General features: G+C 43.4%; 69 protein-coding genes and 1 other annotated feature (1 of these 70 cut by a window edge). Of the genes, 56 read left to right on the top strand and 13 right to left on the bottom strand.

Going from position 1 to position 55,107, the window contains the following annotated elements; genetic code table 11:
• From AC0YNT_RS15845 to AC0YNT_RS15830, 4 genes are all read left to right on the top strand, one after another.
• Positions 1-534 carry the final stretch of a glycoside hydrolase family 2 TIM barrel-domain containing protein gene (locus AC0YNT_RS15845; RefSeq protein ID WP_475805483.1) on the top strand. 2,274 nt of this gene lie to the left of the window's left edge, so the window shows 534 of its 2,808 coding nt (coding positions 2,275-2,808); its start codon lies off the left edge, out of view; its stop codon occupies positions 532-534.
• 331 nt (positions 535-865) lie between these two features.
• Entirely contained in the window at positions 866-2,869 is a 2,004-nt protein-coding gene (locus tag AC0YNT_RS15840; protein ID WP_475805482.1) for a PrsW family intramembrane metalloprotease, read from the top strand.
• A 2-nt stretch (positions 2,870-2,871) separates the two neighbouring features.
• Positions 2,872-3,201, top strand: coding sequence for a hypothetical protein (locus AC0YNT_RS15835; RefSeq protein ID WP_475805481.1), 330 nt, complete (start codon positions 2,872-2,874; stop codon positions 3,199-3,201).
• A gap of 309 nt (positions 3,202-3,510) precedes the next feature.
• On the top strand, positions 3,511-4,398 hold the full coding sequence (locus AC0YNT_RS15830) for a hypothetical protein (protein ID WP_475805480.1): 888 nt from the start codon (positions 3,511-3,513) through the stop codon (positions 4,396-4,398).
• Here AC0YNT_RS15830 and AC0YNT_RS15825 read toward each other — a convergent pair.
• A complete protein-coding gene (locus tag AC0YNT_RS15825; RefSeq protein WP_475805479.1) occupies positions 4,387-5,763 on the bottom strand; it encodes an MFS transporter in 1,377 nt (458 codons plus the stop codon). The two genes, AC0YNT_RS15830 and AC0YNT_RS15825, sit on opposite strands and share 12 nt — an antisense overlap.
• A 148-nt stretch (positions 5,764-5,911) precedes the next feature.
• Here AC0YNT_RS15825 and AC0YNT_RS15820 point away from each other — a divergent pair, with 148 nt between their 5' ends.
• The 7 genes from AC0YNT_RS15820 (at position 5,912) to AC0YNT_RS15790 (ending at position 10,685) form a co-directional block, all read left to right on the top strand.
• Positions 5,912-6,799: a LysR family transcriptional regulator gene (locus AC0YNT_RS15820; RefSeq protein ID WP_475805478.1), complete on the top strand. Its 888-nt coding sequence runs from the start codon at positions 5,912-5,914 to the stop codon at positions 6,797-6,799.
• A 72-nt stretch (positions 6,800-6,871) separates the two neighbouring features.
• Entirely contained in the window at positions 6,872-7,015 is a 144-nt protein-coding gene (locus AC0YNT_RS15815) for a hypothetical protein (protein WP_475805477.1), read from the top strand.
• A 280-nt stretch (positions 7,016-7,295) separates the two neighbouring features.
• Positions 7,296-7,796 (top strand): GNAT family N-acetyltransferase, encoded by a 501-nt coding sequence (locus AC0YNT_RS15810; protein ID WP_475805476.1) that lies wholly within the window; start codon positions 7,296-7,298, stop codon positions 7,794-7,796.
• Positions 7,768-8,484, top strand: a complete 717-nt coding sequence (locus AC0YNT_RS15805; protein ID WP_475805475.1) for a hypothetical protein — start codon at positions 7,768-7,770, stop codon at positions 8,482-8,484. The genes AC0YNT_RS15810 and AC0YNT_RS15805 overlap by 29 nt, the downstream gene beginning before the upstream one ends.
• A 107-nt stretch (positions 8,485-8,591) precedes the next feature.
• Entirely contained in the window at positions 8,592-9,749 is a 1,158-nt protein-coding gene (locus AC0YNT_RS15800) for a DUF4062 domain-containing protein (RefSeq protein ID WP_475805474.1), read from the top strand.
• On the top strand, positions 9,739-9,927 hold the full coding sequence (locus tag AC0YNT_RS15795; RefSeq protein ID WP_167275546.1) for a hypothetical protein: 189 nt from the start codon (positions 9,739-9,741) through the stop codon (positions 9,925-9,927). The genes AC0YNT_RS15800 and AC0YNT_RS15795 overlap by 11 nt, the downstream gene beginning before the upstream one ends.
• A 218-nt stretch (positions 9,928-10,145) precedes the next feature.
• Positions 10,146-10,685: a GNAT family N-acetyltransferase gene (locus tag AC0YNT_RS15790; RefSeq protein ID WP_475805473.1), complete on the top strand. Its 540-nt coding sequence runs from the start codon at positions 10,146-10,148 to the stop codon at positions 10,683-10,685.
• A 63-nt stretch (positions 10,686-10,748) separates the two neighbouring features.
• Here AC0YNT_RS15790 and AC0YNT_RS15785 read toward each other — a convergent pair whose 3' ends face one another.
• From AC0YNT_RS15785 to sigY, 9 genes are all read right to left on the bottom strand, one after another.
• Positions 10,749-12,266 carry an FAD-dependent monooxygenase gene (locus tag AC0YNT_RS15785; protein ID WP_475805472.1) on the bottom strand — a complete coding sequence of 506 codons (1,518 nt, stop codon included), beginning with the start codon at positions 12,264-12,266 and terminating at the stop codon, positions 10,749-10,751.
• 224 nt (positions 12,267-12,490) lie between these two features.
• Positions 12,491-12,709 carry a hypothetical protein gene (locus AC0YNT_RS15780; protein WP_475805471.1) on the bottom strand — a complete coding sequence of 73 codons (219 nt, stop codon included), beginning with the start codon at positions 12,707-12,709 and terminating at the stop codon, positions 12,491-12,493.
• A gap of 6 nt (positions 12,710-12,715) precedes the next feature.
• Positions 12,716-13,036, bottom strand: a complete 321-nt coding sequence (locus tag AC0YNT_RS15775; protein WP_441888434.1) for a heavy metal-binding domain-containing protein — start codon at positions 13,034-13,036, stop codon at positions 12,716-12,718.
• 44 nt (positions 13,037-13,080) lie between these two features.
• Positions 13,081-13,872, bottom strand: coding sequence for an ABC transporter permease (locus AC0YNT_RS15770; RefSeq protein ID WP_475805470.1), 792 nt, complete (start codon positions 13,870-13,872; stop codon positions 13,081-13,083).
• A complete protein-coding gene (locus AC0YNT_RS15765; protein ID WP_475805469.1) occupies positions 13,869-14,795 on the bottom strand; it encodes an ABC transporter ATP-binding protein in 927 nt (308 codons plus the stop codon). Before AC0YNT_RS15765 ends, AC0YNT_RS15770 begins: the two co-directional genes overlap by 4 nt.
• Positions 14,795-14,998 (bottom strand): PLDc N-terminal domain-containing protein, encoded by a 204-nt coding sequence (locus AC0YNT_RS15760; RefSeq protein WP_475805468.1) that lies wholly within the window; start codon positions 14,996-14,998, stop codon positions 14,795-14,797. The genes AC0YNT_RS15765 and AC0YNT_RS15760 overlap by 1 nt, the downstream gene beginning before the upstream one ends.
• A 16-nt stretch (positions 14,999-15,014) precedes the next feature.
• A complete protein-coding gene (locus AC0YNT_RS15755; protein ID WP_475805467.1) occupies positions 15,015-15,203 on the bottom strand; it encodes a hypothetical protein in 189 nt (62 codons plus the stop codon).
• Positions 15,191-15,583, bottom strand: coding sequence for a DUF5345 family protein (locus AC0YNT_RS15750; RefSeq protein WP_475805466.1), 393 nt, complete (start codon positions 15,581-15,583; stop codon positions 15,191-15,193). Before AC0YNT_RS15750 ends, AC0YNT_RS15755 begins: the two co-directional genes overlap by 13 nt.
• Positions 15,558-16,115, bottom strand: a complete 558-nt coding sequence (gene sigY, locus AC0YNT_RS15745; protein WP_475805465.1) for an RNA polymerase sigma factor SigY — start codon at positions 16,113-16,115, stop codon at positions 15,558-15,560. Before sigY ends, AC0YNT_RS15750 begins: the two co-directional genes overlap by 26 nt.
• 182 nt (positions 16,116-16,297) lie before the next feature.
• Here sigY and AC0YNT_RS15740 point away from each other — a divergent pair, with 182 nt between their 5' ends.
• From AC0YNT_RS15740 to AC0YNT_RS15705, 8 genes are all read left to right on the top strand, one after another.
• On the top strand, positions 16,298-16,861 hold the full coding sequence (locus AC0YNT_RS15740) for a sigma-70 family RNA polymerase sigma factor (RefSeq protein ID WP_475805464.1): 564 nt from the start codon (positions 16,298-16,300) through the stop codon (positions 16,859-16,861).
• Complete coding sequence (locus tag AC0YNT_RS15735) at positions 16,827-18,140, top strand: DUF4179 domain-containing protein (RefSeq protein ID WP_475805463.1); 1,314 nt, start codon at positions 16,827-16,829, stop codon at positions 18,138-18,140. The genes AC0YNT_RS15740 and AC0YNT_RS15735 overlap by 35 nt, the downstream gene beginning before the upstream one ends.
• A 109-nt stretch (positions 18,141-18,249) precedes the next feature.
• Positions 18,250-18,627, top strand: a complete 378-nt coding sequence (locus tag AC0YNT_RS15730) for a GNAT family N-acetyltransferase (protein WP_475805462.1) — start codon at positions 18,250-18,252, stop codon at positions 18,625-18,627.
• A gap of 27 nt (positions 18,628-18,654) precedes the next feature.
• The gene (locus tag AC0YNT_RS15725) at positions 18,655-19,434 is read left to right on the top strand and encodes a class I SAM-dependent methyltransferase (protein WP_475805461.1); all 780 of its coding nucleotides are present in this window, start codon (positions 18,655-18,657) and stop codon (positions 19,432-19,434) included.
• A 175-nt stretch (positions 19,435-19,609) separates the two neighbouring features.
• Complete coding sequence (locus AC0YNT_RS15720; RefSeq protein ID WP_475805460.1) at positions 19,610-21,085, top strand: spore germination protein; 1,476 nt, start codon at positions 19,610-19,612, stop codon at positions 21,083-21,085.
• Positions 21,034-22,167 (top strand): GerAB/ArcD/ProY family transporter, encoded by a 1,134-nt coding sequence (locus AC0YNT_RS15715; protein ID WP_475805459.1) that lies wholly within the window; start codon positions 21,034-21,036, stop codon positions 22,165-22,167. Before AC0YNT_RS15720 ends, AC0YNT_RS15715 begins: the two co-directional genes overlap by 52 nt.
• Complete coding sequence (locus AC0YNT_RS15710) at positions 22,164-23,270, top strand: Ger(x)C family spore germination protein (protein WP_475805458.1); 1,107 nt, start codon at positions 22,164-22,166, stop codon at positions 23,268-23,270. The genes AC0YNT_RS15715 and AC0YNT_RS15710 overlap by 4 nt, the downstream gene beginning before the upstream one ends.
• An 86-nt stretch (positions 23,271-23,356) precedes the next feature.
• Positions 23,357-23,845, top strand: a complete 489-nt coding sequence (locus AC0YNT_RS15705) for a DinB family protein (RefSeq protein ID WP_475805457.1) — start codon at positions 23,357-23,359, stop codon at positions 23,843-23,845.
• Between the two features lie 307 nt (positions 23,846-24,152).
• On the opposite strand, the gene AC0YNT_RS15700 is transcribed toward AC0YNT_RS15705, so the two are convergent.
• Positions 24,153-24,656, bottom strand: coding sequence for an RrF2 family transcriptional regulator (locus AC0YNT_RS15700; RefSeq protein ID WP_475805456.1), 504 nt, complete (start codon positions 24,654-24,656; stop codon positions 24,153-24,155).
• A 227-nt stretch (positions 24,657-24,883) separates the two neighbouring features.
• Between AC0YNT_RS15700 and AC0YNT_RS15695 the strand changes: the two genes are divergently transcribed.
• The 14 genes from AC0YNT_RS15695 (at position 24,884) to AC0YNT_RS15630 (ending at position 36,838) form a co-directional block, all read left to right on the top strand.
• Positions 24,884-25,339, top strand: a complete 456-nt coding sequence (locus AC0YNT_RS15695) for a carboxymuconolactone decarboxylase family protein (RefSeq protein ID WP_475805455.1) — start codon at positions 24,884-24,886, stop codon at positions 25,337-25,339.
• Positions 25,329-26,018 (top strand): YjjG family noncanonical pyrimidine nucleotidase, encoded by a 690-nt coding sequence (locus tag AC0YNT_RS15690; RefSeq protein ID WP_475805454.1) that lies wholly within the window; start codon positions 25,329-25,331, stop codon positions 26,016-26,018. The genes AC0YNT_RS15695 and AC0YNT_RS15690 overlap by 11 nt, the downstream gene beginning before the upstream one ends.
• Positions 26,019-26,269: 251 nt before the next feature.
• Complete coding sequence (locus tag AC0YNT_RS15685) at positions 26,270-26,950, top strand: response regulator transcription factor (RefSeq protein ID WP_167275621.1); 681 nt, start codon at positions 26,270-26,272, stop codon at positions 26,948-26,950.
• Positions 26,947-28,704 (top strand): sensor histidine kinase, encoded by a 1,758-nt coding sequence (locus AC0YNT_RS15680; protein WP_475805453.1) that lies wholly within the window; start codon positions 26,947-26,949, stop codon positions 28,702-28,704. Before AC0YNT_RS15685 ends, AC0YNT_RS15680 begins: the two co-directional genes overlap by 4 nt.
• Positions 28,704-29,267 carry a hypothetical protein gene (locus AC0YNT_RS15675; RefSeq protein ID WP_475805452.1) on the top strand — a complete coding sequence of 188 codons (564 nt, stop codon included), beginning with the start codon at positions 28,704-28,706 and terminating at the stop codon, positions 29,265-29,267. The genes AC0YNT_RS15680 and AC0YNT_RS15675 overlap by 1 nt, the downstream gene beginning before the upstream one ends.
• 147 nt (positions 29,268-29,414) lie before the next feature.
• On the top strand, positions 29,415-29,999 hold the full coding sequence (locus AC0YNT_RS15670) for a TetR/AcrR family transcriptional regulator (RefSeq protein ID WP_475805451.1): 585 nt from the start codon (positions 29,415-29,417) through the stop codon (positions 29,997-29,999).
• Between the two features lie 235 nt (positions 30,000-30,234).
• A complete protein-coding gene (locus tag AC0YNT_RS15665) occupies positions 30,235-31,479 on the top strand; it encodes an MFS transporter (RefSeq protein ID WP_475805450.1) in 1,245 nt (414 codons plus the stop codon).
• Positions 31,480-31,500: 21 nt separating this feature from the next.
• A complete protein-coding gene (locus AC0YNT_RS15660) occupies positions 31,501-32,424 on the top strand; it encodes a LysR family transcriptional regulator (protein WP_475805449.1) in 924 nt (307 codons plus the stop codon).
• 105 nt (positions 32,425-32,529) lie between these two features.
• Entirely contained in the window at positions 32,530-32,742 is a 213-nt protein-coding gene (locus tag AC0YNT_RS15655; protein ID WP_475805448.1) for a hypothetical protein, read from the top strand.
• A gap of 104 nt (positions 32,743-32,846) precedes the next feature.
• The gene (locus AC0YNT_RS15650; protein ID WP_475805447.1) at positions 32,847-33,026 is read left to right on the top strand and encodes a hypothetical protein; all 180 of its coding nucleotides are present in this window, start codon (positions 32,847-32,849) and stop codon (positions 33,024-33,026) included.
• 66 nt (positions 33,027-33,092) lie between these two features.
• Positions 33,093-33,752 (top strand): hypothetical protein, encoded by a 660-nt coding sequence (locus tag AC0YNT_RS15645; protein WP_475805446.1) that lies wholly within the window; start codon positions 33,093-33,095, stop codon positions 33,750-33,752.
• A gap of 269 nt (positions 33,753-34,021) precedes the next feature.
• The gene (locus tag AC0YNT_RS15640; protein WP_475805445.1) at positions 34,022-35,443 is read left to right on the top strand and encodes a spore germination protein; all 1,422 of its coding nucleotides are present in this window, start codon (positions 34,022-34,024) and stop codon (positions 35,441-35,443) included.
• Between the two features lie 25 nt (positions 35,444-35,468).
• Positions 35,469-36,611: a Ger(x)C family spore germination protein gene (locus AC0YNT_RS15635; RefSeq protein WP_475805444.1), complete on the top strand. Its 1,143-nt coding sequence runs from the start codon at positions 35,469-35,471 to the stop codon at positions 36,609-36,611.
• Complete coding sequence (locus tag AC0YNT_RS15630; RefSeq protein WP_475805443.1) at positions 36,608-36,838, top strand: hypothetical protein; 231 nt, start codon at positions 36,608-36,610, stop codon at positions 36,836-36,838. The genes AC0YNT_RS15635 and AC0YNT_RS15630 overlap by 4 nt, the downstream gene beginning before the upstream one ends.
• Here AC0YNT_RS15630 and AC0YNT_RS15625 read toward each other — a convergent pair.
• Positions 36,827-37,930 (bottom strand): GerAB/ArcD/ProY family transporter, encoded by a 1,104-nt coding sequence (locus AC0YNT_RS15625; protein WP_475805442.1) that lies wholly within the window; start codon positions 37,928-37,930, stop codon positions 36,827-36,829. The genes AC0YNT_RS15630 and AC0YNT_RS15625 overlap by 12 nt on opposite strands.
• A gap of 224 nt (positions 37,931-38,154) precedes the next feature.
• On the opposite strand from AC0YNT_RS15625, the gene AC0YNT_RS15620 reads away from it, so the two are divergent.
• From AC0YNT_RS15620 to AC0YNT_RS15600, 5 genes are all read left to right on the top strand, one after another.
• A complete protein-coding gene (locus tag AC0YNT_RS15620) occupies positions 38,155-39,141 on the top strand; it encodes an SLAC1 anion channel family protein (RefSeq protein ID WP_475805441.1) in 987 nt (328 codons plus the stop codon).
• 96 nt (positions 39,142-39,237) lie between these two features.
• Positions 39,238-39,717, top strand: a complete 480-nt coding sequence (locus AC0YNT_RS15615) for a carboxymuconolactone decarboxylase family protein (protein ID WP_475805440.1) — start codon at positions 39,238-39,240, stop codon at positions 39,715-39,717.
• A gap of 250 nt (positions 39,718-39,967) precedes the next feature.
• The gene (locus tag AC0YNT_RS15610) at positions 39,968-40,297 is read left to right on the top strand and encodes a metalloregulator ArsR/SmtB family transcription factor (protein ID WP_167275663.1); all 330 of its coding nucleotides are present in this window, start codon (positions 39,968-39,970) and stop codon (positions 40,295-40,297) included.
• The gene (locus AC0YNT_RS15605; RefSeq protein ID WP_167275668.1) at positions 40,294-40,695 is read left to right on the top strand and encodes an SRPBCC family protein; all 402 of its coding nucleotides are present in this window, start codon (positions 40,294-40,296) and stop codon (positions 40,693-40,695) included. Before AC0YNT_RS15610 ends, AC0YNT_RS15605 begins: the two co-directional genes overlap by 4 nt.
• A 29-nt stretch (positions 40,696-40,724) precedes the next feature.
• A complete protein-coding gene (locus AC0YNT_RS15600) occupies positions 40,725-41,318 on the top strand; it encodes a YdeI/OmpD-associated family protein (RefSeq protein ID WP_475805439.1) in 594 nt (197 codons plus the stop codon).
• A gap of 34 nt (positions 41,319-41,352) precedes the next feature.
• On the opposite strand, the gene AC0YNT_RS15595 is transcribed toward AC0YNT_RS15600, so the two are convergent.
• The gene (locus AC0YNT_RS15595) at positions 41,353-41,724 is read right to left on the bottom strand and encodes an iron chaperone (RefSeq protein WP_475805438.1); all 372 of its coding nucleotides are present in this window, start codon (positions 41,722-41,724) and stop codon (positions 41,353-41,355) included.
• A 92-nt stretch (positions 41,725-41,816) separates the two neighbouring features.
• Between AC0YNT_RS15595 and AC0YNT_RS15590 the strand changes: the two genes are divergently transcribed.
• From AC0YNT_RS15590 to AC0YNT_RS15505, 18 genes are all read left to right on the top strand, one after another.
• The gene (locus AC0YNT_RS15590; protein WP_475805437.1) at positions 41,817-42,437 is read left to right on the top strand and encodes a DUF402 domain-containing protein; all 621 of its coding nucleotides are present in this window, start codon (positions 41,817-41,819) and stop codon (positions 42,435-42,437) included.
• A gap of 56 nt (positions 42,438-42,493) precedes the next feature.
• A complete protein-coding gene (locus tag AC0YNT_RS15585; RefSeq protein ID WP_475805436.1) occupies positions 42,494-42,748 on the top strand; it encodes a hypothetical protein in 255 nt (84 codons plus the stop codon).
• Entirely contained in the window at positions 42,741-43,166 is a 426-nt protein-coding gene (locus tag AC0YNT_RS15580; protein WP_475805435.1) for a hypothetical protein, read from the top strand. Before AC0YNT_RS15585 ends, AC0YNT_RS15580 begins: the two co-directional genes overlap by 8 nt.
• A 74-nt stretch (positions 43,167-43,240) precedes the next feature.
• Entirely contained in the window at positions 43,241-43,735 is a 495-nt protein-coding gene (locus AC0YNT_RS15575; protein ID WP_475805718.1) for a DinB family protein, read from the top strand.
• A 17-nt stretch (positions 43,736-43,752) separates the two neighbouring features.
• Positions 43,753-44,535, top strand: a complete 783-nt coding sequence (locus tag AC0YNT_RS15570) for an SDR family NAD(P)-dependent oxidoreductase (protein WP_475805434.1) — start codon at positions 43,753-43,755, stop codon at positions 44,533-44,535.
• 158 nt (positions 44,536-44,693) lie between these two features.
• Complete coding sequence (locus AC0YNT_RS15565) at positions 44,694-45,110, top strand: MerR family transcriptional regulator (protein WP_475805433.1); 417 nt, start codon at positions 44,694-44,696, stop codon at positions 45,108-45,110.
• Positions 45,107-45,640 carry a hypothetical protein gene (locus AC0YNT_RS15560; protein WP_475805432.1) on the top strand — a complete coding sequence of 178 codons (534 nt, stop codon included), beginning with the start codon at positions 45,107-45,109 and terminating at the stop codon, positions 45,638-45,640. The genes AC0YNT_RS15565 and AC0YNT_RS15560 overlap by 4 nt, the downstream gene beginning before the upstream one ends.
• Positions 45,641-45,654: 14 nt before the next feature.
• On the top strand, positions 45,655-45,843 hold the full coding sequence (locus AC0YNT_RS15555; protein ID WP_475805431.1) for a hypothetical protein: 189 nt from the start codon (positions 45,655-45,657) through the stop codon (positions 45,841-45,843).
• 144 nt (positions 45,844-45,987) lie between these two features.
• Entirely contained in the window at positions 45,988-46,815 is an 828-nt protein-coding gene (locus tag AC0YNT_RS15550; RefSeq protein ID WP_475805430.1) for an EcsC family protein, read from the top strand.
• Positions 46,816-46,821: 6 nt separating this feature from the next.
• Positions 46,822-47,271, top strand: coding sequence for a GNAT family N-acetyltransferase (locus AC0YNT_RS15545; RefSeq protein ID WP_475805429.1), 450 nt, complete (start codon positions 46,822-46,824; stop codon positions 47,269-47,271).
• Positions 47,272-47,426: 155 nt separating this feature from the next.
• Positions 47,427-49,325, top strand: coding sequence for a glucosidase family protein (locus AC0YNT_RS15540; protein WP_475805428.1), 1,899 nt, complete (start codon positions 47,427-47,429; stop codon positions 49,323-49,325).
• A gap of 175 nt (positions 49,326-49,500) precedes the next feature.
• A complete protein-coding gene (locus AC0YNT_RS15535) occupies positions 49,501-50,064 on the top strand; it encodes a hypothetical protein (protein WP_475805427.1) in 564 nt (187 codons plus the stop codon).
• A 92-nt stretch (positions 50,065-50,156) separates the two neighbouring features.
• Positions 50,157-50,372 carry an alpha/beta-type small acid-soluble spore protein gene (locus AC0YNT_RS15530; RefSeq protein WP_475805426.1) on the top strand — a complete coding sequence of 72 codons (216 nt, stop codon included), beginning with the start codon at positions 50,157-50,159 and terminating at the stop codon, positions 50,370-50,372.
• A gap of 180 nt (positions 50,373-50,552) precedes the next feature.
• Positions 50,553-51,482 carry an aminoglycoside phosphotransferase family protein gene (locus tag AC0YNT_RS15525; RefSeq protein ID WP_475805425.1) on the top strand — a complete coding sequence of 310 codons (930 nt, stop codon included), beginning with the start codon at positions 50,553-50,555 and terminating at the stop codon, positions 51,480-51,482.
• A 63-nt stretch (positions 51,483-51,545) separates the two neighbouring features.
• Positions 51,546-51,935 (top strand): GNAT family N-acetyltransferase, encoded by a 390-nt coding sequence (locus AC0YNT_RS15520; protein WP_475805717.1) that lies wholly within the window; start codon positions 51,546-51,548, stop codon positions 51,933-51,935.
• 67 nt (positions 51,936-52,002) lie between these two features.
• Positions 52,003-52,264 (top strand) — a binding site (T-box leader).
• Positions 52,265-52,308: 44 nt separating this feature from the next.
• Positions 52,309-53,955, top strand: a complete 1,647-nt coding sequence (gene metG / locus AC0YNT_RS15515) for a methionine--tRNA ligase (protein WP_475805424.1) — start codon at positions 52,309-52,311, stop codon at positions 53,953-53,955.
• Between the two features lie 87 nt (positions 53,956-54,042).
• Positions 54,043-54,480: a DUF6376 family protein gene (locus AC0YNT_RS15510; protein WP_475805423.1), complete on the top strand. Its 438-nt coding sequence runs from the start codon at positions 54,043-54,045 to the stop codon at positions 54,478-54,480.
• A 78-nt stretch (positions 54,481-54,558) separates the two neighbouring features.
• On the top strand, positions 54,559-55,095 hold the full coding sequence (locus tag AC0YNT_RS15505) for a hypothetical protein (protein WP_475805422.1): 537 nt from the start codon (positions 54,559-54,561) through the stop codon (positions 55,093-55,095).
• The last annotated feature ends 12 nt before the right edge of the window (positions 55,096-55,107 follow it).

The following is a 55,107-nucleotide window of genomic DNA, read 5'->3' as shown; positions in this document are numbered from 1 at the left end:
ACAGATGAAGCTGCAGTATTACTTGAGCAGGGCGAACGTGTTGTCATCATGCCAAAGCTGAACCAGCTTCAGAACACTATCGAAGGTACGTATTGCGTTGACTTCTGGTGTTATCCGATGTTCCGGTCCATCTCGGAAAGTATGAATAAGCCAGTGCCTGTTGGTACGATGGGGCTCCTGATCGATCATGAGCATCCGCTATTTAAGTGCTTCCCAAGCGAAATGCATTCTACAGAGCCATGGCGTCAGATTGTGGAGAACTCGCGCTCGATTATTCTCGACGGAACGGATAAAGAGCTTCAGCCAATGGTGCAAACCATCGATAATTTCGAACGAAACCATAAACTTGGTATGGTGTTCGAATGTCGCGTTGGAAACGGCAGCTTGCTTGTCTGCGTTCTCGATGCTGAGCAAGCGGGTGAGACGGTAGAAGGACGACAATTCCTGCACAGCATGTTCCATTATGTAAGATCGGATGATTTCCATCCGCAGGCAAACCTCGAGCTGTCCAAATTACGGGAATTGCTTGCATAAACGATTATTATATACGAAAGACGCCTGTATCGGACTAGTCCGGAACAGGCGTCTTTTTGTAGCAATTCTAGTTCAATCGAATTGGGAACAAAGTCCAGTTTTTAGAAATCTTTTCATATTCATGCTTCAACTCACGGATTATCGAGTATTATCTTTGGAAAGAGGGTTTGTCGGCTTTCAAATGGAAAGCGGGTAAGGAGGGATAGACACGGATACGATATGGCGGATTCGAAGCGGGGTTAGAGACTACGCGGAAGCTATTTATCAATTCGTACGAGAAATACCGAAGCGTTATCCTTGGCTCAAAACGATCTATTCAGTATGGTGCTGGTTGTCGCTGCTGTTGTTCCTTGTAGGCTTGTTCTTTTATCGTGATTCGCGAACGATGCTGGTGCAGTATCTGTGGTCATTCTACGTCATGCTGCAGTTCTGGATGTTATGCCGTAGTAAAACCTTTACCTGGAAGAAGACAGCGATGTTTATGCTGCTTGGTATCTTTCTTGTGATCCCGATTACCGCTTGGACGCTGATGGCGGTACACGGTTTTGTTGGCGGCAGGACGTCGGACACCTGGTCAACCGCGGTGGTCACCCCAATCGTAGAGGAAGTATGTAAGCTGCTTCCGCTTGGCTTATATTTGTTCTTCTCACGCCGGGCATCTTCAATGAGCCTCGGTGACTTTACACTGGCGGGAGCAGCTTCTGGCGTTGGCTTTCAGCTCATGGAGGAGCTAAGCCGCAGATGGCTTAACTCCGGGATCATTGGCCGAACATACGGTTACAGTACGACCATGCTGGGAGGAGAGACGATCCACTGGGATTTCTGGACACTATTTCCCGGCCGGTTCGAAGAAAGCTTTTTCCCAACCCTCATGACCGTCAGTCATCCCGTACATACAGCGATGGTAGCTCTAGGAATTGGGCTCGCTATACGCTTCCGCAAGCGGCTGACAAATGCGATTTATTTCTTGCCTGCGTTGCTGCTCGCTTGGTCGATTCTAGAACATGCCGCATATAACGGTCAGAACACGTTGCCGGATTGGGTCATGAAGATCAATGATTGGACAGGGAGCGGCTATCAGACAAAGGATGTTTTTCTGCTGATGCTGATCCTAGGATTAATACTGGATTATATTGCGCTCAATCGGGTAAGGAGTCAGCTTCCGATGATGACAGGTGATCGGATCATAGACCCGCTCTCTGAGCTATGGCATATGTCTTTGGCCTTCTTTCAGAAGAGGGAGAGGTTCTCCAGTGTATTATCCTGGACGAGAGAACGCCGAGAAATGGGATTTTCTTTGCTTTACGGCAATTCCGAGGCTGCTTCTGTTCAAGAAGAGCTTAAAGGCCGGATGCAGCTTCATTATCGGAAGGCGGCAGGCTTGGCAGTGCTGTTAATTGGAGCAGGTCTGCTTGCTGGCTTAGCAGCTTATTGGCAGACGCCTGTACAGCCTGACGACACAGCGTGTTTCTCCTGCATGTTCGACTCGCTGCAAAATTGGTGGGATCGCCTCAGCTTCCGAGAACAGGCGGTTATCGTGCTTGGAGCATTTGCTCTCGCTTTGTTATTTGTTGGTTTCTGGCCTGCGCTTGGATTCGCACTGACAGCAGCGAGTTTCCCGGGCAGCGGCCATGAAATTGCGAAGAACATCAGGGATCCCAAGAGACTGCTCACACCTGAGAACGCTGCGGCAGTTTTAATCGGAATTGCATTAAGTCGTATTCCGTTTGGCCGCTTCGCCAAGAAAGGCGAGGAGAGGTTCAAGGACTGGCTGGAGAAGCTGCTTCGACGCCGGAACAAGCCTGATCCTGATATTCCCCGCAAGCCGGATATGGATGGGCCAAAAGAAAAGCCTGATACCGATAAGCCAGATCAGACCACTCCCAAAGACTCGGATGATTATGTACACTGGAGTAAGGCGAAGTACAAAGGCGTTGAGCTGTACGACAGCCGTCACGGGCCGCTTGGCGAATTCGATGGTATTGACGTCGAGAATGGCATCTTCTATGAAGCCAAATCAGCCAAGGGCTTAGATAAAATTCACCCTAAAACGGGCAAACCGCAGCAGACACCTCAGCAGTTTACAGATAAACAGCTTTATCAGAAAACACGGACACGAATCAACAACCTGATGGAGAAGGCAGTTGGTACGCGAATAACATCGGATGGAACATCCGAAATTCCGTCCTTGGAGGACATTAAGAGCATCCGTAGCTTCCAGTTCCAGCTTGACGGAGACACACCAGAGCTGCGTGCCGCAGCAGAGAACAGTCTGAATCGACTGCGGCAGGAATTCCCAGACTACACATTTACAATTAGATTTGGAGTGAAGTAAACATGTCGATTAGCGCTATTATCATTGATCCTGAAGATGAATTCGAACGCTCGTTCATGCTGCCGGTTGCGACGGAGGACTTCTTCACAAAGTACTGGGAGCCTGCAGCGGAAGAGCTTGGTCTCCAATGGACTGTATTGTTTCAAGGTGGAACGGATGTTGAGCAAGAAGATGTGCCAACGATCTTGGCAGAAATCTCCCTCTTGAAGGATTGGGTAGCTGTTAAGATGAGCGGTGATGCCCAGGAGCACATGCTGCGCAGGTTAAAGCTGCTGGAAATTGGGCTGCCAGAAGCTTTTCGTCGAGGTGGAGCGGTCGTGTATATCGGGTAATGCGGGCGTGTCATGTCTTGTCCTATAACAAAGGCCGAAGCCAAAGGTTCGAGGTGTTCCTCTCCTAGTTTTATTAGGAGTTGGCATATCTTGTTCTGAATATGAGCCTTCGGCCTTTTTTTTTCGTCTATATGATCTTCTGTAATGGCCCCTCAATCCTCTCCTCCGTAAGACGGATGCCATAGAGACCTCCGATGGATGAAGGTAACCGCCTCAAGTCAAGCTGAATTCCAGTCATAGGACCGATACGGACTTACAGTCCCTTCCAGTAAAGTTAAAGTACCAATTAACGGGAAGGGAAGCGGTACTATGCAAAGGATTACGAATCAAGCAGCGATACGTAAGGTGAGGTTATTTGAAGGGGAGAAATGGCTTGTTTGGACCGGACTACTCGGATTTGCTCTAGCCATCGTTTGTGGAGGTTGGACATTGATTAATGGAGGGGAAGTAACTCCGGGAGGTGATGTCTCGAAAGCATTCTCCTTCGATGCGGCACTTGGCATCTTCCTACTGTCAACGGCAGCGATTGTACCGTTCTCGGGATTGGGGAAGCGGGGCAGGAATTGGTTCCGGAGCGTCTATATTGGCCTTGCACTGTACTCTTATGGGGCAGAAACGATCCAGAATTTCCGCGGCGTCAATCCAAGGTTTGTTGACAGTGACGCCGCGTTCGATCAGGCGGTTGGGAACATTTTTACCTTCGTCGCCTTATTTCTCGTACTGTTCTATGTCTACTTAGGCGTGCAGTTTTTTCGTAAAAAAGCGTACAGCATACGACCGGAGATGGCGCTTAGTGTACGCTATGCCATGATCGCCGTTGTAATCTCATTTGCTGCCGGTATCTGGATCTCATCCAATCAAGGCCGTTTCATTGGCGCGGAAGGAAATATCATCTGGCTTCATGGACTTGGCTTCCATGCACTCCAGGCAGTACCACTTGTTGCTTTAATCGCAGAACGTATTCATGTAAAAGTGTCTGTACGGCATACCTTGATGCACATTACTGGCAGCGCCTATTTGCTTGGCCTAGTTGCAATTGGCTGGCAGACGATGAACGGTCACTCCATTATGGAATGGTCTTTGCTTCCGATTGTAGCCGGCTTCTTCTTCCTAATTTCCATGACAGCTGGAGCTGTGGCCCTGCGTAAGGTTCTAGGCCAGCAACCGGAGAGTCGTAATAAAATATCAGGCTTGTAATCTTTCTTTAAACTTCTGGACTTGGCGCCAGTTCATGATTACCAAGGATAAAGCAATTGCCGTAAGGATCATGGCGAGCACACGGAATCCTTCAAAGCTAAACGTACTTCCCATCACAACTCCTATCAACAAGGAAGAGAGAATGGTTCCCAAATACCTTGATGTGCTAAATAAGCCGGATGCGACACCAATTATCTCTTTCGGGGAGCTATTGAATAAAGCAGCTTGCATCCCCACATTGTTTAATCCGTTACTAATTCCGAAAGCAGCTAAAGCCAAACTAACACTGAACATGGATGAGGTTGGAGTAAGTGTTACGATCCACAAGGCACCAAATGTCATTAAGATAGCAGAGCTAAGTAAAACCGGCCGGGTTCCTGATTTGTCGATCCAGCGTCCTGCAAGTGGAGAGACAACAAGAGAGCATAAGCCTAAACTCAACATCAGAATCCCGGTATGGAATTCACTAACTTGACGCACGAGCTGCAAGTAGGAAGGAAGTCCAAAAAAGATCGAGTAAAAAAGGATGTTAACAAGCATGAACTGAACGTTCACCCAAGTCATCTCGGGATATTTGCCGAAGGTGCGCAGTGGAATGAAGGGTGACTCTGTTGTTAACTCATGTCTTACGAATAGAACGAGTAATAGGAGTCCAAACAATCCGACAAACATATTGATTAGTGACATATGCCCTGATGATTTGATTGAAAGCAGCCCTACAAGAAGGGCGACCAGACCACCAGCAAAAAGTAAGATCCCTGGCATATCGATCCTTTTCATCCATTTATGGCTTACTTTCGATACTGTTGGTTGATCATCAGGAATCGTCCTCCACGCGAGTAGGAAACTAGCGGCTACAAATGGTATATTGACGAGGAAAATAGCATGCCAATTCCACCAATGTATTAAGACCCCGCCTACAAAGGGGCCAATTGCTGCCGCGCCGGACAGGAAGATGGACAAAACGGATAACGCAGTTGCTTGTTTCTCCGTAATGTGAATTCGTACAATGGCTAATCCGACAGCAACAATCATGCTAGTTCCAATGGATTGTACAATACGGAACACGATAAGCCACCCAAAGTTTGGCGATAGTGGAGCGATCAAGGAAGCAATGAACGATATTACAAGTCCAGTCAGGAAGATCCTCCTGCGGCCGTATAAATCACTAACTTTCCCCATGACAGGTTGAGCAATTGCGCTTGCAATGTAGAATGAAAATATAATCCAGGAAACCGCGGTATAGTCGAGTTGGAACGTGCTTTGTAACCTTGGGATAGCTACTGAAACCATGGAAGAATTTAATGGGTTCAGGAGTATTCCGAGACAAACGGCTATCATCAGCCACCAGCTGCGGGCATTCATATAAGTCCTCCTCAAATGAATTGTGAAGCAATTCATACTTCGAAAGCATTGCTTGTATGTTAATGATATCGTACATGAGTTGAGTTATTTACTCCAACGCATTTCATGTTATGATTTCATTGACTGAAAGGAATGACGAGGTGGAGAGATGGAACTGCTGCAATTGCAATATTTTATTACCGTAGCCCGAATGGAACATGTGACTGAAGCGGCACGAAGTCTGCATGTGACCCAATCGTCGCTGAGCAAGACCATTCAACGGCTGGAGGAAGATCTGGGGAGCCCTTTATTCGATCGTACAGGGAGAAAAATGCGGTTGAATGCGTATGGACACAGCTTTCTTCGCCGGGCGGAAAGGGCATTGTTCGAGCTGGAACAGGGGAGGCAGGAAATTAAGGATCTGACTAGCCTGGAGCATAGTACACTTGAACTTGCTGTTACCACGGCAAGTACGCTGCCGAATATCCTTCGAGAGTTTCGGAAGAAGATGCCGAATGTTCAATTTCATGTTCAGATGCTTAACACACAGGAGATGGTTACACTTCTTCAACGTGGCGAAGTCGATTTCGGTTTATCCTCACCACCGCTGCAAAGCGATGATATAGAGTGTCAGGTCGTATATGTTGATCCGATTCTTATCGCTGTACCTAAAGGACATGGATTGGCAAACAGGAAGAGTATATCGTTAATAGAGCTAAGAGATGAATGGTTTGTTGGCGTTAAGAGGGGCTATGGAGCCCGTGATTTAGTGGACGCTTTATGTGAGTCGGCTGGATTTGTTCCTCAATACGTGTATGAGGGAGATGAACCAGCAAGGCTAAGCGCTCTAGTGGAAGCGGGAATCGGTATAGCCTTCATACCAAGCTCAGCTAGAAATTCAAAGGGAGATATTCAATATATCCCGGTTGAAGATCATGAATTGGCTAGAGAAATTGCATTGTTATCGCACAAAAACCGGTATTTTTCACAAGCTGCTAAGGAATTCCGCGAAGTCGTTATCGCATATTTTGAGGAGCTATCTAAAGAGGAAAATTAAAGGAAATACTCTATTCTTGACGAATACTTTTAGTGGTTTATTTTACCATTAAAACAGAAGAGGGTGTTTTCTGTGGTACTAGAAATGTTGAATGAGAAGCCAACAAAATTATGGCATGATCGAATGGTCGAATACGAAGATGATTTGTTCACTCCGGAACGTTTACAACAATGCGATGAGCTAATCCGATCTTATTCAATTACCAGCAGCACCTAAACAAGAGAAGATTATGAAATGTGTTGAGGCCAGGTTGGCTGGACTAGAAATAGAAGAAGGCGAAGATATAACCGAAGAATGGCGAGAGTGGTAAAGGTAGTGAATACGGTACAATCAATAGTGCTCCTCAAGCAGACTTTAAGCTGTTTAAGGAGCATTTTATCTTCTACAATCATGGATGAGGCTATGGAGTAATCAATCGACACGACAAATTGTGAGATGAAATGATACAATATCCATGCCTATACATAACATCACAAGCTAAAGGCAGGTACAAAACATGAAGCTTAATATTCTATCCGTGACTACAACGGAACAAATCATCGAAACGGCACAATTAGCGTCAAAAATATGGCACGAATATTATATAACTATCATTTCAATCGAACAAATTGATTACATGGTTGATAAATTCCAAACAGTCTCTGCTATCACGGATCAGATTCATAATCAAGGATATGAGTATTTTTTGATGATGTGTCAGGATAACTCCACTGTAGGGTATTTATCTGTTAGGCAAGAAGAAGGGAAGCTCTTCCTAAGTAAGTTCTATATCGCTCTGGAGCACAGGGGACACGGTTACGCTAGTGAGGCGATGGCGTTCTTGGAGCAGCTGTGTGTAGACAGAAAACTAAGCCACATCTGGCTGACTGTCAATCGACATAATGAATCCAGTATCGCTGTGTATGAGAAGAAAGGCTTCCGGAGCATTAGAGAACTAGCAGCGGACATCGGCAACGGATACGTCATGGATGATTTTATTATGGAAAAAGAAATGTAGAGTATTTATCCCACTAGGAAGTGAACCAACTTTGATTCAAGCTACTTTTTTCTTAGACAGTTCGACCAAAGAAGATTCTAAAAAAATTATGAAACAAGTCTTATCCTCTAGAATGGATAACAAGAGCTTTACGATAGTTGCAAACGAAGTAATACAAAACGAGTATGGGAAATTTGGTAAGGTAACTTGTGAATTCACGAAATTCGAAACGCCACTCGCCTTTACCAGCGCCGTAAGCTTTTTGAATTCCTTTACAACTGAGTGGAATTGGTCGTTTCATTCTGCAAGTACCACGGCACTGGAGAATTACAATAAAACCTTTGAAGTTCCTTTATTTTATTTAACTGCATTAAATGAAAATGACAATGAAGCGGGTTTGAAGCTATTTGTCATGGCTGACAGCGCAGGAGATCCTCCAATTTTTCTAAGAGACCTGATTGAGCTCGCTCCGTATAGTGGAGAGTACTCCATACTTGAGTGTACGGAATACTGGAAGATTGATGGATGCTATGAAGTTGGCGCTACTCTCAAGACGAATGGTATGACCTTTGAAGATTACTTAATGATGGTAAATAAATGGAGTAAACAGTGGAGCTTCACGGGGCTTCAGGCAGCAACCGATCTTAATGAGCCAATAGGCAAGATCTTAGATATGACTTGTCACTTCAGATCACCAATTACCCTCTAAATAGCTTCCTTGAGCAGGTTCCTGTTTACATACAAACATACATTCGCTATTCTATTAATAATTAGGTAAATTATTGATAATGTGGCTGATAGGATGTGACACTCACCTTGTTTACGAAAGCCAAGATTTTTATAAGCTCGGTTGCTCAAGACTCTCTCAAACAGCTGCGAGAGAGCATGTGGGACATCCTGCGTGATCTTGGGCATGAACCGATGCTGTTTGAGCGAAACTTCGGGGCGTGGGATTCCCACACGAATCCGGTTCAGAAGTGCATCGAATGCGTACGTGAGTCGGATGCGTTGCTACTCTTTATATCCAATAAGGCAGGCACGTTTTATGAGCGATCCCAGCGTACCGTCACACATATGGAGCTCATTGAAGCCTGTGCCAAACGGAAAACCGTTCTCGTATTTGTAGATCGTATGGTGAAGGCAGAATATTTCGCTAAGGCAAAGTGGATTATTGAGGAGTATGTAGAGAGCTATAAAGCAGAAACATCTTCTTTTCCTAAGGCCTCAGACATCGTTGCGGTGCTAAGTCGTGCCGATCTGTCGCCTAGCGTTGATCCTTATGTTTGGTTCTTCCTCCATGATATTGTTGGCCGGGGCATCTACTTCGAAGATTTGAACCTCGCGGTCGCGCCAGATTGGAAAATGTATTTCAGTGATCTGCTGCGAAGAGGTCTACAGCTGATGCCGTTCAAGGACGCTATCGAAACCAATGAGCGTCAACTGGATCAATATGATCATTTCTACGATATATTGACCAGCGCTATTCCAAGTCTCGACATCACTGGGTTTCGCAATCTTAAAGCCTTATTAAAATCCTTCCAGCGCTCGGTGACTGGCGATGTCGTTGAACATGATTATGGTTACGTGAAGGAGCCTGTTGGTTCTTTTGGTGATTGCTCGGCAGTAACCTTATATGAGCTGCAAGAGGATCGTTTGGTCGTAAGGGGAAAGACGGGTACTGCAATTGGAGAGGATTATTACTTACTTGATAATAAGGATTCCTTCATTGCTCTTACCTATAGTAATCCGGAGCCTAATGACCAGGTTTTCTTCAAGGAATCCAATTGTACGTTTTATTACTGCCTGAGACTTCCTAAGCATGTCATGACGTTTCACTTGCCTTGTGGCCCAGATTGGAACACAGACAAGTTCATGGCTTCCAAAGACAGTGTTATACGTGTTATAATTGATAAAAATGCATTGGCGTTCGATTTCGTGCGAATGCTGATAGGAGCGATGCAGCATGGCGACTAAGGTATATGTATCGTTGAACGGAGTTGTTACGGAAGCAGTAGGCACGCAGCCTAAGGATGCGTTGTTGTTTGCACCTTCCAAGAAGAGCGCAGCCCAAGTTATTGTTGAGCAGCGGGCGAATCGACGGAGAAACAGTCAGTTCATTAGAGAACGTCTGGAAGAGGCGTTCAAAAGATAAATAGAGCTCGATCATGAAACAAGCACATGCGTATGATGTGCTTGTTTTTATTTTGCCTGCCTTATGTCTCGTAGGGGAGCGGGATTGGTCAGATTTCCATGTTTCTATTCAACATTTTACATAGAGAAAATGTAGCGTTTATCTAAATCCTTAAGTCCTTTTATATACTAAGATTGCTTCATACTAGCGAATCAAAAAGGACTAGGGTGATAGATAGAATGTTAAAGAAACGTGATCTGCAAGAATGCCAATCACTATATAACTTAATGATTGATCCTGCCGTTTTTCCTTACGTTCGTTATAAGTCTCAATCCTATGAAGAGTATTTGTTCACAACGAAACAGTTGATTGTGGAAGAAGAACAGAAGACCTCTATTTCCAGAACGATACTTAATGATGTCGGACATCCCATCGGCACGATTGATTTATATAATATTGTGAATAGGACAGGATTTCTGGCCACATGGATTGGCATTCCGTATTTTGGACAAGGGTATAACCAACGAGCAAAGGAAGCCTTCTTTACTGAACTATTTCTGGAACATCCGATCGACACCATATTTATGAAAGTCCGGATACAGAATATCCGATCAAAGAAGGCGGTAGAAAAATTACCGTATGCCAAATTAGCAAATGAGTTTAATCAGCAAATTTACCAATCCGTAAATAAGGAACAACAGAAATATGATCTGTATCAAGTAGATCGTTCAGACTTTCTAGCATGCTGTCATGTCATGCAGTATGAGGTTGCTACGTAGTGTTATCGTTAAGTAGAAAGGGACACAACGCCATATTATGTCCCTATTTTTTTCAATACCGTTTCACCGTGCCGAAGTAAGTGTCTTGGTTACGTTGTCGAAGGCAGCATGCCAGTCATTTGTAATAATGCTGCCAATATAACCATCTGGCCGAACCAACACTAATGTGTCGCTAGTGATACCATAGGTTTTGTTTAGATTTCCTGTTGTGTCATTTAGAACATGTTGTTCAACACCGCTCCCAGTACCTACGGCGTAACGAAGCAGTTTAGCTCCATCCGAAGACCAGTTAAGCGCAGGCAGTATTTTGGCAGCAGTGGGGCCGAAGGCCAGAAGAGTGAAATGAGTGCCCTGGAATACATCGAACAGACGACGCTCTCCACTTGGTCCGATAATTGGTGCGTCTTGTGCGCGATCGCCTACTTGCAATGTCTTCGTAGCTGTTGCGTTGGAGGGAGCAAGTGGTCCGCCATGATAGGAGAGGCTCAGCTGTCTTTCTTCATCACCACGTTTCATTCCAGAGATCCGATTGTTATCTAGGCTGGAGTAAAGTTCGCTGGACTTGCGGAGAACGCGGGCAGCAATCGGAAGCCGTTCGGCTTCATAGCTGTCAAGAAGGCTATCCGGTGTACCAGCAATGACTTGAGCGATTTTCCAGCCAAGATTATAGGCATCCTGCACACCTGTATTAAGTCCTTGACCACCAGCAGGTGTGTGGACATGGGCAGCATCACCAGCCAGAAATACGCGACCTGCCCGATATCTCTCAGTGAGGCGGACGTTGGGACGAAACACTGAGGTCCAAGTGATATTGCTAAGACTTAATCCGGTTAAAATATTGAAATGGGCAGCTAAAGCAGCCTCATCTAGATCAGGTGTCTCATCAGGAGCCAGCCGAATCATAATCTGGAATTGATTAGAGTGGGGCAGTGGACATGCTCCAACGGTCTTGCCTTGCCTGCGAGGCCATATATGCCACCGTTTTCTAGAGAGTCCATCTATACTAGCATCGATGAGAAGGGTACGATCAGAGTCATTGGTTTCTCCGATGAATGGTATACCCGCAGCCTTGCGAACTGTACTCGCCCCGCCATCTGCTCCAACTAGATATCTGCAGCGGACCTTTTCGCCAGAAGAGAGCAGCGCTGTTACTCCATCTGCATCTTGTTCGAAATCCTCAATACCATTGCCAAACTCAACACTTAATCCGAGTCTCCCTAGCAGACGATGCAAGATCGCATCCGTACGGTGCTGGGCTAGCAATAAAAGGTTTGGATAAGGAGTATGAGGCATTACTTTGTACTTCTTAAACATCCGAAACGGCATGGTGAATGGTCCAAAATGGACGCCTAAGAGGGGATATGCCCCGCCTTCTGCAACAGCCTCGTCAAGTATGCCAAGATCTTCAAATACCTCCAAGGTGCGCGGCTGTACGCCTTTGGCACGGGAACCTTTGAAGGCGTGAGGTGCTTTGTCTACCACCCTAACGCGAAGACCTCGCCGCAGCAGGTCCGCTGCAAGTGTTGAACCCGTTGGACCGGCTCCTGCGATGAGTACGTCGATATCGTATTTTTCAGTCATTCCAATCGACCTCCTATAATTTCTCGTTAATGTTTCTTGTGAATTAATTTAGTTTCCATAGATACATTATCAACACGATGATCTCCTTTGTCAATATTGTTTCTAGGAAACTTTATTGTTAAGTTAGATTTTTATTGGAGGGAATGGGAGTAATCATTTGACCGGTGGTAAAATCGAAAACAAAAAAACTGCGCAAATGGCGCAGTTTTTTTGTTCAGATATTTTCACTTATAACGTCTTTCACCGGTAATAGGATTAAACCACACTTGCTGCTTAATTCCTGTCGTGGGATCTATAAAAACTTCTGCAGTCATCACAAATCCTTCGCTTGGTTTCTGATCTTTCTGCTTGAGGCGCTTATGTCGACGCCAAAGGGAGAAGGCAAAGGCACCAACTACGATTATGATTTCAATAGCAAGATAAGAAACTATAAATTTCATCACGACATTCTATACCTCACGCACAATGACTGCGGTTCCATAGGCGACCACCTCAGACATGGATTGACCCATTTCACTGGAATCGAAACGCATCATGACGATGGCATTGGCACCCATGGCATGTGCATTTTGAACCAATCGATCGATGGCTGTCTTACGAGCATCCTCTAGCATTTCTGTATATTCCTTAATTTCACCGCCTGCCAAACTGCGAAAACCGGCCACAATATTTCCACCCAACCCTCGACTGCGCACAACTACACCAAATGAATGACCAAGCACTTTTTCGATTTCGTAACCATGGATTTTTTCAGTTGTGACGATTAGCATTTTAAATGACTCCTCATTTTCATTTTTAGTTACTACGTCTCACATCAAACGTCAGATGGTCTATTCTTCATGGAACCCGTGGCAATGATGAGGGCCATAGCGATAGCTACCGCTGTGACGATCGCAGTCATCCAGACGGAGAGTGTGCCATTGTTTATTTGTTGTGCTGCATCCAAACTTCCGGCAGCAAGGCTAGGGAGTCGGCCGGGATTCCATACCTGCTTGAATGGAAGGGTACTTGAAACAATGGAAAGTAAAGCTGCAGCAGCAAGTGCGCTGAAGGCGGCAGCGGCAGCGCTGCGAATAAGTGAACTAAACATTAATGCAAGCGTACCAACGAACCCGAGCCATAGAGCAAATAACATTGCGCTTAGAAGAACCTCTAACCATCGGACAGAATCAAAGAGAGCAATTGTGTAATACCAAGCAGCACTGTAGCCGAATAAGAAAGAGACCATGGAAAGGGAGAGGATCGCCGCCCACTTCGCTGTGACGAAGGATACGAAGGAAACAGGCTTCACTAGAATCATTGCGGCAGTGCCCGAAGACCTCTCAAGCGACAAGGCATTCATATTGGATAGAGCGATCAACAGTAAGCCAATTACGCCAAACTGCTGAAGCGAGCTTGCCATCACTTCGAAGGGCTTCGGCGTTGGGATCGAGATGATTACACCCTCGGGCATATTGCCCGCGCTGGATAGAATCTCTGGCATGAAGTAAGTTGCGATCGGTTGAGAAGCGCCCAGCACGATGAAGCTGATGGGCAGCCACACGATTTTGTAGCTCCGTATCATCTCCAGCCACTCCTTACGGAATAAGATGAGCCATTTCGTCATGGGGCAGTCACCACCTTCAGGAACAAATCCTCCAGTGTGGAATGTCCAATCTCGAGTTTAGATACGCTAACTTCAGATTTCGCAAGCTCCTTCAGAACAGCTCGGCGTGCTGTCTCAAGGTCTTGAGCGATGAGCCTGACACTTCCTCGTGTCTCTGATGTGGCCTGAATGCCGTTCGGAAGCTTGTTAATCCATCCGGCTAACCATTGCCGTGAATGGTCATCTTCTTCAATTTCCAAAGACAACACAGGCTCACGATTCTCCTCGCGAAGAGCGGCTAATGAGCCTGCAAGCGAGAGCTGCCCTCTACGCATAATAAGAATGTCATCGCATAATTCCTCTGCATCGTGGAGCACATGTGTTGAGAACAATACCGTCGTTTCATTCTTTAGTTCACCGATCATCGCCATTACTTCGCGGCGGCCGATTGGATCAAGAGCGGACACGGGCTCGTCTAAGACAAGCAGCCTCGGCTGGTGGATGAGAGCTTGTGCAAGCCCAAGCCGCTGCTTCATGCCGCCAGAGTAACCAGCTATCTTTCGCTTGCCAGCACTGCCAATCCCGACACGTTCCAGCAGCTCATTACTTCGGGAAGCCGCTTCCTTGGCAGATAGCCCACACAGTCGTCCAGCGTACACAAGAAATTCGCGACCAGTCATCCATCCATAGAACGCAGGTGTCTGGGGCAAATAACCGATCCATTCTCGACGGTCTTGGCCATGCTTCATCCCTGAGAATTGAATTGTTCCAGAGGTGGGCTGCAACAGGCCAGTCAGCATACGGATTGTTGTTGTCTTGCCTGCACCGTTAGGACCAAGAAGTGCAACACAACGACCTTCTCCAATCTCGAATCCAATATTATCGACAGCCAGTTCTTCGTCAAACCGTTTCGTCAATTGCTCCACTGAGAGTAATACCGACATTAAACCGACCTCCTGCCGAACAAGAAGAAGGCGATCGAGCCAAGTAAATTACCAAACAGAATGATAATGACCCAAAGCCATTTTGGCCCACGAGTTCGCTCTGCCTTGAATAGCACGATAAGTGCAATTACAATTAGCAATAATTGAATAAGGAAGAGTGGGGCGATTAAGGAAATCACCTTTGTGTTTGATAGTATATCCATTAAGGGAATGACCTCCTCATTTACGTTTCTTCATACGAACGATGAACCAATAGAAAATAAGCGGCATCGGGAATTGAATGAGACCCCAGATCGCCCAGAGCCACGGATAGCGGCTGCGGTGACGTGAATCTGTATAAAGCCAAGTAGATTGACATAACAGCAGAAGAGCGGCTGCCGCTAATGTCACAATTTTTATGTCGTCCATTTGCGTTTCGCCTCCCGGTCCTTGCGAGATAAGATCGTGAAGAAAAGGACAGCACCTGCCACTGCGAATATCTGTAGGAACCAGAATGCGTAGACGTTCCAATTGAACAGGAGAACCATGCCGCCGATGACGAGGATACCAAGCAGCCACAGCTTTAACAGATCGAGCCAAAGCCTTCGGCCTGTCAGCTCCTTATGGCGAGTCACGAGTTGTTCCAGTTCAATCAGGTGTGGAACCGGCGGCTGGATACGTTCATCCCAGCTTTGCAGGGAATCTCCAAGCAGCTTCATAAACTCTTCCGATTGCTCCGGCGAATCCCCGAGCTTTTTCTTATTTTCAGATAATCTCAAGTTATCAAGTTCCGGAATCTGCTTCTTCATTCTCGCTGAGCTCCTTTCGCAATCGATTTAATCCATTGTGGAGTCTGGACTTTACCGTTCCTAGTGGAATATCCAGCCATTCGGCAATCTCCTCATAGGCATAGCCATAATAGTATTTCAATAAAATGGGGACGCGTATGTTTGGAGGAAGGTCCGCTAAGGCATCTAATGCGTGAGGCCATTCCTCTTTGGCCATTAAAGCGTCGAATCGAATCGCCTGTAGGGCTTGCTCGTCGGTACGCCATTTGCGCTCCCGTCCCTTACGGCGCATTTCATCCATGTAAAGCCGCGATGCTATTGCGATCAGCCAGGTCGAAAACTTCGATTTGGCTTTAAATGTGCGTATCCGTTCGATCGCTTTCAGCATCGTTTCCTGGACAAGGTCCTCCGTTAATGCTTTGTTCATTGTTACTTTGAGCAAATATCGATATAACATGGCATAATTCGATTGCAGTAATCTCGCCAACGCACGTTCATCGCCGCGAACGGCAAGTCGTATCTCGGCCGAGTCATCGAATTCGTTCGTGCTCATGGCTGACGAGGCTCCTTTCGGTAAATAGATAATAGATGGTGTTTTATAATTCAGCATTATCTTTTGTAATCGGACATATGACGCTTGAGTTTAAGGAAAAGTTCACTCGAGATAATATTTTTTTAATAAAAATGAACTTTTATAACCTTTCATAACTCTTATCTATGAATAGGGGGAAGAACATGAATGTAAGCCGATTGGTCAAACAAGCTAAAAAAGGAAATAAAGAAGCTTTATTACAACTCATCTTAGACGATCAGGATGCTTACTATCGACTTGCCTTCACGTATATGGGCAATAAGCATGATGCGCTGGATGCAATGGAAGACATGATTGTTATGCTTTACGAAAAAATTGATCAATTGCAAAAGGGTGAAGCCTTCTACGGGTGGAGTAAAACCATTCTCGTTAATCGGTGTAAAACCTTGCTCCGCAAAAAGGAGCGATACCTGCCACTGGAAGAAGAGAGCGAAGTAGTAGTTGAAGCATTAACTGACGATAATCCATATCGTTCTTCGGAGTCGGAAATGGACATGCAGGTGCTGCTCTCTCATCTGAATGCACAGCAGCGGGAAGCGATTGAGCTTCGTTATGTACATGACCTGCCATATCAGACGATTGCGGACATCACCGGGGCACCACTTGGGACAATCAAATCAAGAATTTCACAAGGTATTCAAAAACTAAAAGTCACGATCGGAGGTGATCGTTATGACAACGATCGAGGAGAAATTAGAGGAAAATAAGCGGACATTGAATAAAGTACAGACTCCACCAGAGCTTGAGGATCGACTTAGAAAAGCACTTCAGAAGGTTCCAGCTAAGAAAAGAAACACGAATCGAGCGAAAACATGGATTGTTTCTGCTGCTGCAGCAATTGTTCTTATTGTAGGGACTTATCAATATCCTGCATTTGCTTATTTTGGCGGAAAACTTTTTAATAAAGTCGAATTGAACTCTCTTGCCTTTTCGGAGGTAGCAGAGCAAGGATACGGACAAGCGGTCAACAAAAGCAAAACACTTGATGACGGCACAGTCATTACCATTAACGGGGTTATAGCGGATGATAACGCATTACTCTTGTATTATACAATTGATCGGCCCACAGGCTCTGTATTAGATGACGATGGTTTTGTACGTTACAGTAAGAATAAAATAAAAGGGTTTTTGACTGATTCTTCCATATTGGGTGGAGGCGGCAATTTTAATAAAGACAAGACCCAGTTTGTTGGCGTAGATAAATTCGAACCTATTAGTCCCTTCTCCAGAACATTAACCGTTACATTCAGTGAAAGACTGGATAATGGGGAGCAGGCCATTTATCCGATCTCCTTCAAGTTTAAAGCGAATAAAGCAATGAAAAGTTTACTTAAGGAGGACATTTCTAAATCCGTTTACGTTGACCAAGGGACAGTCCATTATGACTCGATTACAGCATCGCCAACTTCAACGATTGTGAAGGGACATTATGAAATGGATGATCAGGAGCTCCCGAGATTTAGTGGTAAAACAAAGCTTTACGTCAATGGAACAGAAGTGAAATCATGGGGTATGAGGGAACAACTTTCTCAGGACACAGGTATCCTGGAATTTGAAAATGAGTATGATGTGCTCCCTACAGACAAGTTGGAAAGTGTAGAACTTGTTCTAGAAAGTTTCTCGGGCTATCAGAAGGTAGATAAACCGATCTCACTCGCTTCACCATCAGATCAATCGATCAAGGTTGGTACTGAAAAGCTGTGGATACGAAGCGTCACAAAAACCGATGAAGGCTATGATATCGTAATCGCGAGAAAAGAGTTTACTTACTTGAAGAAAGAAAGTCTATCCGTTCAGGCCAATGGTAAAACCATTCCTGTGTCCTCCATTTCTACGTCACGTCCTTGGGATCTGAAGAACGGAAACATCTTGTGGGAGCAAACGTATTCATTTAACACAACGGATAAACCAGAACTTCTGCTGTTAGAAGGATTAGAATACATTAAAACATATGATAAGAAAATTACCATTCCTTTAGAAAAATAATATCTAAAAGAAAGCTGCCGACGTGATCGGCAGCTTTCTTTATTTTAATGATTTTTTCCAAAACATTGGATACGGATTGTGATAGTCTAAGCTTGAGGAGAGATAAAATATGGAAGTTAAACTTGTGCCTGTAAAGGTAGAGCAGAAAGAGACCCTCTACAATCTATATCAATATTACCTTTATGATTATACGGAAATGGATTTAGGCTTAAATGGACGGTTTAATATAGATTTGGATCACTATTGGGATGACCCTAGGTGGAATCCTTTTTTGATATGTAGGGATGAACAAATTGTTGGATTTGTGATTGTACTTTTTGAAAACTATGATACGGTTCCAGATCCTACTCATGTGATTTATGATTTTCTGATTCTAAGTAAGTATAGGAGAAGAGGATTTGGAAGGATGGCTGCTGCTCAGGCCTTTGATCTATACCAAGCGAATTGGAAAGTTGTTCAGATGAAAAGCAATAATAGGTCAATATGACGGACCACATTAGGGAGGAATTCATACATGTCATTCAGTCATTACGGTGAACTTTGTACCGAGGTCTATGACCTCACGAAGAAGATTGGATACTCCTTTAATGGGGATATCGAGTATTACAGCGATAAACTTAAATCTTGTAAAGGCAGAATTCTTGAAGCAATGGTGGGCTCGGGGCGAGTAATTATCCCTCTTCTTGAATTAGGGCTGACTGTAGACGGAGTGGACTATTCACCACAAATGCTGGCCTCTTGTCGAAAACGTTGTGAAGAACGTGATTTAAGTCCAGATTTATATGAATCAAACTTACAAGAGCTCTCATTGCCGCATAAATATGAGGCAATCATCATTCCTGGTGGTTCCTTCTTGTTGATTGAAAACCGTGAAGAGTCGATACTCGCTTTGCATCGTCTCTATGAACATTTGGAATCCGGCGGATGCTTGATGCTCGATTTGTTTTTACCAGATAATGATCTCAACAGCACGGATCTAGGAAGATGGGAAGGGTCTTCAACTTACCATTTGCCTAATGGAGACATCATTACGATGGAGGGCAAGTGTGTTGAAGCCGATTTGTTTTTCAAACAATACCGTGTCAACTATTTGAAATATGAAAAATGGCATAATGGCGCTTTGGTTCAAACGGAGCTGCAGCGGTTTGCATTACGTTGGTACGGGGTAGAGGAGTTTAAGTACATTCTTGAAAGCATAGGATTCATCATTGTATCTGTCATTGCAGATTTTGAGGATGGTAAAACGCCTACAAGCGGGAGTCAGAAGTTCGTTTATCATGCGGTAAAGCCATAAAGAAGTTCAACAAAGTAAAGAGCAGTCTGCCGGCGGCAGCTGCTCCTTTTTATACAACCCAATAATCATTATTCCTCTGAATCCTCAACTACGATAACAGTTCATTTCCTGTGATAAAAAAACCTCTTTTGTTGAATAATAGAGGAAATGATTACTAACAGCAGGTGGTGATTGCATGAATCACTTCAAGACTAAGAAATCAAATCGAATAGAATTGCTGCCTGGAGACCTCGATCAAAAGATTACTCAGATTGAGCAGTACTTCTCACATACAGAAGATCTCAACATTCAAAAACTTGTCTGTTCCGATCAAGCGTGTGCGTTATTTTACATAGATGCCCTTGTTAATATAGAGCTCATTCAATCCACCGTCATAAAGCCGATGTTGGCTTCGAGTGAAAAAAGAATCGAACAGAGCTTGACCTCGGTCGAAGTGAGAAAATCGTCTGATCTTGTTCTAATTGGTCAATGTTTACTTGAAGGTTATTGCATGATTGTTACGGAGATGGATTGTGATACCATCATGCTGCCAGCCGCTCAGACACATAGCCGGTCCATTCAAGAGCCTACAGGTGAACAAGTCATTAAGGGACCGCATGATGGCTTTGTCGAAAGTTTAAACACGAATCTTTATCTGCTCCGTCATCGAATGAAAAACCCAAAAATGAAAGTGAAATATTTCAAGCTTGGCCACGTTACGAATACGAAAGTAGCGATGGTCTATATGGACAATATAGCGAATCCCAAAATCGTCGCGGAATGTGAGAAAAGGCTATGTGCTATCGATCTGGATTATTTGTATACCGCTGGTAATCTCGATGAAATGCTTGAAGAACATCCATTATCTCCATTCCCACAAACGTTACAGACCGAGAGACCGGATCGGGCCGTTTCCTATCTAATGGAAGGGAAAATAATGATATTTGTTGATGGTAATCCAAGTGTTCTCATTCTTCCCATCACGTTTTTTTCGTTCTATCAATCATCGGATGATTACAACAGCCGCTGGATAACGGGTTCCTTTTTTCGGTTCATTCGATTGATTAGTTTTATTATGGCTATATGCTTGCCAGCGATCTATATTGCAACCGTAACCTACCATTCCGAAGTGCTTCCAATTGGCATTCTGTATTCCGTGAAAGTTTCTTTAACCTATGTTCCATTACCGCCAATCCTTGAAGCATTCTTTATGCAGATTATTCTTGAACTGCTTAAGGAAGCTGCGATTAGGCTGCCTACATCTATATCGCAAACGATTGGTATTGTTGGTGGTTTGGTCATAGGTACGGCTGTCGTACAAGCCCAATTGGTGTCCAATACCATGATTGTTATCATCGGATTGACTGCAATTGCCTCATTTGTGACTCCAATTAATGAATTTGGAACTAGCCTAAGGATATTAGGGTTTCCAATGATGATTGCTGCGGCGTTGTTTGGCTTCTTCGGAATAGCCATAATGCTGATGCTGGTTTTCATTCACTTATGCAAGATTGAGATTCTCGGAGTTCCGTATTTTGCGCCATTTGGACCCTTTCAGGGAAAGGAGAACATGAAGGATATTTTCCTCAGACTTCCTATATGGGCGGTCAATAAGACCCCATGGAAAAGTTCATTGAAGCAAACTGTATTCGGGAGGTGGAAGCGGCGGTGAATTTGACGATAAGCAAATCCCAATTCTTTTTTCTGATCATCAAAACACAGATTGGAATAGGCTTATTATCTTTGCCTTCCGAAACGGAGCGAATAGCGAAAGGAGATTCCTGGATTTCGGTTATTTGGGCTGGGGTCATGATTCAGCTTTTGCTAATTGTTTATTGGCAGCTGCTTAAAAAATTCCCTAATCACACCTTAAGTGAGATTATAGTGCGAATGCTTGGACCATATGTAGGCAAAGTAATAAACGCGATCTATTTTGCATTTTTCATACTCATAGCTTCTTATGCAAGTATGCTGTACGTGCGTTTATTGAATACTTGGATGTTGAGAATCACACCGGTGTGGGTGCTGCTTCTGCTCATTATCGGCACTTGTTTATATTTGGCTATTGATAATTTGCGCGTTATCGCAAGATTTTTTGTATTATCCTCCGTATTGATCGGGGTATTGCTATTGATCAGTATTTTGAACTTTTCCAATGAGGTACACTTCACTAATATCTTGCCGATAGGCCAAGCAGGTGCTACGCAAATTTTCACAGGGAGTGAGAAGACGTTCTTTGCTATGCTTGGTTTTGAGGTGACTCTTTATTTCTTCGCTCAAGTGGAAGGTAATCATAAAGGGATGTTTCGCATAATGACCTTAGCCAATTGCTTTATTACCTTGTTTTATGCCTATTTTGTCTTCATTTGCTTAATCGGATTAAGCCCTAAGGTTTTAGAAATGGTGAGCGAACCCGTATTGTATATCTTAAAAGGTTTATCTTATCAACTGTTTGACCGCATTGATCTAATCTTCTTGACGATTTGGATTATACCGATGTCGGTCACCATCGTTTCTTATTTGTGCATGGCCGGAAAAAGCTTAAGCCGTAAACAAAGTTCATATCGAAAACTGGTATGGATCAGCGGGGGGTTAGTTTTTCTGGCAGGCTGGTATTTATCAACGCTAGAAAATGTGGACCTCTATAGTAAGTGGCTAGAGTATGGATACCTGATCATGATTGCAGCTGTGCCCGTATTGTTGTGGTTGGGATCTTTTCTAATGACAAACATGAAGAAGGTTGGGTCAACATGAGAAGAGGACTTATCCTCACTGTCTGCATAGGGTTTTTGTTAACGAATCTCACTGGCTGCTGGGACGTTCAATATTTAACCAACAAAAAGATGATCAACGGAATTAGTATTGATACCACAAAAGATAACGAAATAATGGGGACAGTGAGAGCGGTCATATTAGAGAATAAAGGAGGAGGACAATTTGATGTGAAGGATAATGTGGTGCAAGCAGTAGGGGATTCTGTGTACAATGTTGGCTTAAAAATAGACAGTATGCTCCCTGGCACTGCTGAAGCAAGCAAAACTCATATTGTTATCATCGGGGAGGATTTGGCGAAAAAGGGGATACTGTCTCCTTTAGAGATTTTCTACCGTGATCCGAAAGGATATCTAAAATCAAATATTTTAATTAGTAAGGGCACCGCAGCAGATATTCTAACCTTCAAGAAGATTGAGAATACGCCTATTGCGTTTGGTATTAAGCAAATTTTGGATGGATCAAGACTCCTTACTGTTGTTCCAGAACAATCGCTGTATTCCTTATGGAGTCGAATCACGGATCCTGGTGAAGATGCAATTGTACCGATGATTCATAAAGTAGGGGACAAGGCGTTAATGGTTAACAACATCGCCTTATTCAATGGTGACCGATATTCAGGTGTTTCTCTATCCACGGAATACAGTAAGATTTTATTACTCCTAAAAGCAAAATTGGTTAGACATGCATTCTTGGATGTTCAAACTAAAGAAGGTGTAGTTACATTTGAAGTGCGGAAATTAAAGAGATCTGTAATTGTATCTGTTGATGAAAAAACATCAGAAATCGCTTGCTCCATTAAGGTTCACCTGTATGGTGCTATTGCCAGCTACCCGGATGGGCTAAGCAGTGTAGTAGATAAAGACAAGATGAATAAGGAGATAGCTGAACAGGTCAACAAGGAAGCAGCATCCGTAGTAGATTTACTACTTCAAGCTAATTGTGATGCGCTTGGCATTGGCAGAAATCTGAGAGCGCACCATCCAAAGTTGTGGAAGAACATCACCTGGAAGAGCGAGTATAAAGATGTTAAGATACGTCCGGAGTTTCAAATCCATGTTACCAATACAGGGATTATTAGTTGAACAGGTTCAAACAAATGCCCATATTTACACGAGGGAACATATGTTCTATGATGAAGGAGGATGATTTTTAATTAGGAGGTTATCGAATGATTAACTTGAGTGATGAAACGCTTCCCCAGTACAAAGAATTTACAAGTTGGACAGATACCTTACATGATGTACAGATAAGCTTATGGCTGCAACCCATTGCTGAAGGGAAAGCAACCATAGGAGAGATTATTTCACATCTTAAAGGTTGGGATAGTTACTTAATTACAACAGTCATCCCAGCTATTAAAAGGGGAGAGGCTGTATTTTTCCCGGATTTTGATTCATTTAATGAGATAGCCTATGAATATGCCCGATCGGGAATATCAAAGGAACGTCTGCTTGATGAATTTCGGCAAACCCGTCATCAGTTGGTTGAGATTTTGCTGGCTGAGACGGACATTACCACTAAGCACATTACCGTGAACGGAGTGAGCAATTGCCCTAACACCGGTACCCCTTATTCTCTTCTTTATATCATCCACGAGTTTAATGAACACGACAATCATCATAAAAATCAGATATTAGCGCTGCTCAATCAATTGTGATTTTTTTTGGAAAAAAATGCGCAACCATTTTCTCCTTTTTCCGTCTATTAGTTGTATGAAATATGGAGGGAACTAGGGTGTGTCTAGTGCAGAATAGGAGGAAAACTTTCATGTTGGTGCCTGATTAGATTGATCCCAAAGGTCAATAAGATTACAGCATGTATTTCAGCTATTATTCTGACGGGCTTTTTCACTTATGAATGGGTAAATAACATAACAAATAATCATTTCACAGCTATGCCCTAATAAATAGTTAAATGACACAAACAAGCAGCTGATCGCAATGGATCAACTGCTTGTTTTTATTTTAAACATTATTGCTATTAGCAAAATATTCACGAGTTTCTTTGCGAGATTGAGGGGTTAACACTCGATCAAGTTCTTCATTCAACCATGTAAGTGACTTGTTACGAAGTACATTGCGCATACTATCCTCAGCTTCGAGCATAGCTTGGTTAATCACACAAGGAGAAGCTAGAGAGCATGCTGCATACTCCTCATCACGGCATAAATAGCTGTTATTTTTAATGTTTTTACATAGGAAAATGGGTTTAGCACCTTCAACAGCTTCAACTACATCCCAAAAAGAAATATCCTCAGGTGACTTGGCTAATTTATAGCCTCCTTTTACACCAGGGACAGAAATGACAATACCTGCTTTTGTTAATTTACTAAAAATCTTAGAAAGATAAGTCTCCGAAACACCTTGAAAAGCAGAGAGCTCTTTAATTCCGATCGTAGCATCAGGAGGAATATCAATCAAATATACCAAGCAATGCAGTCCATATTCAACGCCAATACTATACTGCATGCAACACCTGCTTTCTAAATACAAAAGTTGTTATCAATCATCTTAGGTGGATTTAAACCCCTTGTCAAATAAGGGGATTTGGGTAAATTCAGCTAAATGATCCATGATTTTTGGTTGACAGCTATCATTCAAAGAACTATATTGTAGACAAGGTTAATCGACGATTAATATTATCCATGTTTAGTATTTAGATAAGTTTAAATTTACAGTACACGGAGGAGATTACAATGAAGGTAAGATTAAATCATATGAGTGTAAGCCCAGGTGCGATGCAAGTGATGCTGAAGCTGGAAGGTTTCATTAAGACAACGGGGTTAGACGAAAAGTTATACGAACTGATCAAGATGAGAGCGTCCCAAATTAACGGGTGTGCTTTTTGTCTGGACATGCATACACGCGATTCGCGGAAAATGGGGGAGACGGAGCAGCGGATTTATTTGCTAAGCGCATGGCGTGAAGCTCCTTTTTATACTGATAAAGAAAGAGTTGTGCTTGAGCTTACAGAAGCCGTAACTCGGATCTCGGAACAAGGTGTGCCGCAGGATTTGTACGAACGAGTTCGGGCACATGTGGATGAGGCAGAGTATGTAGCAATCATCATGGCCATCAATACGATTAATGCATGGAATCGAATCGCCATCTCCACGGGGATGTTCCCTGCAGAAGAGAAAAATGAACTATAAAATCCTATTATTCGATGTAGATGATACGTTGTTGGATTTCGCTGCTAATGAAACCGATTCGTTAACGAAATTGTTTCAGCAGCACGGATATACGTTCACAGATGAACTATTTCAAGTATATAATGCCGTCAACAAACAACTTTGGGCTGATTATGAAAATGGGGAAATTGGTTTAGATGTTGTGCTAAACTCAAGATTTTCAGATACCATGTTGAGGTTGGGAGAAGTAGTGGATGGCACGGAATGGGAAAATCAATATCGTGAACTATTGGGTAACGGAAGTCAGCTGATGGAAGGCGCCTTGGAAATGTGTCAAAGCTTATCTGCCACCCATAGACTGTTTGTTGTCACGAATGGTATAACCCAAACTCAGATAAAGCGTTTGAAGCAGTCAGGCTTATATGATTTTTTTGAAGATATTTTTGATTCGCAAAGCATTGGATTTCAAAAGCCTTCAACCAAATTTTTCGATTACGTGATGGATCACATTACTGACTTCAATAAACAGGAAGCCCTTATTATCGGAGATTCATTAAATACCGACATTAAGGGCGGCATCCTCTCTGGCATTGATACCTGTTGGATTAACCATTCCCGTCATAACTCTACAGATATTCGTAGTACCTATACGATCACAACCTTAGGGGAAATATATGACCTCTTGGCATCTGTGAGATGATACATCGAACAGAACCGCGCTGCTGCGCGGTTTTTTGTTTATATTATCAAATCAGCTTTGACGCAAAATGCCATCTCAAATACACACGAAGGACACAAGAATCTCCTATACTTCGACTTGTAGAACAAATGGAGGTGCAGTCACATGATAAAAAAGCCGTATTTCGGGTAAAGATGAAATAGAATAACGTTAAATCAATTCCGGTCTCGGATATAATGGGTTCAAATCCGGACAAAGGCGGAGAGTACAATATGAAGCGAAGCATTTTATTGGTTGAAGATGATAGCTTAATGAGGGAATTTATAACGGATTATTTCAAAAAAGAGCAATGGGATGTACATGAGGCGGAGAACGGCAGAGTTGCTCTCGACTTGTTCGAACAGCTTTCCGTCGATTTGGTTGTCCTAGATATCATGATGCCGGAAATGGACGGATGGTCGGTGTGCAGACGTATTAGAGAAAAATCCGACGTTCCGATCATCATGATTACAGCAAGGTCTGAAGATGAGGATCAATTGATGGGCTTCGAGCTTGGTGCAGATGAATACGTGACGAAGCCGCTAAGTCCGAGGGTGCTTGTTGCCCGTGCAACCGCCTTAATGAAGAGGACGGAGGGAACTGTCGGGCGGGAAGCTGAAACGCTTCTTTACGGAGAGTTGTCAGTGAATCGAGAGGCACATACGGTGACGGTGGCAGGTCAGCTGGTCAATCTGTCACCGAAGGAGTACGACCTGCTTCTATTCCTGATCAAGCATTACGGCAAGGTGTTAGCACGTGAATATATATTGAACGCGGTTTGGGGATACGATTACTTGGGAGACGAACGAACGGTCGATACTCATATCAAAAAATTAAGAGCTAAGCTCGGAGACGCCGGCAGGCTGATTGCTACCGTCATCCGTTCGGGCTACAAGTTCGAATCCGAAGCATGAAAAGACATGGTGTCATACTCAAGCTGTTCGTCGTCACGTCCGTTCTGATTTTATTCATTTTTTCCCTGGTCATGCTGGCGGAAGGACTGTTCTTTGACCGGTTCTACCGAATGTCACGAATTGATTCACTCGAGTCAGCTATGAGCAAGTTCACGGAGCAATATAAGGAAGTTGAGACAAATGAACACGAGCTCTCAAAGCTGCTTGGGTCGTTCATGAATCGGAATGATACCAGCACCGCCGTGTTAAACAAAAGCTTCGTTCGCGCTAACATTAATCCTTACTATGTGAAGATGCAGACGAATGAAGGGATTGTTATTGCACCGATTCCGACAGACGGAACAACAATCAACACAATCCCGAGAGGGATAGCAGTAGGCGATAAACTGATCGTTGACGGCATATTCATGGACGAAAAGGACACTGTCCTGCACCCGATTGCTTTTTGGTCGGACGACACCGCTCCCCTTGAAGACGGCTTGATACGTTTGAATGGAACGGTGACCGATTACATGCTGCCGGAGCAGCGATCTTTCAACCCTCTTTATCAGGATGCGCTTGTAGAAGAGGCACTCCAGGAATGGATAGCAAAGGCAGAATCGCATCTGTCTCGCTTGCGGGAGGGAGCGACCGTACAGAGCGAATGGAAGGATCCATGGAGCGGAGTCGAATACGCCGTTTTAGTCAGATCGCTTGATGGAGGGGCAGAGGACGGACATTATATGTTCGTTATGGCTTCGCTCCAACCCGTTGGAGAAGCGGTCGACATTTTGAAAAAGTATGTCATTTATTTGGCACCGGTAATCCTGGCGCTCATTCTCGCTCTGTCGCTGGTTTATTCCAGAATTGTCTCACGACCACTAGTAACGCTCAGCCGCTCAGCGGCACGACTTGCAAAGCTGGATTTCACCGAGCAGCCTGAGATTCGCTCGAAGGATGAATTCGGCGAGTTGTCCCGAAGCATGATCTTATTATCACGAAACTTGGATTCAGCGCTGAAGGAACTCCAGCTTGCAAATGAGCAGCTTCAGGAGGATGTACGGGAGAAACAGCGGTCCGAACAGCTTCGCAAAGAGCTTGTCGCGAACATTTCTCATGAGCTGAAAACACCACTTGGTATTGTGAAGGGATTTGCAGAAGGGCTACAAGACGGGGTGGCAGGCGATAAGAAAGAACGTTACCTGGCCTTAATTGTCAATGAGACGGACCGGATGAACGCCCTCATCATGGATATGCTGGAGCTGTCCAAATTCGAGGTGAAGGCAGTCTATCTGCAAATAGTCAGCTTCTCCCTTACAGATCTGATACGGGAAGTTGCCGACTCGTTCACACAGCAGCTTGAGAGCAAACGTCTGCGGATGAGGATACAGCAGAACAGTGAACAAGAGCTATTCGTAGAGGCAGATCGCAGGCGAATTGAGCAGGTTGTACTCAATTTGTTGAGTAACGCTATTCGGCACGCAGAGGAAGACAGTATCATTACAGTAGATATACAACGCTCAGTAGACGGTACAATCACGACCGTAGTCGAGAACGCCGGGCCTCCCATTGCGGAGGAAGATCTGAATCGGTTATGGGATCAGTTCTACCGGGCAGAGCGCTCAAGGGACCGTAAATCTGGTGGTACTGGACTAGGGCTCGCCATTGTTAAACATATTTTAGAGCTCCACGGAAGTGAATATGATGTGACGAATACAAAAAAAGGCGTCGCGTTTTCATTCACCTTACAAGAAAACAAAGGAGAGTTTGTATAATGAAAAAAACAATAAGTTATCTGGTTTCCGCTTTAATTATTCTGGCTGTCATCAGCGCATGCGGTAATAAAGGGGAAGTGGGAGCCCCGAACAATACGGAAGCCCCCGCGACAAATCAGTCAAGTAATAACGCCGGGAATGTACAGGAGTCGGATGCACCAACCGATCAACCAGCTTCCGAACAACCTACTACAACTCCGGACGCTACAGCATCAGATGATGCAGCGGCAGATAGCTCAGAAGAGATTCTGATCATTATCGACCAAACGGAAAAGCCAATCGAGGGGAACAGCTTCGACTTTGTCGTCAATAAAATCCCCGAAGGCTACATGTTATCTAAAATGTATTGGAAATCCGAGAAAAATAATATCGTCAACACCACGCAGGAAGCGATTGAGCATGGCGGTAGTGGTGGAAATGGGTTTTACATCAGCGGTGACGGTCAGTTTATGGGCTTCTTCTATCCCGATGAAATGAAAGGCGAGAAAGGTGAGGTCGGTTTCACATTCGTTAATGACCAAGGTAAAGAGCTCACTTGGAAGAAAAACATCACTTTGAAATAAGATAGCAACTGTTTCACACTAGAAAGCCGCGAATTAGTCTTCGCGGCTTTAATCCGTATTCAATCGAATCACGAAGAAATCAGAATACATAAATACTTTACTGATCGTTCTTAAACGTCTATGATGGAGGAAAGGGAGGTATGAGATATGGCTAGACCAAGAACATTTGATCAAGATGCTGTCCTGCAGAAAGCAATGGAGCTGTTCTGGCAGAAAGGGTTTGAACGTACCTCGATACAAGATTTGGTCGAACATACCGGAGTTCACAGAGGCAGCTTGTACGATACGTTTGGTGATAAGAATCAACTGTTTCTGAATTGCTTGGATAGGTTCCGGGATACAACCAAGATCCGTGCACATACAATTCTTGAAGAGGATGGACCTGCTAAAGAGGTATTATGGCGCTATTTTGAGAGATTAATCGATATCGCGATGAGCGATGACAACGGACGGCGAGGCTGTCTAATTGCGAACACGGCTATGGAGATGGGGAAAGTAGATCCCGTTGTTTCCTTTCGTATTGAGGCGTATACCTTGGAAATGGAATTGAACTTTCAAAAATTTCTGATGCGTGCTAAGCAGCATGGCGAATTGAAAACAAAGCACACCGTGCAAGAGGCAGCCAGATTTCTCTTAAATACAAGAAACGGGCTTTATGTGCTTGCGAAAATCGCTACGGATCGTAAAGTGTTGGAGGATGCTGCTAAGGTAGCGCATTCAGCCCTAGTCTAATTCGCAAAAATGATAGTTGACTAATCGTTCTTAAATTCATATAGTAAGACATGTGGAAACCATGTCTGTCTGTTATTTTAAGAACGAACATTCCTTAAAAAACCTGTTATTTGGCTGCCATTGGCATATGATGTTGGCAAGCCAATGACATTTTTTTTGGATATTAAAGAATGATTATTCTTAAATAATATTTTTAGCACTGATCAAAATAAACACAACGGAGAGAGGACATTTTATGAAAACTATATCTTCGAAGACATCCTTCTGGATTGTCGCATGGGTACTAACCATCAGCTTGTGGTCCAGTACAGCACCGTCAATTGAGTTTCCTATCTACGCCTTACAGTGGCATCTTTCTAAAGCTGTAACGACAGGCGTATTCTCGATTTACCCAATCGTCCTTATCTTAGTCCTGTTCTTATTAGGGAATATTTCAGACTACATTGGACGCAGGAATACATTAATCACCGGACTCACTTTTTTACTAATTGGGGCAGTGGTCTTCGCAACCGCTCAAAATGTAGCTTGGCTGTTTGCCGGTCGAGTGTTTCAAGGCTTTGGTGTCGGGCTAACAGCTGGATCAGGTGCAGCTGCGCTTGTGGAGTACAATCCTTCGTCCAACAAAAAACTGCCGGGATCCATTAACACCATAACGCAGGCAGTGGGTCTGTTTCTTGCAACAATTGTTGGAGCGGCACTCATTAAATATGCTCCTTCGCCGCTGTATTTCAGCTATTGGGTATTAGCTGTTCTTGTACTTGTCAGCATCATTCTGTGCTTATTCCTTCCTAAGGGAGCAACTACGCAATCTGTAACAAAACCTGCCTTTAAAATGCAAGGTGTTAAAGTACCGAAAGGGCTTTGGGGAGTTTACCTTTTGGCTGCCTTGGCAATCGGCACTGGCTTTGCAAATGGTGCAGTGTTGTTATCGTTAGGAGCACAAATTGCTCGTGATGTCATTGGTACACAGGACATTCTTGTTATCGGAACGGTATTGTCCATTTCCTATTTGCTAGCATCGGTTAGTGCAACCATTGCAGGACGATTAAAACCTGTAACTTCGATTCGTATAGGGATGGCATCGATTGCCGTTGCAATGGTTCTGCTTATTTCTGCGGCGGAATCCCATTCATTCGTGTTATTTATGAGTTCATCTATTCTTGGCGGACTTGCATACGGATTCTCAGCCTCTGGAGCAATTGGGCTTGCCGTAATCAACTCACCTGTTCAGAATCGCGTTCAGTTTTTGTCAGCCGTATTAGTCGCCGCCTATTTCTTCCAAGGTTCAAGTGCTTATGGTGGGGGAGTTGCATCGAGCGCACTTGGCTTCAGCTCCGCGATCTGGTTAATGGCTGTGATCATTGGCATACTTTCCATTCTTACGCTGTTGTTTACCATAAGAAAAGGTAAAGAAGCGCAGCCAAGCATATTGATCAATCGTTTTGAATCCCCTACAATGTGGAAGAATAATCAGGAGTAAGCAAATGGAAGGGGCGATAAAATGGAGTTAAGACAATTGGAGTGCTTTATAGCAACATGCGAAGAGTTACATTTTACAAGAGCCTCTGTCAAGCTGGGCATTACCCAGCCTTCCTTAAGCCATCAAATCAAAACGCTTGAAGATGAGCTTGGCGTCCAGTTATTTGATCGTATCGGGAAAAAAATCTCAATTACCGAAGCCGGTAAGATTTTGTATAACCAAAGTAAACTTGCATTGAGCAATTTATTAAACGCTAAAGAGCAAATTGAAGAACTCATGCAGATTGAGCGAGGAACGTTGTCGATTGGTGCCCTCCCAGGGGAGCTCAGCCAATTAGTCTCCTCTATACTTCTCGATTTTCACAACAAATATCCTAAGGTACGGATTAAGGTCTTTGGGGTTGAAGATATCGTAACGCGAATTTTACAAAACGAATTGGATCTGGCTATAACGATTTTGCCAGTTGGGGATGACCGAATTGATTCCATTCCCCTCTATCAGGAAAGATTTTATTTTGTTGCAACAAAGGAGCATGCTTATGCAAGCCGAAAGGCTATTGATTTCAACGAGATCCTGCATGTACCGATCGTCATGTTCCCTGAAACCCATCGCTGCCGCCAATTAATTGATATGACTTGCTCGAGCGCCGGTTTGAAACTTGATCCCTTAATCGAAACGTCATCGATTGATTCGTTGTTCGAGCTTGTTCGTTCAGGTGGCGGGGGCACTGTATTATCGAAAACCCTTATAGAAATGTATCATTTCGATGATTTGGTTCATATTCCGATACAGGGACCTGCCCTGTGCAGACAAGTGGGGATTGTATATCTCCGTGACAAATATATGGGGAAGGCTTCGCAAGGTTTTATCCAGGCTCTCAGGGCTCATGTAAAGGAGCTCAAGCAAGATAACCAACTGGAGCAATGTGACCATGAAGAACAATAAATATACTGTGCATCCCATCTATCATTACGATAGAAACACCGATATTGATCTATCATTCTAAGTTTAATAGAATGAGACCATACGGTGCAGAAAGGATGGGATGACATGAATCAAACTAGACTCCAATTTGATGCTGACTTTGATAATGCCTTATTCTTCGGCCAATATGTAATGGTTGTAACCAATGAGAAATACACCTGCGGGGGATTATTGGAAGGATACGACGACAAGTGCGTTTGGGTAAGAGGGAAGAAGCATTCACGCATCAAATCATCTTTCATTCAGATGCCTCCGCTTGATATCGATATAAGCTGGTAGACAAAAAGTATAAGATGTATTCCAGAGGTGGATATTAAGTGAAAATTGAACTAGTGCATTTCATCAGTATGATGGACTAGTTTTAAAAAAGGAGAACAATGAAGATGTTTTGGAATTTTCTTACATCCAAAAGCTTTTTCGCTGCCTACATTTTAATTGTTCTAATGCTGATTGGTTCTGTCGTTTTAAAACAACAAGATGTTTTATTTCCTGAAATCGCTGGTATGGCAATGGGGGTGATGGTGTTTCCAGTTGCCCATTGGATTAAGAATCCCGTTCATTAGTGGCTGTCCCCAACGCTGGCTGCTTTTATTGGAACGACTTTGAATTATTTGTCTATGCCGGTTTTGTTGAAATTATGGATTGGACTAATCATTATGGTTATTCTAATGCATATCTTCCGTGTGAATTTTGGGCCAACCATTCCAGCTGCTTTACTGCCGATTTTTTTAGGACTGCATGATTATGTGTTTGCGATCTCCACGGCCGTCTTTACTTTTGTGATTATGCTGGCGGCTTTTAAACTAAGAGATCCGAATAAAATTCCAGGTGGTTCACAACGATTTCGTAATAAAAAGGATACGGTTATTATAACTTCAATATTAGCTCTTTGGATTGGAATAGCCTTTACAACTAATCTGGTTGTTATCATTATACCGCCTGTATTTGCCCTTATTTTTGAAGTCTTTCATACAGAGAAGTTCGCTTGGAAAATGATTCCCCCTCGTTTATCGGTATTGACGGTAACGGCTATTTTATCAGTCGGAGTGTATCATTTGTTGGCAGGTTCAATTATTTTGACCGGTATGATTAATGTATTTATTACAATCATTCTCTGCAAGTTGTTTAAAATGCCTGTACCTGTTGCCTTTGGTGTCTCGCTAATGCCTCTTATTGTTCCTGAATGGGGGACATGGGCTTTCCCAATCGGTGTCTTCATCGCAACAGGAGGCTTGATGTGTATTTCCGCAGCTTACCGTCAGTCTAGAAGCAAGCAAACCATACTGTAGACATCTTAAATAGACCATGAGGCAGAGCTTGCCTCATGGTCTTTTCCTTTTATTCAAACAAGCAGCCGTTTAGTCTGATGCTCCTCACCAGTCGTATAATATTGGGCAAAAATTGGGAAAATACGACCATCAAGCTGGAGGGGGCATTTCAAGTGAAACGGTTTAGGAAATAGATACGTGTAGAACCTGGAAATGCTTCTATACCAGAAGAACTTCATGCAGAGAATGAGGAGAATGCTGATTTAACCTTAGATCTGAATCAAAACGAGATGACTTTCCGAGACATTTTCGAAAACTGTTCCGATATCAACTTCCGTAAAATCTGTCTTGACGGACAAGAGAAGCAGCTTGTCATCTATCTTGCCACTCTCGTTAACGAAGAGTTAATCGACGATCATATTCTGCGTCCGATCCTGGACAATGCGATCATCTCAGCAGGCTCGACTAAGCAATCATCCAACGTCAATGAAATCGTTCGTCAGCTGTTAGATGGCCATGCTGCCATTCTAACAGACTCGGATAACAAGGCAGTTCTGGTTAAGGCAAACGGAGTCAAACAGCGCAGCCTTGAAGAGCCTTCCTCAGAGCCTGTCATTCGTGGCCCTAGGGATGGGTTTATCGAAAATATCTCTACGAATATAGGCTTGCTTCGCGCAAGACTCAAAACACCACGTCTTAAGATGGAAGCCGTTACGATTGGCTCGTTGTCACAAACACAAGTGGTGCTGTCTTATATAACAGGTGTTGCTACTGAAACTCTAATTGATGAGGTCCGCGAAAGAGTAAAACGGATCCGAATTGATGCAATCCTTGATTCCGGTTATATCGAAGAATTCATTGAGGATTTGCCTTATTCTCCTTTTCCACAAGTGCATAGTTCGGAAAGGCCAGATGTCGTTACCGCCGAGCTCTTAGAAGGGAAAATCGCCATTCTTGTTGATAATAGTCCTTTTGTTTTAATGGTCCCAATGACGTTCTGGACCGGACTTCAAGCTAGCGAGGATTATTATGTTCGATGGCCTATCGCAACTTTCGTGCGCTGGATTCGATTCTTGTTCATATTTATCGCAATCTTCGCTCCTTCCTTATACGTAGCGGTTACAACCTTCCATCAGGAAATGATTCCGACAAATCTGGTGCTGAGTATTGCTTCTTCTAGGGAAGCTGTACCTTTCCCGGCTCTATTCGAAGCACTGTCTATGGAAATCGTCTTTGAAGCGCTGAGGGAGGCGGGAATTCGTCTGCCGAAACAAATTGGGCAAGCCATCAGTATAGTAGGAGCATTGGTCATTGGGCAGGCTGCTGTGCAGGCTGGAATTATTTCCGCACCAGTAGTCATTATCGTGTCTATAACTGGTATTGCTACGTTTGCGATTCCACGCTATAACTTTGCGAGCGGTATTCGGCTGCTTCGCTTTCCGATCCTGTTTTTGGCGGGAACACTTGGTCTTTATGGAATAGTTCTTGGATTTCTATGCATTGTGCTACACGTTGCCTCATTGCGATCATTTGGGGTTCCGTATTTAGCACCGCTTGGCCCCATCATGGTTACAAGTCTTAAGGATATCCTTATTCGCGTACCTATCTGGGCGAGAGGACCACGACCTCTGGCAACAGGGAATTCTGATTCGGTTCGGGAACAGGCAGGGCAGAAACCAAGTCCATTCCGGGAGGGAAGAGAAGGGAACTAACATGAAACCATTCCTGCGGATCTGCTTGATCCTTTCAATCTTCATGACCAGCGGTTGTTGGGACCGTACGGAAATAAACGATCTTGCGTTTATTACAGGTACGGCGTTCGATTTAACGGATAATGGTAAATATCTGTTGTCCCTGCAATTTGCTATTCCTTCTGCTTCGCAGAATGGGGGATCGGGAGGACAGCAGCAAAAGTTTTTCGTATTATCGGCTACAGGGAAGAATGCAAATGAAGCATTTGAGAAAATTCAGAAGAAAAATTCCCGTAAGCTGTTTACCGCCCACCGCAGTGTCATTTTGATTGGTGAATCGCTGGGTCGACATGGGATTAACGATTTGCTTGACATATTCTCGCATGATCCACGTCAACGATTAAAAACATATATCATGCTTGTAAAAGGAGGAGACTCTCAGAAAGTTCTGCAGACGCGCTACCCATTTGACCAGTTACCAATGGAAGCCGTCAAAGAAATGGAAACGCAACAAACCGAAATCGCTACTTCCTTACGAGATTTTTTTATGGCGTCATCAGGCCAAGGGATCTATCCAATAATGGGGGTTATTGAAGCCGATTCGGAAGGAAGCAATCCAAGCAAAACCAATGTTTTTAAATTGGGGGGATCGGCTGTATTTAAGGATTTAAAATTAGTCGGTTTATTGGATAGTAATGAAACGGATGGATTGAATTGGGCAAGGGGTCACATGAAGGATGGAAGAATTAATGCCGAATTGTCGGACGGCAAAGGGAATGTCGGAATGGTTGTTGCTCATGCTAACCGTATGATCAAGACAGATTTACATGGAGATCGAATACAATTCAAGATCATTTTACATGGGAAAGGGACTCTAATCGAAAATAATACCGATTTGGATGTCAGTCTGCCGAAGAATCTTACTCTGGTGCAGCATGCCTTGGAGAAATCTGCAGAGAAACAAATTCATGTTGCAGTGACTAAACTTCAAAAGCAATTCAAAGCTGATGCTATCGGTTTAGGTCTTGAACTATACAGAAATAAGCCAAATGAATGGAAAGCGATACGAAAAGAATGGGACCAGAAGTTTGCGGAAGCAGACGTTACCGTTGAGGTGAAGCTGACAATCGGGGGCTTCGGAATGGTGGGTCCACCTTTACAGTTAAATGAAGAGGAGATTAAGAAATGATTGCTTACATATTGGGCTATGTACTCTTTGTGGTAGTCTGGTCTATCATTCGGATACGATTCATGCTGAGTAAGCAAAAAAATAAAGAAGCGGTGGTGAATGGCGGTATTTTAGGTATTTCTTTGTTGATCGGTTCCTTGTTGATAGCGCAGGTTAATTTGCCAAGCTTTGTTCATATCTTACAAGTCCTTCTCGAGCCCGTAGGAAAGCAATTGCTAAAGCAATGAGCTTTCGGGTTTTCTTCTTATCGAATCTATCACCAAAAGCAATAAAGGAATTAGAGTTTGGTTGATAAAAGCCAAGAGTGGGAATGTATAGGCAAGATAATTAAGCAGTTCTGCGCCATTTTTGAAAATCCATACCGATCCAACAAGGGATAGCAGGGTGAGTGGAGGTACGAGATCGCGATAATTCCGAATTCCAAACAGCTGGCTTACGCACAAACTCAAAATAAACACGGACACCGAAACTTTCACGAAGCAGCCGATCACCCACGTAGAAACGGCAATGGCCTCGAGTCGTTCGAAAGATCCCTCGATTCCGATATATTGGACAACGCTTAGAAAAGAATAGGTTAATTTTTCTGTCATCGGACCAAAAATCATAATGGTAAGCATGACAATGCTGACCGTTATAAGTGTGATGCCAACAAGCGCAATCATTGAAGCTTTGCGGGCTTTGCCAGGCTGATTCAAAAAGGGCAAGAGCCATCCCAATATAAAGAGCTGATTCATAAACCCACCTGCTGGACTAACAGCCCCTTGTAAAACGGGGATTATTCCTTCATCTAGAATCGGTTTAATTTGATTTGCATTGGCTTCCCTAATCGTCAGAATTAAAAGCGGAATAAAAAAAGCAAGCAGGAGTATCGTGAGAAACTCGTTGCTTCTGGCGATGACTTCGATACCTAAATAAGCAGCTATACCGCATAACACCACGAAGGTGAGGCTAATAACTAGGGTAGGACTTTTTGGGAGCAGAAGGGTATTAATAAACCCAGTATGCTGCATTGTAATTGTCGAAATTGAAATAAACCAATAATAAATATAATTAACCGTGACTAAACTCCCGAACCATTTTCCAAGGATGGTCGAGCTATACTGGATAATCGTCTTTCCAGGATATCGATTCCCAAGCACAATCATCGTCCAAATGCTGATGAATCCCGTAAGAGAGGCTAGCAGGGCTGACATCCATGCATCTTGCTTAGCGAACGTGACCATTAAGGAAGGAGAAGTTAATAAGTTCGTGGAGATGATAAAAGTAAATATTAAAAAGCTCAATTGCTTTCCTGTTATTTTTTCAATTGCTGACTGCATCTTGAATTCTCCATTTCCTAGCAAAGGTGTTCCAAGTATTGACGTCCCGCTATCTATTTATACGGTTCTCGGACCCTATTCACTGTCCGTATGAAAAATTCCTATCATAGTTTTTATCTATCGTTTTAATAGAAACAATCATATTGATCAATCATTTTGATTTTCATACAATGGCAAAGAGGAGGAAGTCCTCCGCAACAAAGATAGGAGAGAGGTGTCCGTCCATGCAGCAAACTATGGCTATCATAGAGAAACAAAGAAGCCTCGGATCTGTACAATTTTTACCCGTTAATCTATTTGCTTCAGTAATGGGTATCTCAGGTCTTTCATTGGCTTGGAGAGAAGCTAACAAGTTATTTGGCACTTCCACCGTTATTGCCGATATAAGCGGTATTGTTGCCATTGTAATGTTTATCGTGTTAAGTATCGGATATATTTTTAAATGGGCCTTATACCCAGAGAAAGTAAAAAATGAATTTATACACCCGATTTCGGGTAACTTTTTTGGTTCAATTACGGTTGCCATGCTGCTGTTATCCTCAGTAGTTGGTCATTACAACGAAGTATTCGGACAGGTTATTTGGATCATCGGCACGGTATTAACATTAGTACTTAGTTATGTTTTTGTTGCACGTTTATTGAATGGAAACCATGAGCCCGGAAACATCGTTCCGGCTTTGCTGGTTCCCGTAGTAGGGACCCTTGATATTTCTGTTGCTGGCGGGACAATGCCTTTTCCATGGGCTCACGAAATTAATTTGATGTCACTTGCAATAGGTGGAATTATAGCTTTAGTATTCTTCACCTTGATCCTATATCGATTGATTCATCAGGCACCACTGCCAGCCGGATTAGTACCTTCCATGATGATTATGATTGCCCCGTTTGAAGTTGGTTTCCTTGGGCTTACAAACCTCCAGCAGCGAATTGATTCGTTCGGATCGATTTTGTTTTACTTCGGATTGTTCTTATTTATCGTTTTGTTCTTCAAAGTGTTTAAAAAGACCATCCCGTTTAGCGCTTCCTGGTGGGCTGTAAGCTTCCCGATGGCTGCGCTCAGCAATGCCTCATTGAAATACGCACTTTTCGTTGATTCCTGGCTGTTAATCGCTATTTCTGGATTCCTGTTGGCTTTGCTTAGTATCGTGTTGGTCATTCTATTTGTTCGAACACTACAAAATTTATTTAATGGGAGGTTGCTGAGAGGCTGATGAGGCTCGTCAGTTAAAAAACTTTCTGTAATCCATGTCACAAATATAGATCGCTAATTGTCTATATAGTGTCAAACAAAACGGGAGGTAATACGAATGACACAACGTTTAAATTATATGCAGCAATCACCTGAGCTTTTTAAGAAAATGTTGGAATTCAGTCATGCAGAAAAGGATAGTATAATTGAAGAGAAAATTCTTGATCTTGTGCACATCAGAGCTTCGCAAATGAATGGCTGCGGATTCTGTTTGGATATGCATATTAAACAAGCGAAAATCAATGGAGAGAGCGAACTTCGTCTATACCATACTTCGATTTGGAGAGAATCCACCTTGTTTGAACCACGTGAACGAGCTGCGTTGGCTTGGACCGAAATTCTGACCAACCTGCCTGCACATGGAGTGCCAGACGAAGATTATAATCGTGCACGTGAATACTTTAATGAAAAAGAAATTTCCGACCTAACCTTCTCGGTTATGGCGATTAATGCTTGGAACCGAATTAATGTAGCGTTCAAACAAGTACCAGGCTCGGCTGATGCTGCTTTCGGATTGTCGAAAGCAGGCCTTAACTAAATAGCCTTGTGAAGCAAGCTGTCCAAGTGGAGATCCGACTTCTGTCGGTTCTCTTTTTTTTCTTTACAATGAGGACAACGCTTAGTTAAAGGTTCAAAGAGGGTATAATAACATTCGTTATCTTACATACATGTCTAAATGTATTTCGTTAAGTGTTGCTGTTGACATGACACTAAATGGTGTCTTATAATAAAAGTGTCACCAAACGGTGTCCCGTTAGGGGAGATTCACACAATTAGGAGTGGGTGTTGTGAGCGACAACAACCAAGAGCGGGATGTGTTTGACGCAATTGCAGACCCGACAAGACGCCGGCTGATTCAACTGTTAGCTCAGACTGAGGAGTTACCTCTCCATGAATTAACAGCACAATTTCAGATGGGGCGTACAGCTGTATCTAAGCATTTGACCATCCTGAAAGAAGCCGGACTCGTACTTGACCGTAAAGTAGGCAGAGAAACGTTGTTTAGGTTAAACGCTACTCCACTTCGAGAGGTGCAGGATTGGGTAGCTTTCTACAGTAAGTTCTGGAGTATGAATATGCTGCGTTTAAACCAACTAATCGAGGAGGATGAATTATGAGTTTAGAATTAACATTGGATTTTCAGTACAAAACAACGATCGAGAAGCTGTGGTCCGCATTAACCGATTCAAGCAAGCTTGCCAAATGGGTATTGGAAAATGATTTTGAGCCTACTGTTGGACATCACTTTCAATTCCGTGCTCAGCCAAACGAGTGGTGGGATGGCATTATTAATTGCGAAGTATTGGTCGTAGACGAAACAAAACGCGTGTTGTCTTACACAGCAGCAACAGGTGCTGAAAAGCATACCGTTGTCTGGTCGCTGCAGGATTTGGGTGACGGGAAGGTTAACCTTCATCTTGAACAAACGGGCTTCTCCAATGTTCAAGGACTGGAAGGCGCTAGATATGGCGTTACACAATGGTGTGGTCAGCTTGAGAAGCTGCTTGCAGCCTAGCCACCTCACCTGAAAGGGAGTATTCCTTTATGACAAATAAAACCTTGTTCACGAAAGCAGATGCTTTCTTTAGTAAGGCTAAGACTTGGAAAGAAGAATTTGAGAAGCTTAGAGCGATCATTCTTGAGTTTGAGCTGACCGAAGATTATAAGTGGATGCATCCTTGTTATACTTTAAATGATAAAAACATCTTATTAATTCATGGATTTAAAGAATATTGTGCGATTCTGTTTCTCAAAGGGGTTTTGATGAAAGATCCCAATGGCATCCTCATCCAACAGACGGAGAATGTGCAGGCAGGGCGCCAGATTCGGTTCACCAGTGCCAAGCAAATCGAAGAGATGGAAGACATCTTGAAAGCTTATATTCAGGATGCTATTGAAGTTGAGAAAGCCGGACTTGAAATAGAGTATAAAAAGAATGATGAGTATACGATGCCCGAAGAGTTCCAGATTAAATTAGATGAAGTCGACGGCTTAAAAACAGCGTTCGAATCCTTAACTCCCGGTCGTCAAAGAGCATATCTGCTTCATTTCTCACAACCAAAACAATCCAAAACACGAGAATCAAGAGTTGAAAAGTACATGCAGCAAATTCTCGATGGAAAAGGATTAAATGACTAAAAGGGAGCTAAATGGCTCCCTTTTTTTTGAGTTCCTATTTCCGCCAAAAAGTAGTGCAGTCTGCTTTATCTTCCATATTGAAAGCAATCATTTTCTTCAGTAAGGAGTAATCAACCGGACTCTTCCAAGGGATACGAACCAACTGGTTGGTGTGGTCATAGCCAGACTTCACGATTTCATCAGCGAGAAAAATCATTCCTGCCCGTTCAGGTGCAACAGCCAAATGCTGCTTAGATACGCTAAAACCAATGATAAAGGTATCGTGATCGGTAAACATAGGTTGATTCCATGCGATTTTGGGTACTAGAGTTGGAAACGTCTTAGCTACCCAATCAAAAACTTCCTCCGCTCGAGCTCGTTGGTCCGGATTATCCATCTTTCCTAAAAACTCTTCAAATTCTACCAAGTTGTTCCCTCCTGAAAGGACAATGTTTATTTCATGATAACAGGATGTCTTAGGGCAAACAACATGGCTATCAACAGAAAGGCGGGTTATTTATGTCTGAAGAAATCATTGCGTTTCATAATCTCCATTTACCCAATGAGGTTAGAGTGTTTCAGATTCCAAGAGAGAATATTCGTGTGTGGGATGACAATTACATGGTCTACGATGTTAAAATGAAAGATTCCCTAGGCAATGATTTCATTTTCAGACATTATTCTTTTTATGATAAATGGTTCGAAGTTAACATCACTCTTGATGAAAACGGTAAGTTAATAACTGAAGGTGGTCCAATTGATTGGAGCTATAATTGTGACATCTGTACTCCTTGTTTTAGTACCGGAACTGAGTTGTATAATTTGGATTTGGAACTAGACATTCTGGTCAATCAGGACGGCCAAAATTATATTGTCATAGATGAGGATGATTTTGAAAATGTCGTTAATCAAGGGTTTCTCTCAGATGACGAGCGTATTGGTGCAAGAAAAGGGCTCGAGAGTTTAATCGAATTAATTGAATCGGAAAATTTACAACCTTATTTGGAGAGTGTTTGTTCATTTACGGATCTAATCCGTTTATCTGATCCAATACCGCATCAAATCTTACAACTATCTGATGTACCATTATTAGATGCTACCAAGAGACAAAGGCTATACGGTAAAAGAGCTCAGTTATAGCTTTTAATTATAACCAATCCCAAAACGGTGAGATTACCGCTGAGCAGCTTAAGGCAGTGGAAGATGTCGAAATCGTTACGCTTGTACAAAAACAAAAAAAAGTTGGTCTTAAGGCTGTAACTGACGGCGAATTCCGCCGCTCCTGGTGGCATCTGAACTTCTTCTGGGGATTTGATGATGGCGTAGAACGTACCATAATTGATCAAGGCAATCAATTCCAGCAGCTGCCCAATTCCTGTTCGAGCTGGACGAGCAGAAAATCAAGAAAGCACAAAGACAATCTACCCGAACCGGGAAGAACTTGTGTCTGATATTGCGAAAGCGTACAAGACATCTATTCTTGCTCTCTATGAAGCCGGCTGCCGCAGCATCCAAATCGACGATTGTACTTGGGGAGCGCTTTGTGATGAACAATTTAGTGCCTTCATGGAGCAGATAGGTGTGAATGTTACCGAATATGCGAATGAATTTGCGAGATTGAACGAAGAGTTTGTATCGGGTCTTCCAGCTGATCTTGTTGTAACGACGCATGTATGCCGTGGTAATTATGTTTCGACTTATGCAGGAGTAGGCGGAGGTTATGAGCCAATCGCTCAAACCTTACTAAATATCGATAACTATTCCGGCTACTACCTGGAGTTTAATACCGAACGTGCAGGTGATTTCAAACCTCTTCGTTTCCTGAAGGAAAATCAATTTTATATACAACTCAGCTTTTCTATTAACTAGCAGGATAGTTTATTATCCAAGTGGAATATACAGGAAGGAATCACTATAACGTTGTTCGAGAGGAAGAATGGATGATGTTGAAACTTTTCGAGTATAACTGGCAGGTTCGAAACGATTGGTTTGACTGGTGTAGTACGGTGAATGAGGAAGAGCTGCTCAAGAAACGCACCGGCGGCATTGGATACATTCTTCCCACGTTGTATCATATTGTGGCTGTTGAATATGGCTGGATTTGCGGCGGAATACAAGAAAAGGCGATTGAAATCCCGCCATTCGAGCAAGTGGCCAGCTTACAGCATATCATCGATTTTTCCGCGCGTTGCCATGAGGAGCTCGCATCATTTGTCTATGAGTGGAATGACAGCCTGGAAGACAAAATTATGATTGATATCACCGATGAAGGGGAACGGGTACCCCATAAATACGGCGAAGTGATGCGGCATGTAATTGCCCATGAGATCCATCATGTCGGTCAATTGTCTGTCTGGTCCCGAGAAATCGGACTAAAGCCGGTTACGGCAAACTTGATTGGCAGAGGATTATTTGATACGGTAAAAATCCACCTGTAAAGGAGTGTTTGAATAGTATGGAATTAGGGATTAAAGGAAAACGAGCCATCATTACGGGCGGCAGTAAAGGTATCGGCTTCCAGACAGCGATGCTGCTAGCATCCGAAGGAGCCCAAGTAGCTCTTGTTGCTAGGAGTGAGGGACCGCTAAAGGAAGCTGCAGAGAGGATCGCGGCGAAGACTGGTATAGAGCCGTTCATTATCGTGGCTGACGTGTCTGTTGAAGAAGAGGTGTTTAGCGCGGTAGCGGCGATTGCTGAGCGATTTGGCGGTATCGATATCCTGGTGAACAACGCAGGCACTTCGGCAGCAAAGCCGTTTGAAGCAGTAGACGCTGCTGCATGGTCAGCAGATTTGGATTTGAAGCTATTTGGCGCGGTACATTTTACACGTGCAGCATTGCCGTTTTTACGTCAGGAAGGGGGAGGAGCGATAGTTAATGTCACAGCGATTGGCGGGAAGACACCTTCAGGCTCATCGCTGCCAACTTCAGTCAGTCGTGCAGCCGGACTGGCGCTGACCAAAGCAATGAGCAAGGATCTAGCACCTGATGGTATACGCGTGAACGCGGTTTGCATCGGACTGATCCGAAGCGATCAGATCGAGCGAATGTGGCAGGCAACGGCGCCTCACCTGACTTGGGACGAATTCGCAGCCGATCCACGTCACGACATTCCGCTCGGACGAATCGGTCGCACAGAGGAAGCCGCGAAGGTCATCACATTCCTCGTATCAGAAGCTGCTTCTTACGTAACAGGTACATCGGTCAATATTGATGGCGGCAAGGCAGCTGTTCTTTAGTAGAGGTACATATGATTAGGGAGAAAAGATGGTTCTATTATGGAGCCATCTTTTTTTCGTATGCTTTCGGACAACAAGACATTTTATCTTGTTGACGATTATTTTACGTTACAGTAAACTGTACACAATACACTTAACTGTAATAGAGGAGTGATCGCATGAGCGGCTACACTGCAAAACAGATCTCAGAGATTCTTCTACAGGATGACACTCGAATGAATTTGAGAACGGTTAGATACTACACTCAAATTGGAATGGTACCGCCTCTGGAGCTAGTGGGGAATAAGAGGGTGTACACGGAAAAGCACCTTCACTTTTTTCGAGCCATCATAACCTTAACAAGAACGGGAGAAACACTGGCGTCTATACAAGAAAAATTAATGATACTCTCGATAGAAGAAGTAGTGAAGATTGGGCAGCAGATGCATCTGTATAATCCGAATCGGATCTTGGAGAACGAAACTCTTACTATAACGGAAGATGTCGCAATCACAGTAAGTCCCAGAATTTCCGCTGAATTAAAACAAAAAGTCATTGATTCTGTTTCCCAGCTTTTGAGGGAGGATAAGAATTGATGCTTAATCTGCGGATGGCTAAATCAATAATGGAACAAGAAGACGGGATGAACCATTTGTGGATCCAGTTCTTATCCGAGGAATTAGTGACTATAGAAAAAGCAGAAGTTACCATAGAGCTCCCGAGTGGACTGTATCGAGCAGCAAATCTGAATGGCTATCTGGACAATGGAAAATACTGTTTTCTTGTAAATTTGTCGCACGAAACAGATATCCTCTTGGAGCTATACACAAAAACTGCTGTTGACATTGATGAGGCTCGTATCGTTGTTACTTTATGCTTTCAAGATAGAGAAAACCAATGGAGGCAGTTCAGCAAGGATATCTCTCTTCACTTCGTCTCAGAGGAGGAGCTGGAGGAAACTTTAGAACTTGACCTACAGGTGATTGAACGTGTGAAAGAGCTGAGAAACCTTGCTGCAGAAGAGTCTAATTCAGATGAATTCATAATCATTCAACCTAGGACTTACGAACATACAGACAATGAGTACGCTTATCTTGAGAAGAAGTACCGGGTAGATTATTTATGAGGAGGAATTTACAGGTGGCAAATGTGGAGAATGAACAAATTGATTTTTCAGTGGAGTATCAGGACACCAATGGAGTAGTGTTTTATAGAAATGTTAGAGCAGAGGATATTGCGGAAGCGAAGCAGATCATGAAGCAGCTCCACCCTGAAGCTATCATACGGGCTGTTTCACTTGTACCAAATGAGATAATTGGAAATAACTAAATAACACCACGACCATACCGCCACCTATTGGCGGTTTTCTTATTTCCAGCAATAGGGACAAAATGGAGCATTTTATGAAACGTATTGATACCTTTTACAGTATGTAAGGCTAAAGGAAATATTCCAGCGAGGAGTCTAACTATCATGACAAGAACAGAAGACATAAACACTTTAAGATTGGAATTAAGACTTATTGAACAATGGGAAAAGGACCAGAAGGATCTCTTTTTCTGGGAAAAGCTCGGCAGGCTGCCTTTTGCCATTCTTGACCGGCTCACCCCCAAGTTTATTCAGGATAAAATAGGATTGGCGCTGGATGAGCTCGGAAGCTACGTGCAAAGTGGCGGACGTTATCTGATTAGTAAGGAACAGATGTATCGCATATTTTTCCCGAATGAAGATCGTGATTCTGAGATGGATTTAAATCGGATCGGACAGCTGCCGCTCAGCCGAATGGATGAGATGGCCAACAGCATTACGAAATCAAGCAGCAACACGGCGACTGTGCAAGGAGCTACAACGGGAATTGGAGGCATTTTCACTCTTGCCATCGACATTCCACTCCTACTAGGCATTTCAATTAAAGCACTACAGGAGATAGCGATTAGCTACGGGTATGACCCGACAGAAAAATCTGAGCGTATCTTTATTGTGAAATGTCTGCAGTTTTCCTCCTCTGACATCGTTGGCAAGAAGGCCATTCTGGAGGATCTTGCTGCGTTCCACTCCAATGAGCAAAGTGCACAGGTTATGTCCCAGCTCCAAGGCTGGCGCGAGGTCATGCTTACTTACCGGGATAACTTTGGATGGAAAAAGATAGCTCAACTGATCCCGATTGCAGGCATTCTGTTCGGTGCCTATCTGAATCGTTCAACCCTCCAAGATGTCACTGAAACAGGTAGAATGATGTACCGGAAGCGTAGAATTATCGAGAAATTGAATGCTGCCGAGGCAGACGAACAGGGGAGTTGAAGTTTTATGAATGATTTTATAATTACTAAAGTAAATCAAATAGACCCCAATACGTTAATGCAGCTGGTTGAAGAAAGCAGGAGTGAGGGACATCGTAACCTCACTCGGCTAATAACCGAATATGAGGATGGAACAAACAGATTTGATAAGGAGGGGGAAGCACTCTTTATCGCTATAAATAGTAATAAAATCGTAGGAGTATGCGGTTTGAATCAAGATCCATACTCTGATAGGCAAGAAATAGGGCGAGTTCGTAGGCTGTATGTTTCGCCAAATGTACGACGATTTGGAATAGGTCGAATGTTAATGGATTTCGTTATTGCTGATGCAAGAAATCACTATCAAATGCTTGTATTGAAGACGGACAATCCTATTGCTCATTTATTTTATCAGTCCATAGGATTCTCAGTTCTATCTCGTTCTGAAAAGAACAGCCATTATCTTCAGCTCGGTTGAGCTGAAGAATGGCTGAATGTAGACACGATAGATGCTGACCAAATCGAGAAGGAATTCACCTGACTTAATGCGAATGTATATAGGGTTATATGCATTCTTCCTAAATAGTAAAGTGTCAGAAATTCTACTACTCGGTAAAAGGAAGGTGTCACGCAGTGACAGTCTCGAATTTGGAAAGCGCTCTCATTAAGAAAATCAAAGCATCAAGCAAGCAATTGGATGAAAGATCTTGGAGACTAACAATCCAATACGAACAGCCGATCGAGCTCGAGATGGACCAAGGGCCGTCTTTTGTATTGGATCGTAATATGGAATGGTACGTCCTTCCTATGGACGCGGAGCATCGGACGATCACTGGCAGGGAATATGCTTGGGTGCTTCCAGTCGATCCAGATTCCACGGATAGCTCATGGCTGATCAGAACCGATGGGGATATCATTTTGACTCATACTCATGAGACTATAACTGTTCGTGTAGCTGCTGAATCATGTGAACTAATTGCTTATGAAAGCCGACCTCATGCAGATAGCTTCGGAAAGCGGTTCAGTTTGGAATTCGAACACGGAGAGAAGTTGGCTCATACTCTTGCTGCGCTTTACTGGGGAACGATGCTGCCTTCAGTCGTCGAAAGGACGCGCGCATCGGAGTATCCGGATTCGGAAGGTTACGTTCTCAGCACCTTAAAGTCGATGTACGGCGGTACTTATCCAGACGTCGATCATGAATTTCAAATAAAAGGGCGTTTGGCTTGGGGAAACGAACTGGATTACGATGTCATTCGCCGAATGATTGAACTCCAGCTTCGAATGATGAGAGAAGATCCTGAAGGACTTTGGCGTAATCCTTGTGCTGTTCAACCGAGTGGAGCTAGAGAATATCACGTGCGCCGCAGTAGTCTCGACGGTTCGGAGAACGCGATCATGTTTCTAATTACGGGTAACGTAGAAGTGCTCGAAGCTGCATGGCTCTATTGCGCCGCTACGAAAAATATGGATTGGCTGCGTCAACATATCAAAGACCTGGAAGGTGCTGCTTCGTGCATTGAAGATCAGATTGACAGACATGGCAGGCTCTGGTCCGATGTCTACTACGAGGATCAAGTGATTAAGGACGGCCGGGAGACGTTTGCAACGGTACTGGCTGCTCATTCATTCAACTTGCTGGCCGAATTAGAGCGTCGTTTGTGGCGAGATGAGAAAGAGGCACATTACAAGAATATTGCCATTCTACTTGGGAATAGCGTAGCGAAACCTCTGCCGATGGGCTATTGGGATGAAATAAATAATCGATTCGTAGACTGGGTCGATCGGAATGGAGATTCGCACGATCATATCCATTTGCTTGCTAACATCCTTCCCGTTCTATTCGGCCACACTTCGAAGGAACAAGAGGAGAGCATCTTGGCGTTGGTGGATGAACATATCGATCAATTCCAGCGTTTCCCTACATTCTTAGCCGCTCATATCGATCAGTATACGGATTCAGAGATTGGAGACGGCGGGCCATATGATTTGTGCGCGGCCGGCCGCTATTGGTGTTGGGATGCAGCGTTCTGGTCATGGAAAAAGAATGGGAATGTACTGCTTGGACAATTGATGCGAGTGGCGGAGCAAGCGGCAACAGAAGGCTACGTCATGGGTGAGCGTTACGACATGAACTATATCTATTACATGGACGATAAAAATTGGCATGGCGCTGCGCATTATTATGAATATCCTTGTGTGTACTCATGGGTTCTTATCCATGAATTCCTGGGCATTCGTCAGACGTTCGAGGCTGACCTGCTGATCTCTCCGCGATTAATGGACACAGGAAAAGTCGTGCTTGAACAGTCTGGTTTCCAGTTAAGCTATGAATATGAAGAGAACGCCTTCCGCCTGACGAATCTTGGCTCGAAAACTCGATCCTTCGAAGTTGATTTGTCAGCGATTTATCCGCATTACGACACATGGAAGTTGACTTGCGGAGATGTCGAAAAGCTTGTTGAATCCGGTGCCATTGTATCTTTAGAATCCGGGACGGAAGCTATTTGGGAGCCGGTATCAAGAGGGTAATGGATTTCTAGCAGAATTATATTCTCTATTAAAAATAAGCTGCTGATATAACGGCAGCTTATTTTGTTGAACTTCCTCGTATATTTGGATTATAATCACAATAGAACATATGTTCTGAATCACTTTGAAATCTGGCTAATGAGTTTATCAAGACATACAAGAGGGGGCAGGAACATTGAGACTAAGACTTGAGCAAACCGCTAGAAAGAAATACATATTGCTTAAGGATGAGGATGAACTAGAGGCGTTTTTAGTTGAGCGTTCCGGCTTCTTTAACATAGAGATTCCAGGTCTAATGAAACAATCATCCAGTACGTTCAGCGGGAAACGAGATCTATATAAGTTAGAGCATGGAGAAATCTACAATCATAAAGAAGGGTTCTTCATCTTTGGTTATATCGAAACCCGATTAAATCTTGGAGATCGGAATTTTCAAGGGTATGAGGTTGGAAAAGGAAAAGACGGGCATTTCCTCTGTATTTATGAGGGAGAAAAGCAAATTGCCTTAATCGAAAAAGACCGAAAAGTCATCAATAACAAGGATACCTATACGCTCTATGTCCTGGAACCGGAATTTATAAACATCGTAAAGATTTTTGCGATTCATTGGGATTGCGCGAGTTATAGCAGCACAAATGGTGAAATTCCTATTTATTCTAGAAAAGTTGAGTTTGTATTTACAATTAATAAGTTTCTAAAGAGCAAATATGATCCGACTTTTATCTCGCGGTGCAGTTAACTTTATCCTTAAAAGATTTTTGCATATTTTAGTTTATTATGGAGAAATTAATTTCAGCAACACAAATCACTTCACACCAGGAGGGTTTATCAATGGCTAAGAATTCGTTACTTGTACCACAAGCATCCGCAGCATTAGATCGTTTGAAATTCGAAGTGGCTTCTGAACTTGGTATTCAGTTCTCGCAAGATGGTTATAACGGAGATTTAACAACGTATAATGCAGGGAAGATTGGCGGTTCAATTACTCGGCGTTTAGTCGAGATTGCCGAACAAAGCCTGGGTGGAGCTCAGTCTTTTCGTAAATAAACAATAAACATAGATTAATTAACAGGCTGCCGTTCATAACGGCAGCCTGTTTGATTTTCGCATCCTATACCCCAAAGGGATAGTTTAGTTATAACCGTTTTCTTCAAATCAATAATGCTATAATTTTAATAATAATGAGTGAGATGATACCAAATCATTTGGAGAACGGGAGCTGGAACGATGACGGCTTATATGAAACCAAGTTTGGCTATGAGTGAAATTGAGAACGTGTTACAGAAACATCTTGGACCTGGTGCAGCCGAGATTACACCACTGGCAGGCGGGAACTTGAGCAATGTGTTTTCCTTCACCCTTGATGGCAAAGGCTATGTCGTGAAATTCAGTGACCTAGAAGGAGCGTATGAGACAGAACGATTTGTCTCGAATTTGTTGTCTAGCGAAGGCATACCTTTTCCTAAATGTTTGGCACTGGGGAAAATCGACCAATTAGCATACGCAATCATGGAGCGGATGGACGGGCGTAATCTCGCCGAATGCACGGTTGAAGAACAAATCCATCAGTTACCGGAACTTATCAGTATAATGACGAGAATGGCAGAGGTGAATGTTGGGGCAACAAAAGGGTACGGATGGATCGGGCCAGACGGCAACGGAGCCTATGCATCTTGGAAGGACTTTGTAGTTGCTTTTAATGCGGAGGATCAGACGGGAACGTTCTGGGAGAACTGGCATGAACTCTTTCAAACATCTTGTTTGGAAAAAGACGTTTTTCAAGAGATCTATAATCGTTTAACGGCATACATTCCATATAACGAACTGCATAGGAACTTTGTACACGGGGATTTTCACCAATGGAACATTTTATCGGATGGCAAACGTATTACTAGTATCATAGACGGCAATTGCATATACGGTGATTACCTCGTTGACCTCGCCATTCTTGATCGGCATATGCCCTGGAATGAGATAATTAAGGCATATCAAGACCATCAAGAGAAAGCCAATATCGTAATTCCTAACTTCAAGGAGCGCTTAACCGGTGCTTATTATTTCAAGGGACTTGATGGGCTGCGGTTCTACGCGAAAATGGGATGGACCGATGCGTATCAAGTTACAAGAGATTTCTTATTGAACTTAAATGTGAAATGAGGGATTTCAGTGAACTATATAATTACTCCCTATGACCCCAAGTATGCTGAGCAAACCGTGACAATGTGGCGCGCTAGTAAGGAGAAAGCACTTGGGCAGAAAGAAGTCCGTCCTGTTGAAGATCACATTTATTTTATAAATCATATATTGCCCTTGCACTTTCAAGTCGAATTAGTGTTGATGGATGATCAAGTCATTGGAATTATTGCATTTAATAAGAGTGAAATAAGCCAGCTATATATTCATGTAGATTATCAAGGAATAGGTATAGGCGAAACGTTACTTAATAAAGCTAAAGAAAACTCGAATGGCAAATTACGCTTATATACCTTTGAAGTCAATCATAATGCGCAGCGATTTTATGAAAAGCATGGATTTAAAGTGATTGCCAGAGGACATGAAAATGAAGAAAATTTACCTGATATTCATTATGAATGGGTATCTCAGCAATAGAGGAGTTATTTGACCCTTGACTTAGGAAATCATATCCAGTAAAATTCCATTTAATCGAATATTCTGAACAATAGCTATGACGAGAAAGAGTACCATGATAAGGTCTTTTACAGAGAGCCCCGGTTGCTGAAAAGGGGTAAAGAATAATCGTGGGAACATGGTCTCTGAGCTGCGCATCGAACCCACTTTGTGGATGTAGGCTGCGCCGGAACCCGCACCCGTTACTGTGCTAGGGTATAAACGCGATAGCGTCGTACCTGAAGAGGTTAATGCCGTAAAGCATTAATAAAATTGGGTGGTAACACGTGAGCATAGCTCTCGTCCCTTCGGGGATGAGGGCTTTTTTGTTTGTCCAAAAAAAGGAGGCGTAAAAATGGAAAATATTTTTATTGGCGGAGCATGGCCTTACGCTAATGGTTCATTGCATTTGGGACGTTTGGCAAGCTTGCTGCCGGGTGATGTACTGGCACGTTATTTTCGCTCAAAGGGTAGAAACGTCTTGTATGTATCTGGGAGTGATTGTCACGGGACACCAGTCGCTGTTCAGGCGATTAAAGAAGGTGTGAAACCAAGAGATATTGCGGATCGATTTCATCAGGAGTTTACTGAGTGTTTCAAGAAGCTGGGGTTTACTTATGACTTGTACACGCGTACGGATCAGGCATTTCACCATCAAGTCGTTAAAGAACTGTTTCTAAGGCTATTGAACAATGGATATTTGTACAAGAAAGAAATCTTGCAAACCTTTTGTGAAACAGATCAACGATTTTTGCCAGATCGTTACGTTGAAGGTGTTTGTCCGGTTTGTGGAAACCGTGCGAGAGGTGATCAGTGTGACTATTGTTCGACCTTGTTAGATCCAGCCGACCTGTCAGATAAGATTTGCAAGATCTGTGGAAATCCACCTATTGAGCGCCCTACAGAGCATTATTATCTTGAACTCTCTGGGTTCCAAGATGTATTAACCGAATATGTGGACAACGCTACAGGCTGGAAAGAGAATGCGGTACGTCTAACAAGCAGATACCTGAACGAAGGACTTCAAGATCGTGCGGTTACCAGGGATTTGACATGGGGTGTAGATGTTCCCGTTGAAGGGTTTCAAGATAAAAAGATCTATGTATGGATCGAGGCAGTCAGTGGATATTTATCCGCGAGTAAGCAGTGGGCTGCAGAAACAGGAGGCAGCTGGGAACCGTACTGGCTTTCGGGCAAGGATAAGACAACGGCTTACTACGTACATGGTAAAGATAATATCCCTTTCCATACTGTAGTATGGCCAGCACTTCTCTTGGGAGCAGGGGATTTGCATTTGCCTGATCGAATTATTTCCTGTGAGTATATGACATTAGAAGGGAAAAAGTTTTCGACAAGTCATAACTGGGCCGTATGGGTACCGGACATTCTAAGCCGCTATCAGCCAGATTCTATTCGATATTTTCTAATAGCAAATGGTCCTGAGAACCGGGATACTGACTTTTCATGGAGAGAGTTCATCCATAGCCATAATGGGGAATTGCTTGGCGCATTCGGGAACTTTGTTAATCGCACATTGTCCTTCATTGACAAATCATTTGAGGGATTCGTACCAGAGGGGAATCTTAATGAGGAATGGAAGAGAACAATAGAGGAATGGTATCTAAAGACTGGGGCCTTAATAGAAGCAGGTCATCTTAAAGAGGCGATTGAGCTCATTTTCACTTTTGTCCGCGGAGCAAATAAATTCTTTGATGAACAAAAACCATGGGTACAAATCAAAGAGAACAAGACAGCATGTGGGTATACTTTGCATACGTGCGTACAGATTATCGCGAATTTGTCTCAATTATTAAACCCGTTTATTCCTTTCTCCTGTGAAGAAATTAGAAAGTTTCTAACCCTTGACCAACCGGAGTGGAAGTTGATTTCCGTCCCAGCTAACCGTAAAGTTCACAACATAAAGATCCTTTTCGATCGTATAGACATAAGTCGAATTGAAGAAGAAACAAGTTTATTAGAGAAACAGAAGCAGAAAGGATGAAGCTTTAGTACATTGTGTGTTCATGAAACCCTTTTTCTTGCAATACGTAAAGGGTATTCAAACGAACAGGAGGGAAGAGATAATTGTATGAAACGATTGATGATACTATTATTGGTTCTTTCGACAATGATGTTAAGTGCGTGTACTTTCTTACAAGAAGCAAACAACTCCTTACAGTATGTAGATCAAGCTACAGAACATATAAATACACTTACTAATTTTGCAGAACAAGCACCACAAATGATTCAAGATGCTGCCACGAATCCTGAAACCAAGCAAAAGCTTGAAGATCAATTAATGTCGTTAAAAAAGGAAATCGAACAATTTAATTTGATCGACGCCCCTTCGATTGCGAAAGATCTACATCAACAATTGGTTGATAAAAACAAAGAATTGTTACAAGAGATTAATCAAGCGCTGGCTAACGGTCATCTCGCACTGGATCAGCTTCAGAATTCACAAATTATAACAACCATAAACAATATAATCAGCTTTCAGAATCGAATTGAAAATCTAGGATTATAATTGCTGCACGATAGGCGTTGTAGAGATAACGGCTTCTTTCGGGTATACTAGAAGGCAATAAAGGCTTGGAGGGATATTATGGATCGAGGCGTCCGTAAAGTGCCGTTTGGTTACGTTGAGGAAAAGGACTCCCATTCAGGGAAAGGAACGCTGGTGTATTACGATACGTTCCAGGATGTAACGGAGCAACAGCTGACACATGCAGCGGCATTGGCAAAAGCACGGTCGTTCGCGAAGCTTGTTCTATATCCCTTGCATGAGGAAACGGCAAGACGAATGTGGAAACGTCCGATTGAGCCTTACTACATGCGAGAAGATCGCTTGTTTGATTGGCGTCGGGAAAGTGGAGACGATGGCGCGATTACCGTGGAAAATTGGGAGGGTAAACGGAAGAAGTACACACCTATTGAAGCAGCTATCCGTCATTTGATGGATGTCTATCCGCAGCCACTGTTCCTATATGTATCGCCAGAAACGGCAAACGCATTCGCCTCGTTTAGTTCTTTCGAGGAGTGGATCGGAAAGCTTCGTCTAATCATAACCGAACCGCCGCCGGACGCTCACCCCAATCTCACGAAGTTCAGACATCGATGGGATGCAGACGAGAAAAGCTGATCAGATATAACA

This window comes from Paenibacillus sp. J22R56, assembly GCF_056269375.1.
The sequence above is the reverse complement of the archived record's forward strand: the minus strand, read 5'-3'. Positions and strand labels throughout refer to the sequence as shown.

What these genes read in the sequence shown, in the direction of transcription:
- AC0YNT_RS15835 (WP_475805481.1), top strand. Translation starts at nt 2,872, where the DNA reads ATGTCGATTAGCGCTATTATCATTGATCCTGAAGATGAATTCGAACGC.
- AC0YNT_RS15830 (WP_475805480.1), top strand. Translation starts at nt 3,511, where the DNA reads ATGCAAAGGATTACGAATCAAGCAGCGATACGTAAGGTGAGGTTATTT.
- AC0YNT_RS15825 (WP_475805479.1), bottom strand. Translation starts at nt 5,763, where the DNA reads ATGAATGCCCGCAGCTGGTGGCTGATGATAGCCGTTTGTCTCGGAATA.
- AC0YNT_RS15820 (WP_475805478.1), top strand. Translation starts at nt 5,912, where the DNA reads ATGGAACTGCTGCAATTGCAATATTTTATTACCGTAGCCCGAATGGAA.
- AC0YNT_RS15810 (WP_475805476.1), top strand. Translation starts at nt 7,296, where the DNA reads ATGAAGCTTAATATTCTATCCGTGACTACAACGGAACAAATCATCGAA.
- AC0YNT_RS15805 (WP_475805475.1), top strand. Translation starts at nt 7,768, where the DNA reads ATGATTTTATTATGGAAAAAGAAATGTAGAGTATTTATCCCACTAGGA.
- AC0YNT_RS15795 (WP_167275546.1), top strand. Translation starts at nt 9,739, where the DNA reads ATGGCGACTAAGGTATATGTATCGTTGAACGGAGTTGTTACGGAAGCA.
- AC0YNT_RS15790 (WP_475805473.1), top strand. Translation starts at nt 10,146, where the DNA reads ATGTTAAAGAAACGTGATCTGCAAGAATGCCAATCACTATATAACTTA.
- AC0YNT_RS15785 (WP_475805472.1), bottom strand. Translation starts at nt 12,266, where the DNA reads ATGACTGAAAAATACGATATCGACGTACTCATCGCAGGAGCCGGTCCA.
- AC0YNT_RS15775 (WP_441888434.1), bottom strand. Translation starts at nt 13,036, where the DNA reads ATGCTAATCGTCACAACTGAAAAAATCCATGGTTACGAAATCGAAAAA.
- AC0YNT_RS15770 (WP_475805470.1), bottom strand. Translation starts at nt 13,872, where the DNA reads ATGACGAAATGGCTCATCTTATTCCGTAAGGAGTGGCTGGAGATGATA.
- AC0YNT_RS15765 (WP_475805469.1), bottom strand. Translation starts at nt 14,795, where the DNA reads ATGTCGGTATTACTCTCAGTGGAGCAATTGACGAAACGGTTTGACGAA.
- AC0YNT_RS15760 (WP_475805468.1), bottom strand. Translation starts at nt 14,998, where the DNA reads ATGGATATACTATCAAACACAAAGGTGATTTCCTTAATCGCCCCACTC.
- AC0YNT_RS15755 (WP_475805467.1), bottom strand. Translation starts at nt 15,203, where the DNA reads ATGGACGACATAAAAATTGTGACATTAGCGGCAGCCGCTCTTCTGCTG.
- AC0YNT_RS15750 (WP_475805466.1), bottom strand. Translation starts at nt 15,583, where the DNA reads ATGAAGAAGCAGATTCCGGAACTTGATAACTTGAGATTATCTGAAAAT.
- sigY (WP_475805465.1), bottom strand. Translation starts at nt 16,115, where the DNA reads ATGAGCACGAACGAATTCGATGACTCGGCCGAGATACGACTTGCCGTT.
- AC0YNT_RS15740 (WP_475805464.1), top strand. Translation starts at nt 16,298, where the DNA reads ATGAATGTAAGCCGATTGGTCAAACAAGCTAAAAAAGGAAATAAAGAA.
- AC0YNT_RS15735 (WP_475805463.1), top strand. Translation starts at nt 16,827, where the DNA reads ATGACAACGATCGAGGAGAAATTAGAGGAAAATAAGCGGACATTGAAT.
- AC0YNT_RS15730 (WP_475805462.1), top strand. Translation starts at nt 18,250, where the DNA reads ATGGAAGTTAAACTTGTGCCTGTAAAGGTAGAGCAGAAAGAGACCCTC.
- AC0YNT_RS15725 (WP_475805461.1), top strand. Translation starts at nt 18,655, where the DNA reads ATGTCATTCAGTCATTACGGTGAACTTTGTACCGAGGTCTATGACCTC.
- AC0YNT_RS15720 (WP_475805460.1), top strand. Translation starts at nt 19,610, where the DNA reads ATGAATCACTTCAAGACTAAGAAATCAAATCGAATAGAATTGCTGCCT.
- AC0YNT_RS15715 (WP_475805459.1), top strand. Translation starts at nt 21,034, where the DNA reads ATGGAAAAGTTCATTGAAGCAAACTGTATTCGGGAGGTGGAAGCGGCG.
- AC0YNT_RS15710 (WP_475805458.1), top strand. Translation starts at nt 22,164, where the DNA reads ATGAGAAGAGGACTTATCCTCACTGTCTGCATAGGGTTTTTGTTAACG.
- AC0YNT_RS15705 (WP_475805457.1), top strand. Translation starts at nt 23,357, where the DNA reads ATGATTAACTTGAGTGATGAAACGCTTCCCCAGTACAAAGAATTTACA.
- AC0YNT_RS15700 (WP_475805456.1), bottom strand. Translation starts at nt 24,656, where the DNA reads ATGCAGTATAGTATTGGCGTTGAATATGGACTGCATTGCTTGGTATAT.
- AC0YNT_RS15695 (WP_475805455.1), top strand. Translation starts at nt 24,884, where the DNA reads ATGAAGGTAAGATTAAATCATATGAGTGTAAGCCCAGGTGCGATGCAA.
- AC0YNT_RS15690 (WP_475805454.1), top strand. Translation starts at nt 25,329, where the DNA reads ATGAACTATAAAATCCTATTATTCGATGTAGATGATACGTTGTTGGAT.
- AC0YNT_RS15685 (WP_167275621.1), top strand. Translation starts at nt 26,270, where the DNA reads ATGAAGCGAAGCATTTTATTGGTTGAAGATGATAGCTTAATGAGGGAA.
- AC0YNT_RS15680 (WP_475805453.1), top strand. Translation starts at nt 26,947, where the DNA reads ATGAAAAGACATGGTGTCATACTCAAGCTGTTCGTCGTCACGTCCGTT.
- AC0YNT_RS15675 (WP_475805452.1), top strand. Translation starts at nt 28,704, where the DNA reads ATGAAAAAAACAATAAGTTATCTGGTTTCCGCTTTAATTATTCTGGCT.
- AC0YNT_RS15670 (WP_475805451.1), top strand. Translation starts at nt 29,415, where the DNA reads ATGGCTAGACCAAGAACATTTGATCAAGATGCTGTCCTGCAGAAAGCA.
- AC0YNT_RS15665 (WP_475805450.1), top strand. Translation starts at nt 30,235, where the DNA reads ATGAAAACTATATCTTCGAAGACATCCTTCTGGATTGTCGCATGGGTA.
- AC0YNT_RS15660 (WP_475805449.1), top strand. Translation starts at nt 31,501, where the DNA reads ATGGAGTTAAGACAATTGGAGTGCTTTATAGCAACATGCGAAGAGTTA.
- AC0YNT_RS15655 (WP_475805448.1), top strand. Translation starts at nt 32,530, where the DNA reads ATGAATCAAACTAGACTCCAATTTGATGCTGACTTTGATAATGCCTTA.
- AC0YNT_RS15650 (WP_475805447.1), top strand. Translation starts at nt 32,847, where the DNA reads ATGTTTTGGAATTTTCTTACATCCAAAAGCTTTTTCGCTGCCTACATT.
- AC0YNT_RS15640 (WP_475805445.1), top strand. Translation starts at nt 34,022, where the DNA reads ATGACTTTCCGAGACATTTTCGAAAACTGTTCCGATATCAACTTCCGT.
- AC0YNT_RS15630 (WP_475805443.1), top strand. Translation starts at nt 36,608, where the DNA reads ATGATTGCTTACATATTGGGCTATGTACTCTTTGTGGTAGTCTGGTCT.
- AC0YNT_RS15625 (WP_475805442.1), bottom strand. Translation starts at nt 37,930, where the DNA reads ATGCAGTCAGCAATTGAAAAAATAACAGGAAAGCAATTGAGCTTTTTA.
- AC0YNT_RS15620 (WP_475805441.1), top strand. Translation starts at nt 38,155, where the DNA reads ATGCAGCAAACTATGGCTATCATAGAGAAACAAAGAAGCCTCGGATCT.
- AC0YNT_RS15615 (WP_475805440.1), top strand. Translation starts at nt 39,238, where the DNA reads ATGACACAACGTTTAAATTATATGCAGCAATCACCTGAGCTTTTTAAG.
- AC0YNT_RS15605 (WP_167275668.1), top strand. Translation starts at nt 40,294, where the DNA reads ATGAGTTTAGAATTAACATTGGATTTTCAGTACAAAACAACGATCGAG.
- AC0YNT_RS15600 (WP_475805439.1), top strand. Translation starts at nt 40,725, where the DNA reads ATGACAAATAAAACCTTGTTCACGAAAGCAGATGCTTTCTTTAGTAAG.
- AC0YNT_RS15590 (WP_475805437.1), top strand. Translation starts at nt 41,817, where the DNA reads ATGTCTGAAGAAATCATTGCGTTTCATAATCTCCATTTACCCAATGAG.
- AC0YNT_RS15575 (WP_475805718.1), top strand. Translation starts at nt 43,241, where the DNA reads ATGTTGAAACTTTTCGAGTATAACTGGCAGGTTCGAAACGATTGGTTT.
- AC0YNT_RS15570 (WP_475805434.1), top strand. Translation starts at nt 43,753, where the DNA reads ATGGAATTAGGGATTAAAGGAAAACGAGCCATCATTACGGGCGGCAGT.
- AC0YNT_RS15565 (WP_475805433.1), top strand. Translation starts at nt 44,694, where the DNA reads ATGAGCGGCTACACTGCAAAACAGATCTCAGAGATTCTTCTACAGGAT.
- AC0YNT_RS15550 (WP_475805430.1), top strand. Translation starts at nt 45,988, where the DNA reads ATGACAAGAACAGAAGACATAAACACTTTAAGATTGGAATTAAGACTT.
- AC0YNT_RS15545 (WP_475805429.1), top strand. Translation starts at nt 46,822, where the DNA reads ATGAATGATTTTATAATTACTAAAGTAAATCAAATAGACCCCAATACG.
- AC0YNT_RS15530 (WP_475805426.1), top strand. Translation starts at nt 50,157, where the DNA reads ATGGCTAAGAATTCGTTACTTGTACCACAAGCATCCGCAGCATTAGAT.
- AC0YNT_RS15525 (WP_475805425.1), top strand. Translation starts at nt 50,553, where the DNA reads ATGACGGCTTATATGAAACCAAGTTTGGCTATGAGTGAAATTGAGAAC.
- AC0YNT_RS15520 (WP_475805717.1), top strand. Translation starts at nt 51,546, where the DNA reads ATGTGGCGCGCTAGTAAGGAGAAAGCACTTGGGCAGAAAGAAGTCCGT.
- metG (WP_475805424.1), top strand. Translation starts at nt 52,309, where the DNA reads ATGGAAAATATTTTTATTGGCGGAGCATGGCCTTACGCTAATGGTTCA.
- AC0YNT_RS15510 (WP_475805423.1), top strand. Translation starts at nt 54,043, where the DNA reads ATGAAACGATTGATGATACTATTATTGGTTCTTTCGACAATGATGTTA.
- AC0YNT_RS15505 (WP_475805422.1), top strand. Translation starts at nt 54,559, where the DNA reads ATGGATCGAGGCGTCCGTAAAGTGCCGTTTGGTTACGTTGAGGAAAAG.